Raw genomic sequence first — 57671 nt, 5'->3', positions numbered from 1 at the left:
ATCTATGCAGAGGGCTTGGCAGCTTGCTATGTTGAGCTGCTAGCCCAACTACAAGTGCGGGCAAATCTGGTTGTACCCATTCTCCAGGGCGATTTGCTTTGGGGTTTGCTAGTGGCACAGCAATGCCGCGCTCCACGCTCCTGGCAACATTCAGAGATCGACTTTCTTAAGCAGTTAGCGATTCAGGTGGCGATCGCCATTCATCAATCAGAACTCTATCAGCATGAACAGCGGCTCAATACCATACTTGAGCAACAGGTAGAAGAACGCACGGCTCAATTGCAACAGGCATTGCGATACGAAGCACTGGTTAAGCGGATGACCGATAAAGTCCGGGATAGCCTGGATGAAGCGCAAATTCTGCAAACGGCAGTGGAAGAATTGGTGCACGGTTTGGAGCTTTACGGCTGTGATACTGCCCTATTTAACTTTGAACAGGGCACGATGACGATTGCTCATTCATATACAAATGGGGCGTTTGCATCACAGCCAGAAGTCACGCTCGCGACCCACTTTTCTGATATTTATCCACAGTTACTTAATGGGCAGAGCCTTCAGTTTTGTGAGCTAGCCCCGAAATTTATGGATTCAGCCTGGCAGCCTAGCGCTATCTTTGCCTGCCCAATGATTGACGACCAAGGCGTTTTAGGTAAACTACGGCTGTTTCGCTCCCGCAACGCAGTCTTTAGCGAACCTGAGATTCGGTTAGTCTTACAAATTGCCAATCAGTGCGCGATCGCACTCCGTCAAGCGAGGCTTTACCAGACGGCACAAATACAGGTCAAAGTGCTGGAGGAGCTTAACCAACTAAAAGACGATTTCCTGAGCACCGTCTCACATGAGCTACGCACACCCATCTCTAACATGAAGATGGCAATTCATATGCTTAAAACGCAGCCAACCGAAGAGCGCCGCGATCGCTACATGGAAATTTTGCAAAGGGAGTGTGCGAGAGAAGCCGAACTCATTAACGATTTGCTTGACCTCCAGCGACTGGCATCGGGTACGAGAGTGCTAGAACTTGAAGCGATCGCGCTGCAAGAATGGCTAGAGGAGTTGATCGAACCCTTCCAAGAACGGACTCAAAGCCGACAACAAACGCTTCGGGTCAACATCGCTCCTGGTCTATCGGTTTGGACATCTGATCGCGCTAGCCTCAGCCGTATCCTGGCGGAGCTATTGAATAACGCCTGCAAATATACACCGCCTGGAGAAACGATCGACCTCTTCGTACAGCCAGTTAGTGCAACAACAAGCGATAACACTACAGCTCAAGGAAATTTGCTGGCGTTGCCTGCTACTCGCCTCAGGCTGAGTGTCTGTAATTCAGGCGTTGAAATTCCGGCTCAAGCACTCTCTCATATTTTTGAAAAGTTTTATCGGATTCCAGGCGGCGATCTCTGGAAGCAAGGAGGCACGGGCTTAGGGCTGGCACTGGTGCAGAAGTTAACAGAACATATTGGCGCAACTATTCAAGTAGAGAGCTATTCTAACCGTACTTGTTTTGTCGTCGAGCTTTGAGCGCAAGTAGCTTATTCTTCTTTAGCAGGCAATCGCCCCTGTCCCTGCGGAAATTTAGCACAATAGATTATGCTGAAAAACTAAGCTGGTAGGTTTATCGCTGCCAGTGGTGGTATCACAATTGGTTGGTAGTACAGTCTACGTTAAGTTTTGAGTCGAAATCCCAATGAAAAGCGCCTTTCTAGAACGACTGCATCACCCCGATCGCCCCGTGATTGTTTTTGATGGCGCAATGGGTACCTCGCTGCAAACACAAAACCTGACGGCAGACGACTTTGGGGGCGCAGAGTACGAAGGCTGCAACGAATATTTAGTGTTTACCAAACCTGAAGCAGTGGCTCAGGTGCATCGCGAGTTTTTGGCGGCGGGTGCGGATGTCATCGAAACCGATACCTTTGGAGCAATGTCGATCGTCCTGGCAGAGTACGATCTGGCAGATCAGGCATATGCGTTGAACAAAGCCGCGGCAGAATTGGCAAAACAGGTTGCCGCTGAATTTTCGACTCCCGAAAAACCGCGCTTTGTGGCTGGGTCGATCGGTCCCACTACCAAGCTCCCCACATTGGGACATATCGACTACGACACCATGAAGGCAACCGTTGCAGAGCAAGCCGACGGTCTGTACGACGGTGGTGTCGATCTATTTATTGTTGAGACCTGTCAGGATGTGTTGCAGATCAAAGCGGCACTCAATGGCATCGAGGAAGTCTTTGCCAAAAAGGGCGATCGCAGACCACTCATGGTTTCCGTCACGATGGAGCTTCAGGGCACCATGCTAGTTGGCTCTGATATCACAGCGATGTTGAGCATTCTAGAACCCTTCCCCATTGATATTTTGGGGCTGAACTGCGCGACGGGACCCGATCGCATGGCAGACCACATCCGCTACCTGTCTGCCAACTCGCCCTTCGTCATCTCCTGCATCCCCAACGCAGGCATCCCCGAAAACGTTGGTGGTCATGCTCACTACAAGCTGACTCCAATGGAACTCCGCATGGCGCTCATGCACTTTGTCGAAGATCTTGGCGTACAAGTCATTGGTGGCTGCTGTGGCACCCGTCCCGATCACATCCAGCAGCTGGCAGAACTGTCAACGACGTTAACGCCAAAAGCACGACCAGTCCGAGGTGATAGGACGACCGTCTCACCCTCTCACCCTCCTACCCCCTCAACGTTTCCCTCTCCCCGTCCGCTCCTTAGCTATACTCCCTCTGCCGCCTCCATCTACAGCGCTCAACCCTACGATCAGGACAACTCTTTCCTCATCATTGGTGAACGGCTGAATGCCAGCGGCTCCAAGAAGTGCCGCGATTTGCTGAATGCAGAAGACTGGGATGGGCTGGTTTCGCTGGCAAAAGAGCAGGTGCGAGAAGGGGCGCACATTCTAGACGTGAACGTGGATTACGTTGGGCGCGATGGTGTGCGGGATATGCACGCACTCGTGTCTCGTCTCGTCACAAACGTTACGCTGCCGCTGATGCTGGACTCGACCGAATGGGAAAAAATGGAGGCAGGGCTGAAGGTGGCGGGTGGCAAATGCCTGCTCAACTCTACGAACTACGAAGATGGTGAAGCACGCTTTTTGAAGGTGCTGGAGTTGGCGAAACAATACGGTGCTGGGGTCGTTGTAGGCACGATCGACGAAGATGGCATGGCACGCACCGCCGAGAAGAAATTTGCGATCGCCCAACGCGCCTATCGCCATGCACTGGAATTTGGCATCCCTGCTCACGAAATTTTCTTCGATCCACTGGCACTACCCATCTCTACGGGCATTGAAGAAGACCGGGCAAACGGACGCGCCACGATCGAAGCCATCCGGCAAATGCGTGCCCAACTTCCCGGTTGCCACATTTTGCTAGGCGTTTCTAATATCTCGTTTGGCTTAAGTCCCGCCACACGGATTGTGCTGAACTCGATGTTTCTGCATGAGGCAACCGAGGCAGGGATGGATGGTGCGATCGTCAGCGCCAGCAAGATCCTGCCCCTGGCAAAAATCGATCCCGCTCATCAAGCTGTCTGCCTAGACCTGATCTATGATCGACGACGCTTTGATGGCGATGTCTGCGTTTACGACCCGCTCACAGAATTGACGAAACTGTTTGAAGGCGTATCTGCTAAAGATGCCAGGGCTTCTCGCGCTGCCACTGCCGCCGACCTGCCGCTCGAAGAACGGCTGAAGCAGCACATCATCGACGGCGAACGCATGGGCATGGACGATCTGCTGAAGCAGGCAATGGAAACCTATCCACCCCTCCACATCATCAATACCTTTTTGCTCGATGGCATGAAAGTGGTGGGCGAACTCTTTGGCTCCGGTCAAATGCAGTTGCCCTTCGTGCTGCAATCTGCCGAAACCATGAAAGCGGCGGTCGCCTTTCTAGAGCCGTTCATGGAAAAAGAAGACTCTGGACAGGCAAAAGGCACCTTTATCATCGCCACTGTTAAAGGCGACGTACACGATATTGGCAAAAATCTGGTGGACATTATTTTGTCCAACAACGGCTACCGCGTGATTAACCTGGGCATCAAACAGCCCGTCGATACCATCATTGAGGCATACGAGCAGCACAAGCCTGACTGTATTGCTATGAGTGGTCTGCTGGTCAAATCCACCGCGTTCATGAAGGAGAACCTGCACGTCTTTAACGATCGCGGTATCACCGTCCCCGTTATCCTCGGCGGCGCAGCCCTCACGCCCAAATTTGTTCATGAAGACTGCCAGAATGCCTATAACGGTCAGGTTATTTACGGTAAAGATGCTTTCTCCGATCTCCATTTTATGGATAAGCTCATGCCTGCGAAAGCGGCAGGAGAATGGGATGATGTGAAGGGATTTTTGGGAGAGGAGACAGAAGGCAGAGGGCAGGAGGTAGAGGGAGCAGGGGAAGCAGTGGCGACAGAGGGAGTAGAGGAAGCAATTCAAAACGCTACCCCTACTCCCCACTCCCTACTCCCCACTCCATCCATCGAAGACACTCAGCGTTCCGAGGCGATCGCTGCCGATATTCCCCGACCTACACCACCGTTCTGGGGCACCAAAATCATTCAGCCTACAGATATTCCCTGGGACGAACTTTTCTGGTATCTAGATCTACAGGCGTTGATCGCTGGGCAATGGCAGTTCCGCAAGCCGCGTGAACAGTCACGGGAAGAGTACGACGAGTTTCTTCAGAAAACGGTCTATCCGATTCTGGATCAGTGGAAACATCGCATTGTCGATGAGAACCTGCTCCATCCTCAAGCCATCTACGGCTACTTCCCCGCCCAGGCAGATGGTAATAGCCTTCACCTCTATACTCCCCACTCCCCACTCCCTACTCCCCACTCCTACGACCCAATCGCTACCTTCACCTTCCCTCGCCAAAAATCCTTACGTCGCTACTGCATCGCCGATTACTACGCGCCCAAAGACTCTGGGCTTATCGATGTTTTCCCCATGCAGGCGGTGACAATGGGTGAGGTCGCTACGGAGTATGCTAAGAAGCTGTTTGACGGCAATAGCTACACCGACTATCTCTACTTCCACGGCATCGCGGTACAGATGGCAGAAGCATTAGCAGAGTGGGTACATGCCCGTATTCGTCGCGAGTTGGGCTTTGGTAGCGAAGAGCCTGACAACATTCGTGATGTGTTGGCGCAACGCTATCGAGGGTCGCGCTATAGCTTTGGCTATCCTGCTTGCCCCAATATGCAGGATCAGTACACGCTGCTAGATTTGCTAGATGCCAAACGCATTAACCTGCATATGGATGAAGGCGAACAACTCCATCCAGAACAATCAACGACGGCGATCGTGGCGTATCATCCTGCCGCCAGCTACTTTAGTGCGTAGGGGTTGTGGGGCGGCCGCGATCAACACCAACGATCGCAGTCATCTGTTGTTACAGTAATACGGAAGTGAGACAGTAAGGTCACACTTTACATCTACACCGTTGCGAAGAAAGAACCCATCAATGTCAGTGTCTTGGGGAGTTATCCCCTTTGATCTAACAGTTCCTGATCTGATTCATTGGCTAGAAGAAGAAGGAGCCAATGTACCTACTTCGCCAGGGCGTTTCCCGACAATAGAAGAACTTCTTGAGGCACTAACGGTGTTTGAGGGAGAACACATCTATAAAGAACATATTGTTGATGATTTATGGGAAGTTACGATCGGAAAAATCTTCTCAGATACTTATGCACATATGCTTGGCAGGCTTACAGAAGACGGTTGCTATGACTTTCATTTCTGGTCAAATGTGTGCCGAAATCAAACAATGATTACCATTCTTAAGCAAGTTTCATATACGTGTGGACCACTTATCTGGTGGGATGAATGCTTTGCCTTACCGCTCGTAGTTACTTCTGCTATTGATGTTAATGAGGCAATTAGTGAATGGCTCCAGCGCTGGGAAGTGGCTTATATCAAATCATCTCTTAATAAAAAAGCAAATGCTTCATCCTAAGTGAGAATGTGGAGAGAAGAAGCACAAGGGTCGGAGTTGTGCCGCTTAACCCTAAGTTGGAGCGGACATTTGAAGGCCCTCAATTCTGAGTTAGATAGCCTTTGCCGCTTAACTTCAACGTCAGACATCTTCTTGACGTCTATGGATCGAGCTAGATAGATTGCAACTTGTTACATTCAATCTTTTCGATTATTGAATATTTCAGTTTTTCTCGTTTGTGTCACGGCACATTGAACTCAACACAAGTAAGGAGTAGTTTTCAATGAGTACCCTGTATGACAAGCTCGGTGGTGCAGCGGCGGTTGATATAGCTGTAGAAAAGTTTTATGAAAAGGTTTTGGCAGATGAGCGCGTTCAGCATTTCTTTGCTCATACTGATATGCAACAACAGAAACAGCATCAAAAAACCTTTATGACCTATGCTTTTGGTGGTGCTAAACACTGGAATGGTAGCCCTATGAGAGAGGCACATAAAGAACTAGTAGCCGAGATGGGCTTAACCGATCGCCACTTCGATGCGATCGCTGAGGATTTAGTTGCCACCTTAGTTGAGTTGGAAGTGCCGCAAGCCTTAATTGATGAAGTTGTGCAAATTGTAGGTTCTGTTACTCATCGAAATGATGTTTTGAATCGCTAAATTAGGAAGGTAGAAATAGTAAACCTGCTAAGGTCATCATTCAATACTGGCAGAAAGATAATAAGGTCTAATAATATCGCCGTAGCAGACAGCGCCTTGAGCAGCATGGGTAACGTTTGTACTCCGAGTGCGATCGCCCACCTCATCAGTTAGGTTAAAGTATGAAACCCAGCATCTAAGCCTAGAGCGAATGGACGTTGAGTTTCGCCCTACTGACGGATGATTAGCTACAGGCTCAAGTCGGCTCAACCTAACCTACGGCGAGAGGGGCTAAGTACAATCGCCTGCTAGCTACTTTAGTACGTAGGGAGTGTGGGTCGATCGCGCTCATTCCATCAAAGCGCTAGAATTATTTTCTCAATTCTGAAAGATTCCATACATTTAACCTTTCTGTTTAGGGAGAGAGTTAGACTGACAAGAAAGTTGGGCAGCTTAAATTATGAAGATTTGTCTGTAGCCTGGAAAACCGTATGATCTTGCAAAGCATTAGACAACAGTTATCCAGCCTCAGAGTGGGGCAAAAGATCGGTCTAGGGTACGCTCTTGCTCTAGGCATTGCTGTGTCGGGCACAATTGCTGGCTTTGCCTTTGAGAATCATTGGCAGCAAATGACTGAACAACGAGAGACACACGCCCGCAACGAAGTGGAGCTTCTACAGCGTCTCCAATCGCGTGTGCTTCAAGCCCGAACCCATCAACAGCAGCTTATCCCTTTGGCGCAATACCCAGAAAAATTTCAGGATGAATATGCTCACTTAGTGAAGCATAAAGCTGAAATTCAAGAGATTTGGGCTGAGCTTAAAGCATTTGTGGCAAAGTCTATGTCCTTACACGGTGAGGAACATCAAAGAGCGATGCCAGCTTTCTTGCAAACCTATGACCAGGTACCGCAACTCTATTCGCAGGAAGTAGAACGTCAAGTTGAACGAATTCGTAAGCTGAACCTTGCATCACCCACTGATGTTAAGCAAGCTCAAGCGCTCCTGTTGGCGTTTACAAATAGCAATTTGGCGCTTGAATTCGATGGCATCTCGGACGACCTTGTGGGTTTACTTGACGAGTCATACCAGGAGCTTCAGGAAGCAGCACAGTCACGACGGCAAGCGGGCGAAGTTGCCCAGATCATTATGGTGGCAAGTATTGTCTTGTCCATTGCGATCGCCATCCTTTTGGCAATTTTGACTAGCCGAGCGATCTCTCAACCGATTGAAGCTTTGACTGATATTGCCCGACGCTCTACTGAGGAATCTAATTTCGACTTACAAGCAACGGTTAAGCAAGACGATGAGATTGGAACACTTGCCAAGTCGTTTAACCAGCTGATTCAATCGGTTAAGCAACTCCTACAGGAGCAACAGACAGCTAACGAACAGCTAGAAACCTATAGCCAAACGCTTGAATCTAGAGTTGAGGAAAGAACCCAAGAACTGAACGCTAAAACTACGCAGTTGCAACAACTTTTAGAAGAACTACAGCGCACTCAGGTTCAGATGGTGCAAAGCGAAAAGATGTCTGCTTTGGGTCAAATGGTGGCAGGGGTTGCACATGAAATCAACAATCCGGTCAACTTCATTCACGGCAACCTTACCTATGTACAGGAATACGCCCACAATTTATTAGGTTTTGTGCAACTTTACCAGGAGTGCTACCCTGACCCAGTACCCGCAATCCAAGCAGAGGCAGAGGCGTTTGATCTTGAGTTTGTCCAAGCCGATCTACCTAAGATGCTAGATTCGATGAAAATGGGCACCGATCGCATCCGTCAGATTGTCTTGTCACTCCGTAACTTCTCACGCATGGACGAAGCTGACTTCAAAGCAGTTGATCTGCATGAAGGCATTGATAGTACGTTATTGATTTTGCAGCATCGTTTGAAAGATAGAGCAGAGCGTCCAGCGATTCAGGTAGTGCGTGAGTATGGCAATTTACCGCTAGTGGAATGCTATCCGGGGCAAATTAATCAGGCGCTGATGAATATTCTGGCAAATGCTATTGATGCGCTGGAGGAAGCCAACGTCAAACGAACCTATCAAGAGATCAAGCAAAAGCCTAACCAGATTACCATTCAAACTTCCATCATCAATTCAGAGTGGATAAAGATCTCCATTGCTGATAATGGCATGGGAATGCCTGAAGCTGTGTACAAACGTATTTTTGATCCATTCTTCACCACGAAAGCCGTCGGTAAGGGAACGGGGATGGGAATGCCAATTAGTTATCAAATTGTCACTGAGAAACATGGCGGCAAGTTAGATTGTTTCTCAATACTTGGTGAGGGAACGGAGTTTATCATTCAAATTCCTGTTCGACAGCAAATCCGTGCTGCTGCATAATAAATTCAGGCACTTAAATGTCCTTTCTTGAAGGGCAGCACCCTTTTTCAAACGTTAGTTGTGAAGAACAGAAATAACGCCTACAGCTCGGTGAGATGCAGTTAAGCAGTCTTAGCCAACTTATACCGATTTTCTTCACATGCTATAAAGCAAGCGTCTCCTGTCTGCGGCTTCGCCCTTATAAAGAGGCTTGAGGGGAAGCAAGCACGGGAATCTCTAACCAGCACTTTTGAATTGATATGACTATCAGCCATAGGTACATGGAGCGTTACCAGGAGGCTAGTGCAACGTTACCCGTGACCTTATAGCCTCTTAATACAGTAGCAATTAAGATGTAGGCAATGATACAAACGCTTATGCCCACTTACGGGAAGCACGATCGCCTATGAAAATCTTGCTGATTGAGGATGATCAGCCTACCAGTTCGGCATTAGTTGAACTGCTTACCGCCCAACACTATGCGGTAAACCTGGCAACGGATGGGCAAATGGGGCTGGAGTTGGCCAGAGACTCTGCCTATGACTTAATTTTGCTGGGTGTGGTACTCCCCAAATTGGACGGCATTCGTGTCTGTCAGCAACTTCGGGCAGACGGTTATCAATGTCCCATCTTGCTGCTGTCAGCAAACGCTAGCAGTGGCGATCGCATTATTGGGTTAGAGGCAGGAGCCGATGACTATGTTGTAAAGCCCTTTGATCCGCCAGAGCTAATAGCGCGCATACGTGCCTTGTTGCGGCGAGAACGTGCCTCTGCCGACTCGGTCTTGACCTGGGAAACAGTGCAGTTTGATACGGTCACTAGCGAAGTCACCTGTAACGGTCAACCGTTACGGCTCACCCATAAAGAATATGGTCTGTTAGAGCTTTTTTTGCTCAACCCCAAACGCATCTTTAGCCGCAGTGCCATTCTCGATCGCCTGTGGGATTTTGCTGAACCGCCTGGAGAGGAAACCGTCAGCACGCACATTAAATGCCTGCGCCAAAAACTGAAAGCGGCAGGTGCCTCCGATTTAATTGAGACGGTTTACGGGTTAGGGTATCGGCTCCGAACGCCTGCTCAGGCGGCAGAAGCCCCCGTTTTAACTCCTGGCAAGCAAAAGCGGGAAGCAGCGGTGAATCAGAGGGCAGCAACAACGACTGCCAGAGTTTGGGAAAAGTATCGAGACAATATCCTGGCGCAGGTAACGGTTTTAGAAACGGCAGCACGCGCTTTGACGGCAGGGCAATTGACCCCATCACAGCAACAGCACGCCCAGCAAGAGGCGCATAAGTTAGCCGGATCGCTGGGCATTTTTGGCTTTATGGCAGGGTCGCATCTGGCACGGGAGTTAGAGTCGTTGCTGCAATTGGAGGCAAGGTTAGAAGCAGCACAGGTGCAGCACGTCTCGCAACTGGTGGCATCGTTGCAGCAAGTGCTGGCTCAGGCACAGGCAACGGCTACCATGCCAGAGACTAATGCCTACGCTCCCTCTCTGCTGATTATTGATGATGATCTACTGTTGGCAGAACGGGTCAGGATTGAGGCGATCGCCTGGGGGCTTCGGGTTGAACTGGCGACTGATTTGGCAGTTGCCCGCAAAGCGATCGCCCAGGTGCCTCCAGATGCAATTTTGCTGGATTTGAACTTTCCGGGTGCCGACAATGGGTTTACGTTGCTGCGGGAGTTGATGCAGCGCTCGCCGCCCATTCCAGTGTTGGCGTTTACTGGGCAGGGCGATTTGGCTAGTCGTCTGGCAGTAGTGCGGCTAGGAGGCTGCGTCTTTTTGCAAAAACCGCTACCGACCTATGAAATTCTCAAAGCTGTGACCAACGTGTTACGGCAAACCCAGGTGCAGCACCACAATCGCGTGCTGGTAGTGGATGATGATGGCGCGATCGCTGCTAACCTGGCGCATTTGTTGCAGCCCTTTGGTGTAGAAGTGACTGGACTGAGTGACCCCCACCAGTTTTGGGAAATGTTAACGGCAACCATGCCAAACCTGCTGTTGTTAGACTTAGAAATGCCTGGTTTTAATGGCGTGGATTTGTGTCAGGCAGTGCGGAGTGACCCTAAGTGGCAGCAGTTAACGATTTTATTTCTGTCTACTCATACAGAAGCGGCAATCGTCGATCGTGCCTTTACCGCTGGCGCTGATGACTACCTCTTTAAAGCGATGGCAGCAACAGAACTGGCGACCCGCATTATTCATCGACTTAAACGAAATGGGTTCCAGCCTACTGCCAGTCCTTCAAGTCAACTAGCAGACAAGGGTCAGGCGACGTAGAGGCAAAAAGTGTCAAGCTTAAGCGGTGATCTTCAAGGAGTTTTTGTGAGCAGCACAGTTGATCGTCGAGTGATCACGTATGGAGTGGCAGTAGGCGCGACCGCGATCGCCCTCTTGCTCACCCTCTGGCTAAAACCCTTTTTGAGCCAAACGATTGCTGCCTTTTTTTACCTAGCTGTGCTGGTTTCATGCTGGTTTGGTGGGGTTCGACCAGGCATCGTCACAACGATTTTGGCGGCTCTGTCTCTAAGCTATTTTCTGCTGCCACCGCTAGATCAATTACCAGTAAAGGGTTCTAGCGCTTGCGTTAGCTTAGGCGTTTTTATCACCGTTGCCTCGTTAATTAATCTGCTGACGAACCTTCAACGGACGAACCAACGCAAGCTCGACCAACTGAATCACCAGTTGCAGGAAGCAAACGTGCAAGCACTGCGAACAGCATTAGCGGCTGCCTGCGTCGGAACATGGCATTGGAATTTGGTAACGGGGGACATTACCTGGTCGCCAGAGCATGAACAGTTGTTTGGTCTCGAACCTGGCACCTTTGATGGGCGGTATGAAACCTTTAATGAGCGAGTGCATCCCGACGATCGCGTTAGCGTTACTGATGCTGTGCAACAAGCGCTAGAGCAGCGCACTGCTTACCACCTTGAGTATCGGGTCGTCTGGGCAGATGGTAGCGTGCATTGGGTTGAAGGTAGAGGAGAGGCGGTTTATGACGCAGCCAATCAACCTGTGCAGATGAGTGGCACGATCGTAGACATTACCGCTCGTAAACAAGACCAGGTTGCTCGAGAAAGAAGCGAGCAACATCTACGTGCCATCTTTGAGGCAGAACCAGAGTGCGTCAAGGTGATTACGGCAGACGGCATCTTGCAAGCCATGAATCCGGCAGGACTGGCGATGCTTGAAGTCGATCACCTGGATCAGGTGATCGGGCAAAATGTCTGTCCCTTAATCGAACCGTCGTTTCGACAGGCGTTTCTAGCCTTTACTCAGCAGGTTACGCAGGGGCAGCCAGGAGTCTTAGAGTTTGAAATCATCGGGCTGAAGGGCACTCACCGCTGGTTGGAATCCCATGCTGTGCCGCTGAACTTTCAAGATGAGGCGGGCATTCAGGTGCTTGCTATCACACGGGATGTTACCGATCGCAAACGGATTGCAACCGCGTTGCAACAAGCAAACCAAACGTTAGAGCAGCAGGTACAGGAACGCACTGCTGAACTCAAGCACCGGGCAGACGAAGTTCAAGATCTCTACGATAAGGCTCCCTGTGGCTATCATTCCCTTGATGCCGAGGGGCGCTTTGTCCGCATCAACGATATTGAGTTGCAGTGGCTGGGCTATGAGCGCCACGAAATTTTAGGCAAACTGTTTTCTGATCTACTGACTTCCCCTAGCGTACAGACGTTTCAGGAACATTTTTCTAAGTTTAAGGAAGTGGGTTGGGTTCGCAACCTGGAGTTTGAACTGATCTGTAAAGATGGATCACTCCTATCGGTCAACTTGAACTCCACAGCAATTTACGACGAGTCCGGCAATTACGTGATGAGCCGCTCGACCCTATTTGATACTCGCGATCGCAAGCGCACTGAGGCAGCCTTAACCGCCTCTCAGGCAAGATTTGCTGGCATTGTAGAGATTGCGAATGATGCCATTATCTCAATTGATGCACAGCAACAAATCACCTTATTTAACAAAGGAGCCGAGAAGATTTTTGGCTACGCAGCGGCAGAAGTCTTGGGTCAACCGTTGAGCCTTCTTTTACCAGAACGCTTTGCCCAAAGCCATCCGCGTCATATCAGCGGTTTTACGCAAGCACCTGAAATTGCTCGACAAATGGGAGAGCGCAGCGAGCTTTCCGGTCTCCGTAAAGACGGCAGTGAGTTTCCTGCTGAAGCCTCAATTTCTCGCTTGACGCTGGGCAACGAACGAATTTTTACAGCTATTCTGCGAGACATTAGCGATCGCAAGCAAGCCGAAGCCGCTCAAGCCCGTCTGGCTGCCATTGTTGCCTCCTCGCAGGATGCCATTATCAGCAAAACGCTGGATGGTGTGATCGTAAGCTGGAACGCCAGCGCTGAGAAACTGTTTGGCTACTCAGCCACAGAGGCGATCGGTCAGTACATTGGGCTGATCATTCCCTCAGACCGACTGGGTGAAGAAGTGCGGCTCTTAACTCAGATCCGCCGGGGCGATTTGATTCAGCAATACGAAACTGTTCGACAGCGTAAAGACGGCACGCTGATTGATATTGCGCTCACTCTTTCGCCCGTAAGAGATGCTAAAGGCACCATTGTCGGTGCTTCCAAAATTGCTCGCGACATCACTGAGCAACGTGCCTTAGACCGCATGAAAACCGAATTTATTTCCATTGTCAGTCACGAACTCCGCACGCCTCTCACTGCTATTCGCGGCTCTCTAGGCTTGATTTTGCGGGGAGTTTACGACAAAAAACCTGACAAAAAACACCGCATGATTGAAATTGCTGCTCAACAGAGCGATCGCCTCGTGCGCTTAGTCAACGACATTCTCGATTTGCAACGGCTAGAATCCGGCAAAATGAAGCTCTCTCTGCAAGCTTGCGATGCTGCTGCCTTGATGCAGCAAGCCGCTGACACGATGCGCGCCTATGCCGAAGAACACCACATCCAACTTAACGTCGTGCCCCTGTCTGCATCTGTGTGGGCAGCCCCCGATACCATTATCCAGATCCTCACTAACTTGTTAAGCAACGCCATCAAATTCTCACCGGCAGGCGGGCAAATTTGGTTGAGCGCAGAGCCACAGCTTCAAGTTGAGGGCACAGGAAAGAAAGAAGCACCCGCTTGCCCCTCCGTTCGCTTCGCTGTCAAAGATCTAGGTCGCGGTATTCCTTCAGACAAGCTAGAGACCGTTTTTGAACGCTTTCAGCAAGTCGATGCGTCCGACTCTCGTGACAAAGGCGGCACTGGACTCGGCTTGGCGATCTGTCGCAAAATGATCGAGCAGCACGGTGGACGCATCTGGGTCGAGAGCCGTTTAGGGGAAGGAAGTACGTTTTACTTCACATTGCCGATGGTGGATGAGGACGCAAGAGTAAAGGGAACAGAATGTCAGCCAAACGTATACTCGTAATCGACGATGAAGCAGTTATTCTAGAAGTCATTCAAGGCTGCCTGGAAGAATTGGGAGACATGGAAGTCTTGATGGCAGCATCAGGTATTGAGGGCTTGCAGATCGCTCAGACTGCCTTGCCAGACGGAATTTTGTTAGATGTTTCGATGCCGGGTATGGATGGGTTCACGGTGCTGCGGCAGTTGCAAGAAAATACCGTGACGCAAAAGATTCCTGTGGTGCTGCTGACTGCCAGAGTGCAACCAGAAGACCGCGCAGCGTTTGCTCAAACGGGCGTGGCGGGGGTCATTTTGAAACCGTTTGACCCGATCGCCCTCGTCGATCAGGTGACAGACGTTTTTGGGTGGACGGTATAAATTAAGAAACTTCAAACTTTCCTCAAACTCTTCCTCTAGGGTGAAGACAACTCAGCCCCGGAGAAGACGTGTGTCCACCAAACAAATCCTAGTCATTGACGATGAAGCCGCCATACAGGAAGTGGTTCAAAGCTGCTTTGAGGATCTGGCAGGGTGGACAGTGATCACGGCTAGTTCTGGTCGGGCAGGTTTTGCTGAAGCCCTCACAGCAAAACCAGATGCGATCGTACTAGACGTACTGATGGCAGATGTAGATGGTCTTACACTTCTCCGACAGCTTAAAGCGAATCCTGCAACTGAGGCAATTCCGGTTGTTCTGCTAACGATCGCAACAGACTTTGCAGACCCAAAGAGCTGTGAAGCACTGGGAGCCGTAGGCGCGATCGCCAAACCCTTCGATCCCTTTAGCTTGGTCGAGCAAGTAGCAGGCTTTTTGGGATGGGCAGTAGGACAACGAGAGGAAAGCCCATGAACTGACCGTCTACAAAGCCAAGAATTTTCAACACGACTATCAACTGAGGGCAAGTATGAGCCAACAAACGATCGAAACTGCGTATGAAACCAGCCGCTTAAAGGCCCTCCACCAATATTGCATCCTGGATACAGCACCTGAAGCTGCCTTTGACGATGTGACCCAGTTAGCTGCTCAAATTTGCGGCACTCCGATCGCGCTCGTTTCTCTACTCGACCACGATCGACAATGGTTTAAGTCAAAGATTGGCTTGGCGGTTTCAGAGACGCCCCGCACGCTTGCCTTCTGTCATCACACAATTTTGCAAGCTGAACCTCTGATTGTGCAGGATGCCCTGACAGACGAACGCTTTGCTAACAATTCTTTGGTAACAGGCGACCCCAAAATTCGGTTTTATGCCGGTATCCCTTTAACCACTCCAGACAGCTATCGCATCGGCACGCTCTGCGTTATCGATCGCAGACCGCGGCAACTTAGCCCTGAACAGATTCGGGCATTGCAAGCCCTTAGCCGTCAGGTCGTCAGCCAACTGGAGTTACGCCGCAATCTAGCAGCACGGCAAGAAAGCGAACGCCGTTTAGCTACGCTCATGGACAATCTACCCGGTTATGTTTACCAGGTTGCTGATGAGCCAGATTATAGGGCTGAGTTTATTAGTGAGGGTGTGTTTGCGGTAACTGGCTATCACCAGGCAGAGTATCTAGTTGATCGCACCACTGCCTACGGGCAAAACATCCATCCCCACGATCGCACCCTTGTTTGGGAACAGGTGCAGCAAGCCGTAAAACTGCGGCAACCCTACGAGTGTGAGTATCGCATCATTACTCAAAGGGGCACCGAGCGATGGGTTTGGGAACGAGGACGTGGCATTTATACAGATAACGGTGCCCTGTTACGGTTGGAAGGCTTTGTCACCGATATTAGCGATCGCAAAGCGGCTGAAACCCGCTTAGAGCAGAAAGCCCAGCAAGAAAAGCTCATTCGAGTAGTGACGGAACACATTCGTCAATCCCTTGACCTCAACGAGATCCTAACCACCACCGTTACCGACGTCCGTCAGGTACTGCAAGCAGACCGGGTATTGCTTTTTCAGCTAGAGCCAGATGGTTCAGGATATATGGTGCAAGAGTCAGTCGATCCCAACTGGGAGGCACTTCTGGGACACAATTTGGCTGATCCCTGTTTCCAAGCCAACTATATTCAGAAATATTTTGAGGGACGAGCCAGTGCCGTTGCCGATATTCATGACGGTAGCATCCATCCCTGCTATGCCGAGTTCCTTGAACAGTTAGGTGTGCAAGCAAATCTGGTAGTGCCCATTATTCAAACTGGGCATCTATGGGGCTTGTTAATTGCTCATCAATGCGCCCAGCCGCGCCAGTGGTCTGAGGAAGAAATTCAATTGCTCAAACAACTTGCAGATCAGGTGGCGATCGCGATCCATCAGGCATCCCTCTATCAACAAGTGCAAACGCAACTGACCGAACGGATGCAAGCAGAAGCAAAAAATCAAGATCAGGCAATGCTGCTCGATGTGGCAACGGATGCGATCGTCGTGCGAGATCTTAACCATCAAATCACCTTCTGGAATCAAGGCGCAGCAAGGTTATACGGCTGGTCAGCAGAGGAAGTTTGTGGCAAAGCGGCGGCTGACCTCTTGTACCGAGAGGCTCCCTCCAACCTGACAGAAATCTACCAGACCGTTCTTGTTACCGGACAATGGCAGGGCGAACTTACACAATTAACGAAGACGCAAACAGAAGTGACTGTTGCCAGCCGTTGGACGCTGGTACGACACCCTAACGGACAGCCCAAAGCTTTTTTGATTGTAAACACCGACATCACACAGAAAAAGTTGCTGGAACGACAGTTTCTCCGCACTCAACGTCTAGAAAGCATTGGCACTCTGGCGGGTGGTATTGCCCACGACCTAAACAATGTGTTGGCACCCATTTTGATGGCAGTGCCCCTGTTAGAAATGCAGCCTGAAAGTGCAAAACGCCAGAAATGGCTGAATGTGATTGAAACTAGCGCCAGACGGGGAGCCAGTTTGGTAAAGCAAGTGTTGAGCTTTGCACGCGGCAGCGAAGGCGAACAATCGCTATTAGAAGTGAAACACCTGATTAATGAAATTAAACAAATTGCTGAGGAGACCTTTCCGAAAGCAATCAATGTCATAACCTATATACCAAACGATTTATGGATGGTTTGGAGCGATGTCACCCAACTGCACCAGATTCTTATGAACCTTTGTGTGAACGCTCGTGATGCCATGCCCAATGGTGGCATCCTGCAAATCACGGCTGAAAACACGGAGCTAGACGAAAGCACGGCGAACCTACACCTCGGTGCTCGTGCAGGTTCCTATATTGTGATCACAGTAGCTGATACGGGTACTGGCATCGCTGCTCATATTATCGATCGCATCTTTGACCCTTTCTTCACCACCAAAAAAATTGGTCAAGGTACAGGTTTGGGGTTATCAACTGTGATGACCATTATCAACAGCCATCATGGTTTTATGACTGTCTCTAGCCAAGTGGGAGACGGCACTAAGTTCAAAGTGTATCTGCCAGCGTTACAAAGCAGCGAGGCTCAGACACCCACATCGTCAGAAATTTCTGATGGAGCGGGAACATGGCTTTTGCTAGCGGATGATGAAGCGGCAATTCGGGAGTCAACCAAAACAACGCTGGAAGCCTATGGCTATCGCGTTCTCACTGCAAGCAATGGCATTGAAGCGATCGCTCTTTACACTCGGCATCAAGCGTCTATTCGTCTAGCGCTCATGAACATTATGATGCCGACAATGGATGGTCCCACGGCTATTCGTACCCTACAAGCTATTAATCCTAAGCTGAAGATTGTCGCAACCAGTGGATTAACCACCAATGAAGCATTAGCAGAAATGGATATTCGAGTGGATCACTTCTTAATGAAACCCTTTACTGCCCCAGAGTTGTTGCTTGCCCTGCATCAGACGCTTCAAACTTGAAACCAAAACCGCTGAATGATGGTTTGCAAAGATTAAAAACCATCATTCAATGTATTGTTTCCCCCTGCTTCAAATTTTCTTCAAAATCTTTCTCTACGTTGAACATGATCGAGAAGTGGTTGCACCGAGCGATCGCTGTTTCTCTCTACATCGTATTGATTAGATTCTCTCATCATGACTTCTTGCCCTTGCTGCTCTGGTCCCTTACTTCGCCACATCCGTTGCCAGGAGAAATACTGGTTCTGTCGCCATTGCTGGCAAGAAATGCCTGTGCTAGAAGAATCTATCCTTTTAGCAGCAGTGAATTTAAACAACGTAAGTTTAGACAATGTAAGTTTAAGGCCCCCTTCCAAGCGGGAGCTTGTTACGGCTTGACAAACTTAAAGTTCGCTTCAGTTGCGATGTTTGTAGGTCTCACTGCAAGCCCTGCACTCATTAGCAAACCGCTGAGTTTTGCAAGAAGTACGATCGCTCCTCAGTTCAGTAGTGAAACGTTAGGCAAGCTTCTTTCTCCTGGTGCAACGGTTGGCTTTCAACTTAGGGCTAGCGGCACTGCTCATAGCGCTAGTGTTCGCTAATCTCTTTGATCGCAATAATTTTAGTTGCAGCAAGAGGGCGATCGATGGAAAGCGGCTATTTGGTCAGTAAAGCCTCCTTTCCACCAATTAAGCTTTGTATCAAATGAGACAAAGCTTTCTCTACTGCGGTGCTCTTAGGGAACTTTAAGTGCAGGCTAAGTTTCTGGTTAATCCTGGGGGCAAAAAATGTACGACTATGAACTCCTACTACACTATCTAGAAGGACAAAGAGATTTTAGCGGTGTTGACCTTTCCAACATCAGTCTACTAGGAGCCAATCTGGCAGAAATCACCTTAGCCAGTGCGGACCTCACTGGAGCCTGTTTGTCCTCAGCCTATCTAGCTTCAGCAAACCTCTGTAAAGCTAATTTGGTAAGAAGCAATTTAAGTCAGGCGTTTTTAAACAGAGCTAACCTGAGCTTCGCTAAACTCAGTCATGCAAACTTGGCAGCCGCCGACTTAACTAAAGCGAACCTAAAGGGAGCCTCACTTGTGCGGGCAAACTTAAGCGCTACTAAACTTAGTGGTGCAAACTTAGCTGGCGTAAACCTACGTGAAGCCAATTTGCAAGCAGTCAATTTATGTGGAGCAGACTTGCGGGGCATCAACCTACGTTCAGCTAATTTGCAGGGCGCAAACCTGAGTTGGGCAAACCTAAGTGGTGCCCGGTTAAGCGGTGCGGTGCTGCAAGGTGCCCTCTTAACTGGAGTTAAGTTGAATGAAGCCTACTTAAATGGTGTGGATTTGCAAGGTGCCGATCTGGGTGGTATTGATCTACATGAGGCAAAGCTGAACGGCGCAAATCTACAAGCGGCAGATCTCACAGCCGCAAACTTAAGTGCAGCCCATTTACGGTCAGCGAGTTTGACAGGCACAAGACTGCGGGCAGCCGATTTAAGTAGTGCTGATCTGCGAGGCGTAAACCTGAGAAACGCCATCTTTGAACGAGCACTCTACACTTTAGAAACGCAGTTTCCCAGAGACTTTGATCTGCTTGCACAGGGAGTGTGTCTCGCTAATACATCTGTAGAAGTTTAAGGCAGCAGTAGCACATAGTGTTTTCAATAGGACTGCGTAGAGTTTCAAACATAGAGTTTCAGCTAGCAGCAGAGAGTGTTTCCGCCTGGAAATTGCTAGCAGTTGTTTAGTGCCAAGTTTCTTAAGCCTTACTAGCAGAAGTTGGAGCTGATCGTTACAGTCGATATTATCCAATCAATAAATTCATCGACGATGACAACCCATAGTGCTAAGGATAGGTGTGTCCGTCGCATGGCAATTCGACTGAACCTCTTGATACGCAACCTTTTGCCTCAGGAAGACGGAGGGAGATTAAGCCGGGACTGCAGCTAGCACTCTTTAAAGTGGTATTAGTTTAACTACGCTCAACAACTTTCCCAAAAGGGTAGACAGATGCGAAAGTGGTACCTTTCAACAGCTATCTACGAACACTAAGCAATTACTCTAACTGAAGCAGAAGACTGAGCACCGTAAGGGAGTAAATTTGCTGAGGTGCTACGTCCAACTGCGGTTTATAGTTTCCATGTGCATTGTGCATCGACCATCAACGTTGGTAAAACGAACAAATTCGGCTCAAGCTAACAGGGCATCAACGCCTCTACCATCTTTCCTTTTCTACTAATTATCTGTTGCCTTATTACAACAACCACAACCACTAAGGTAGGCAATGCAGTGCTGAAAGCAAGTGGCTGCTCTTCTTAGTGCTTACAGCTTCACTCAAACAACTGGCTACTTTTCACTACTGACAAACCTTCGCTCAGTTAAGTTCCATTAGTCGCTGAATTTAACCTGTGCTCTCGCAAGGGCAAAGCATTTGTACCAGAACATCCTGGTTTATGTCGAAATCCTTGCTACAGATTGCTTCGCCCGTACAGCGTAAAAAGTTTCTTCAAAGTTTCTACACTGGCATTTTAGTTACGGCAACAAGGTTGCTGCCGTATAAAGCTCAGGCTGGGAATTGATTGAAATTTTAAGTGCCTTAGCAATGGATAAAGCTGCTTAACTCACCTCAACTAACACTTATTTAGTGATTAGTTAGACCTAACCTGGAGGATTTTTCGGATGGCAACCATTACAGTCACCAATACAAGAGATAGTGGCGCAGGCTCCTTAAGAGATGCGATCGCCCGTGCCCAAGCTGGTGACACCATCAAGTTTGCGTCTACCCTGGCAAACACAACCATCACGCTCACAAGTGGACAACTTGCCATTAATAAAGCCCTAACCATTGATGGTACAGGGGTTAGCAACCTGACAATTAGCGGTAATCAAGCCAGCCAGGTATTCAATGTTGCGAGAAATACCACTGCCGCATTCAACAATCTCACGATCGCTAATGGCAAAACAACGGGTAAAGGTGGCGGTATCCAGGCAAGTGATTACAGTACGGTAGTCGTCACCAATTGCCGTTTTAACAACAATGCAGCTGGGGTTGGGGGCGCAATCAGTGTTGGCTATGGCAGTAACGCAACCGTTACTAATAGTCAGTTCAATCTGAACAATGGCACCCTCACCAACTCAGGTTTTAGCGCAGGTGCCATTGCAACTACTGGCTCTGGTGTTCTGACAGTACGAGGCTCCCAGTTCACCAATAACAAAGGGGTCAATGGTGGCGCAATCTATAGCTTGCTGGGGGCACTAACCATAGAAGATTCTGTCTTTTTGAAAAACAGTTCAGCCGCAGGCATTGGTGGGGGAGCTGTCTTTACCGATGGTGCGAACCCAGTGGGACCTAATTCTAACTTTAGCGGTACAAGTGTGAGTGGCACGATCGCGATTCGGCGCAGTCGCTTTGAAGGCAACACAACTCAGGGAGAAGGCGGAGCACTACTTCTCTATGCTTACGGTCCTGACAAACTTATTCTTGAAGACAGTACGATTGTTGGCAACTCAGCTACCACAAACGGTCAGTACGCTAGAGGTGGAGGCATCCGCAGCACCAGCAATTTGACGATGCGAAACGTGACCGTTGCCAACAATACCGCAACTAAGCAAGGGGGCGGGCTTTGGATTGATGGCGCACTGCCCGTTAACATCATCAACAGCACCTTTTCTGGCAATAAAGTGACGGATGATGCTGGTGGAGCCATGTTCTTGAGAACCGAACCAAATACCCCAGTCAACATCACGAATTCTACCATCGCTAACAACTTCGCCGGACGAGCGAGTGGCGCGATGTGGTTAGGCAGTTCAACACAAGCTGTGACGCTAAAAAATTCGATCGTGGCTAATAATACAGCAGGTGATCGCTATCAACAGCAAATCGGGTATGCTCCTCGCGACGGCGGTGGCAATATTGAATTTCCACCACCAGCCTACGGCAATCGTCGAGTTGCCGCCAGTAGCCAGACCATTGACCCCAAACTCGGAGCTTTGCAAACCCTTAATGGAGTGTTACTGCATTCATTGCTGACAGGTAGCCCTGCCATTAACACAGGTGTCAGCGGTGCCCCAACCATTGACCAACGAGGCTTTTTGCGTGACAGCAAACCAGACGTTGGTGCCTTTGAGTTCGGCAGTCTGACTCGCCCTGCCGCAACACGTGCCTTGAGTATTGATAGCAGTACAGGGTTAGAAGGAAACAGCGGCACAACTAACCAGACCTTTACAGTCAGGCTATCTACAGCAAGCAGCCAAACCATTACAGTTGACTATGCTACTGCAAACGGTAATGCCAAAGCAGGAGCGGATTACATTGCAAAAGCTGGACAGTTAGTCTTCAATGCGGGTGAAACGGTCAAGACACTTCAAATTCCCATCATTGGCGACCTAATTCCCGAACTCAGTGAAGTATTTTACGTCAACTTAAGCAATGCTAATGGTGCCAGTATTGTAACTGGTCAGGGCATGGGTATTATCCCAACAGACGATAGTCTGCCACCTTCCCTCTCAATTAATGACATTAGTGTGAATGAAGGAAGCAGCGGCGCAACGAATGCAGTGTTTACAGTCAAGCTTTCTGGAACTAGCCCAGGGCGCATCTCAGTGAACTATGCCACAGCAGACACCACCGCGATCGCGACGCAAGACTACACCCGTGTCAGTGGCTTACTCACGTTTAACCCTGGCGAAACGACAAAAACAGTTACCATTCCTATTCTTAGTGATAGCTTGCTGGAGTCTAACGAAACCTTTTCGGTCAAGCTGACTAACCCTGATAATGCCAGAGTTAGTGATGGCACTGGTATTGGCACGATCGTTAACACCACTTCCAGCACCCAACTACTTAGTGCCAGCAGCGCACCCCTTGCTACCACCAGCCAGGTCAATAGTGCAGGTGGCAACTGGTTCATGAATGATCTTGTTCAAAACCCTGATCAAGTTATAATCAGCGGCACAAGTACGACGACACCTTCTCCGATCGTCTCTTCCAGCCTTCGTCCGGCACCTGTTTAAGACGGTGCAAGCCTAACTAGCACCCATCAATCTGGTTCCATCAGCGATGGGTGTTGAGCAAATCAGGGTGCTTCTCTACGGACTTCTACAACAAATGGATTGATCGAAGAAGAGAATTCATCGTAAATATACTGAGTTTAGCTCACCGTAAAGATACGGTGAGCTAAGTAGCAATAGTCATTATTAATCCCGTATATTTATAGTCAGCGAAGGATATTTCATTCGCAAGGATGACTTATCTTGACCAAAAGGGGCTTCTACCAAGTCTCGGTTGACTTTGGTAGCAAACGCAATTCCTCAAGCTCCTTTGGAGTCGGGAATCACTGTGACACTTGCACCAGAATTGGGACTAACACCCCTTAAATCGCTTTTACCGCGATCGAAGGGGCGGGTTCTCGTTGCATTCACTGTATTCCTTAACTTAGAACAATGACAAAGACAAACAGCTTTCTCAAAGGTGCTGCGCTTACTGGCGCGGCGCTCACGCTAGGGTTGCTTTCAACAGCACCCGTTCACGCTTTCACCTTTGCTCCAGGTAAAACCAGTGTGACAGTAGAAGCAAGTGACATCAATAAGTCTTTTACGGTTGAATTTGATGGCAACGTGGAGAGACAAAATGTTACTAGATTAACAGCCGAAGCAATCTTCACATTCCTAGGCTTTACTACGGTTGGGAGCAATACTGAAGCCAAATTCGATGTTTCTCTAAAGAATACATCGAGTGGTGGTATTACATCCAGAGTTTCTGCTTTAGGGTTTAATGTTTCTCAAGCTCTACTTGGAGTTGGAAACGCTGACGGTGATGGCAACACAAGAGTGTCAGGTTTATTCAGTAATGATAGAACCGGCTCTTTCCCCAACAACTTTGGCGACATTAATGTTTGCTTTACAGAGGGCAATACTTGCCAGGGTGGTAGCAATGGTGGTGTTACAACTGGGAATACAGGTCTCTTCACTCCCATTCTTGCTTTTACGGGTTCAGTAGATAGCTTCACCCTTAGCAACTTTGGTGTTCGTTATCAGTCTATTGGTGGCACTAATTTAGGTGACAGTGGCACAGGTAGAGGACAGGTTCCAACGCCTGCCTTATTGCCTGGTCTGCTTGCACTTGGTGCAGGCGCATGGCGTAAGCGTAAGGGAGAGCAGGCTGCTCAGGCTAAAGCTGAAGTCTAATTTTAGTAGTCTATGCCTGCTACAAATACAAAGTCTGAGTTATTTTGATTACTCATAAAAACGCACCCTAACAGTAATGTTGGGGTGTTTTTTAGATCGCTCTGCTCACTACCGAAAACGTTCTGATCGAGCTAGTGTTGGTGGTTGCAACCGCAGCGATACAAGTTCAACATGCGTCCGTTGGTTAGTAAACCAGAACATTTATGGTCTGTATAGACAGATATTGTTTGTATAGCCAAGACTTTAGTTGCTAGAAGTGTTGTTCGCTGCCAATTCTCGCTTCCTTCCACCTGGGTAAAAAGACTAGGAATGGGAGCAATGCATACCTTCATTCAACAACACTTATTGGTAGCTCGTTTACGAGAATTGAGTTTCGGATATCAATCAAACTGAATCCCCTCCCATTCTTATAAGTTGAGGAAATGGAAGGAGGCGGTAATGTATTCAGGCTAGCGATCGCCGTCTTCGGTTCTGTTTTTTGAGCTGGCTATAGCTAATAAAGCATCGGGCATTTGCTTAATCAAGACCGTACCAGAATTTATTCTGCAATTGGTTTACCCCCACCTCTCTTGAGCACAGCCATGATCACATAGTAGTAAATGGTAAAGATGACACTTACAAAGATTTGGCTACCCCAGGAGTCATGCCAAAAATCAAACCAATATTTTCCCCAATATACAGCCGCGTAGGTTACTAACATGATGCGGGGGATATTAGAGACCAGCGCGAGCATTGCGCCAATAGCCATGAGCACCATAACTTTTGGTCCACTCTGCTTGAGAAATAGCCCCAAAACTAAACTGGCAACTACCATTGTCATCGCCATATCAAAGCCATTGCAACCCCACCCCACCTCAACAGAACCGCCAGGTAAAGAAATGAAAATGCCATCAGCTGTTGCGGGCTGACCAACCGTCCTCAAAGCAGCACTACCCGCCCACGCCATAAAGCGTTCAAGCATTTCTGGTGCTGTAAACGATCGCCAAAGCGCTCTGGAAGTCTCCGCTGGTTTAGGCAATAGCCCCAGACAAATCAGAAAAATGGAAAGAGGATAGGAACTGAAAAAGCTAGCCCCCCATTGGCTACAGGCAATACCAGCCAAAATAATTGAACATACTGCTGCGGAAACTAAGGCAGAAACCATAGGTTCAGCCCAGGTCATCAACAGGCATACTGGAAAGAGCAGCACACCGCTAATTGTCAGCATATGCCCCAGCAACTGGTCTTCTTCAAGCGCAGTTTGCTTTGTAAGCTGCTGGCGTTGCTTCCAAAGCTGCTGTGCTCCCAGAGAAATTGCTGCCATTTGCAACATCCCTGATGACGAACCCTTAAAGATGCGGAAAACTAAAATACCAAACCAAAAAAGAAGGTAACTTAGTACCACGATTAGCCCAAGCAGCACAATACGGTTATGAGTAGTTCTAAGTCCTTCTCGTAATAAACGCTCTGCGACCTGCCTAATCTTCTGCCATTTCATAACCATTTTTAGCTCTTACGTGGACGTAGACCATAGCGCCCCAAACCAATTAGGGCAAAGCCAACCACAACCAGATTGCCAACGATCGCAACACCTGTTTTCAAAATGCCAGTTTTAGCATTCTCCTTAAGTGAGCCAGCTCTGGTATTGACCAGTTGCGAGGCTTTATCTAGCTGCTCAGGGGTAATTGCAGGTGTTGCCTTCGGGTTTGTCTTAGCACTTTCAATTTGCGATTGCACTTGAGATGCTTGGACATTAATATTTTTGATCGCTATATCATTTAGTGAAAAGCTATCTCGTATAACCAGAATGCATGAGAGTTGAAAAACGACACCTAGGATGAGACACAGCATCGCCAACTGTTTGCGCCACGCACGATAGTCAAGACTGCTATAAAGCAGCAAGGCTGTACCAAAAAGCAAGATGATACTGCGATCGCTCATCTGTTGCAGAAACCCTACTCGCCACTCGGCACTGTTTAAAGCGGGTGGCAATGCCAGAATTAAAATATCGACAATAAAACCTATAAGGCAGGCGATACCTACAAGTCGGCAAAGTGGTTTGGCAGAGTAAGGCGCAGCAAAATTTTGTGGAACGGAAGTAGTAGCCATAGGTGACAGATGATTGCGTCAATGATGAAAAGAGCTGTGGCAATGAATCATTAACCAATACTCCGTTGGCATTAAGCAATCCGGGTATCTAGTGCAATGAGTTTGTGAAGCTTTGAAGACGCAGACTGGGTGCATCCAGTTATGAAGTAAGCAAAAGTACTTATAAAAAAAGGATCAAGGATGAAGAGAAGCCCTTACTTAAAGGAAGTTTCAAGGTTTATGTCTGTCCTAGCGTTCTCTTCGACTGCCATAGAAAGCTGATTAGGAAGACTCATTATGCTGAAGATAATCAATTCTTTAGCTGGGGATGTCTGTTTAACAATATGGCTACGTCTAACTAACGCCAAGAGTGCTGAACTGGTTTCACCTGGCGGAAAATCTTAATAAAGTGGGCAGTCCACAGCAACGGTTGGCAACTGTGGAAGCTTTACTCTGGAAGGAAATGTGGACGGAGCGATCGAACCACTTAAGGATTGGAAGTATGAATGAATAGATAATTTCATCGCTTAGCTCAACAAGCATCGTCATCGTATTGTCAACTACAATTACTTTCAAGCAGAAGACATTTTGATTGGCTTAGGCACAATTAAATCGATCGTGCAACACGTTGGGGCACGCATTAAATTGACAGGAGCCCAATGGAAAGCAAAAAACGTTCCTCAAGTTCTGTGACATCGTTGCGCTTATTTTTATAGGCAGTTCTCAGGTTAAAACTTGCACGACTACGATACACTCAAGCAACTTGTCTACTTGGAGACGACAATGACAATTAACCAAAACGGGCTTCTTGTTCAACCGGAGAAAGGTCGTTCTTACTACTTTGGTCAAGACCTCTATACCTTTAAAGCAATTGGTGAAGAGACAGGGGAAGCCTATGCCCTCTGTGAGGTCATCGTTGCACCTCAAGGCGGTACACCACCGCATCGACACAGCCGAGAAAATGAATCGTTCTATGTGCAAGATGGAGAAATTGAATTTCAGCTTGACGATCGCACCCTGGTTGCAACGGCTGGAACCTTCCTCCACTCACCCAAAGGACAGCTTCATCGATTTACCAACACGACCCCTGTCCCTGCCAAAATGTTGGTTTGGGTGACACCTGCTGGCTTTGAGAAATTTATTGCTGAAGTAGGAAAGGCGGTGAGTGGTCAAATTACATCTGCCCCACCCCTGAGCCCTGAAGACTTAGAGAAGATCCTTACCACTTCACCGAAGTACGGCATTGAGATTATTCCGCCGCCCCCTATGTAGTGACATTTATTCCTTCGTGAAGCTAATTGGCGAGAGACGGGAAGTAATTGTCGTAGTAACGCCACAGATATTGAGCAATGACCTACTACCACCCTAGGTATAGATTAACCAAGCTCTAAGGTTAACAAGCTACTTAACCACTAAAGCTATGATCTTTATCTATCGGTTCATAATGTTGCTTGATTTGCTTCATTCTAGTTTTTGTTCTTGTTAAATTTTAATAAGTAGGAGGGCTAAATTAAGCACTACTGAGAGACAGAGTTTCGACTGCGCTCAGCTCGGCTATACACAAGATTAAGAGTATTGAGCGGAGTCGAAATGCAGCTCAATAACCATGCCCAGCTACTTCGTTGTGGCTAAACAGCTATCTCTGTTTTCCCAAATTTCGGTACCATTTCAGCAAGCGTTCTGGAGAAATTCCTAACAGGTAGCCAACAATTATCAGTTGGTTGATCAGCGTTGTGCGACAAACGCCCAATTTTTTCCAGCGGCGGTTTGAAGTTATTACAGCAGCAGGTGCAATCTTAATTCGTCCTCTCTGCTTTAATCGCCGCATCAGCTCAAAATCTTCCATGATCGGCAAATCTGGAAATCCACCTAGCTCTTGAAAGATGGATGCTCTTAGAAAAATAGCTTGATCACCATAGGGCATTTGGAACAGATGCGACCTTAGCTTTACTCCCCATTCCACCCATCGCAGTGCTGGAACTGTACTGTTAATTTTCAGTTCAAACGCTCCTGCAATGATATTTGGTTTTGCCAAAGTTTGCAGAATCCAATGCTCAAAGCGTAATGGAAGATGAGTATCTGCATGCAGAAATAGTAAAATATCACCTTTGGCAAGAGCGGCACCTAAATTCATTTGATCAGAGCGCTTTGCTGTGGAAGAAATAACCCTAACGTTCAAAGACTTGGCTATTCTAACTGTGTCATCCCAACTTCCACCATCGACGACAATTACTTCCATACTATTGTTGTCTTGAACCGTCTTCAGGGTTTGAACTAAGTTTTCAGCTTCATTTAGAGTTGGAATAATGATAGAAATGGTTAGATCTTTAAGTGAGGTTTTAGCCAATTTCAAACTGCTGATACTATGTGTTTCTAAATCCTTTGTTTTATCCTCAAATTTATGAGGAAATAACAAAAAAAGCCTTAAATTTATTGGTAAAGGAGTTCAAAGGTATGGCATAGCCGACGTCGCACAAGAGCGCTTCTAAGCAGAGTGGAGGGGTGCTGAACGACTTAGTGACTGTTAGCGTAACAACCCTCTTTTTGGCTCAACGCAGAACTCATGTTAACTGCTAACTTTCTCTACCTGTGCCTTACGCACGATTCAAGCGATGTAAATTGTAACAGCTACGGTTGCAATGAATCCGATGATACTAAATTGCCCATTGAACCGTGGGATTAGTGGGTTGATTTTTGGTGCCGATTCTAGCGAGAACGCCTGCTAAAGAGCCGATCTAACGTACATGGTTGTACCGAGAATCATGTTGATCGAACCCAGTGCGTAGTCTTTTAACAAAACGCCTGTAACGCCAAAGGCATAATTCAACAAATTGAATGGGGAAATGGGAAAAAGACGAGTGTAGCCATAATGTAAACGGCTAATCAAAGCAATGCTACCCACTGCATTGGGTTAAAGCCGTTCTAAACATGGACTGTATCCCAGATAAGGTCTGGAATGCCTAAATCTCGTCGATTTTAGACACTAAGTGTTTGATGGACATGGGCAGTACAAGATTCGAACTTGTAACATCCTGCTTGTAAGGCAGTAGTACCAAAATACCAAAAACAGCGCTAAATTAGACGGGATAGGGTTTGTAGCACTGTTAGTAGGACGATCGACCATCCTAAAATGTGCTGTAACGCCCCTAATCGTACACTAATTTAGGGCTGGTTTAGGGCTGAAGCATGGAAGGAATAGAGCAGGTAAACGATCGCCTGAAAGCCGCGAATGTCCCAGTGCGTGTCCGGTTGAAGGGAAAGAATTTGGCGTTACGTGCTACCCTGCCTAAGAAGCCTGGGGATGGGATCGGTCGCAAGCAATACGACATCAGCTTGTTGTTATCAGCTACCAAAGATGGGCTAAAGCGGGCTGAACGAGAAGCGCACAAGCTCGCCCAGAACTTAGCCGAGGGTTCTTTTACCTGGAAGCTCTACATTGGCTCACAGCATGACCCACAGGCAAAGCCTATCGCTCAGTGGGTGAACGAGTTTAAGGATGAGTATTTCCGCACTCACCGCATTAAGGAAGCTACCTGGAGTAACACATGGGCTGGAACGTTCCGCAAGCTCCCTGCAAATGAGCCAATCAGTGAAACCTTACTGCTGGCGGTTGTCTTTTCGACAGAGGAGGATAGCCGCAATCGTGAGCTTACCTGTCAACGACTGCAACGATTCGCTGAATTTGTTGGGTTACAAACAGATTTAAGTTTCTACAAGGGAGAGTACGAGCCAGAGCCGCGTGATATCCCAACGGATGAAATGATTATCGAGTGGCGCGATCGCATCCCCAATCAACGCTGGCAGTGGGTTTACGGAATGCTGGCAACTTTTGGCTTGAGACCACATGAGGCATTCGCCTGCGAGTTTATTGACCCGCTGACACTGAAGGTGCATCAGGGCACCAAAACTGGAAGCCGTATCACCCGCGCCATTTTACCGGAATGGGCTAAACAGTGGCATTTGATTGAGATGAAGCGTCCTAACGTCCGTAGTAGTGGTCGAGCATGTGGGCAATTAGTGAGCCGTCAGTTTGGCATTGATCGAGACAACTTACCTTTTGTCCCTTACGACCTTCGTCACGCCTGGGCAGTGCGGGCATCAGTTGCGAAGGGGCTACCCGTCAGCACTGCCGCTGCAATGATGGGACACAGTGTCACTACCCATACCCGTATCTATCATCGCTGGTTGAGCGATGCCCAAAATGAGCGGGTCTATCGATCGCTAATCTTGGGTGAGGGTTAACCTGTGGCTTGGAGCTTGCGAAAATGCCGCTGTAAGGCTTTTCTGCAACTGGGGATATGATATTCCCACGTCGGGCGATCGCCTTTGCTGACGTTGCGAATTTCACCCTTAGCCTCGCTGAACGCCCCATCAAGGCGCAGTCTCTGGAGATGCTTCGGGTTCTTCACGCCTTCATTTTGGAGCGCTGTTGCTGCGACGTTAGGATCAGCCCATCCTTCAATGTGAGCAGGCGTTCCAGCGATGTAGTCGCGAAGCTGTCGCACCTCAGATTTAAGCTGAGTCATTTCGAGCAGCATTCGAGCGAGTAGCTTTTCGGCTTCCTGAGTCATGCGATCGCCCTCCTCAGTACTTCTGGAGGAATTGTTCGTCGCACCACTTCTCGAACCTCTGAACTATCGGCTTGCTGCCACAAACTCTTAACATTTGCTAGAGATTCAGGAGTCCACCAATCAGGAGAAACTTCTGAAGTGTGAGTAGGTATAACAGCTCTTGTATGAGCAGCTACGCCCGATGTTGCCTCAACTAAAGCCTCATCGCCTTTGTCAGTACAACTCTGCAAAAAACGCTCTGTAAGGGCTTTAAGAATCAGATCTCGATCGCAGTTCTCCAAGTTATTGAGGCAGTATTGGTATTCCTGCTCTCCCTTTTTCCCTTTCCGACCGCAAGTGGTGACATCAAATCCTAGTTTCCGCAGCAGCTTATTGACGGTTTTAACAGGGGAATGATCCTTATAAATTGTTAAACGAAGGTATCTTCTGAATTGATGCAGATGAAGCACTGCCCATTCGTGAACCGCGATTGCTTCAAGGGTGTTTTTACCCCACTCGGTTATCTTGCCCTCAATGAAAGGTAGTAGAGGGCATTCGTGCAGTAGTTTTGCCTGTGCTGAGCGGCAAGACAGCTTAGGAAGCCAAATTATCTCTTGCCTTTTTCCTGCATTAGTGAATGCTCCTAACCAATTCCAGCGGTCTAGCTGCTTCGCTGCTTCTGGGTTTTGAGCCAACCACAGCAACTCAGCAGACTTGAGAAACTTACCGTTATTTTCAGTTACGGCTTTTAGAGCAAATTCAACGTCATCTAGTGGGCATCCAGGAAGTTTGTGCTGCAACAATCGTTTGTATGCAGTTCTGCGATCCCCAGTGGTAGCCCCAGGCGTTTGAAGGATTACCCTAGCGTCATCGGTTGAAAGATGGGAAGCATCACTCTCAGCAAAGGCGACTGCCTCCTCACGATCAAGCTCTCCCCTGATTTGCTTGCGATGATCTGCCAGAGCTTTATTTTTGCTATTTTCTAGCAGCTCAACTTTGTGCTCTTGACTCTCCCAAATCGAAACTAGATTATCGCGCAGCTTCAATTTGCTATAAGTTTCTCGTGCCTTGTAACGTGCCCAGTGCTTGAGGTAAAAACTATAGTCGCTGATAGAATCACCCCTTCCGGCTTTTAGCCAAGCCATCATGCCTGTGATATCAAGTTGCTCACCTTCGCTATTTACAGGTGCTTTCTTGATGGCATAGTTGGCAAAGTCGGTTAATTTGTTGACTCCCTCAACATTGCGATAAAGATCACGCAGAATTGCCTCTGGACGACTGCCAGAGCATAAATCATTGTCAGTCGTGCCGCTTCTTTTGACATAACCAAAACGTGCTACATCAGTTCTTAGACGATCTACCAGTTGTTTAGCTTCTCTTGGCTCCAAATGGACTAGGTTTAAAGCCATTGACGAGAAGTACCCTGCTTTGTCGTCGATAGACACACCACTGTTAACCGATGGACTAAAACCAACAATTCGAGGTTTATGCTTGGCGATGAAGGTATCCGGGCTGGCTACAAAATCCTTTGCCCAAGGTAGCTCTGATGAATCTCTGTCAATGATCCAAATTTGTTCTTTGGAGATACCACTAGCGATCGCCATTCGCTCAGTTTCTCTTAACCATTTCTGGGCGTCAGACGCTAAAACAATATTTTCGCCAGCCTGAAGGCGATTCTGGATTTCGCTCCAAGTCATACTGGAAGAGTCAAAAATCCGATAATCCCTGCTTACCCTCTCAGTACGAGTAAATTTGAAAAACTCGACAACTTCTAACCCTGAAGCCTCCTGAGTGAAGTTCAACTCAAGATTGGTTAAGCCATCCTCACTCAGAACAATCCATCCACCTTGCTCTTTGGCGTACCGCAGTAGCTCTCGAAAGCGATTCAGAATAAAGGCATGATGATTTCCGCAGGTATTTCCCTGAAGAATCTGTTTAATCGTTTGACTTGGTTCGTCAAGGATGATTAGAGGAGGCTCATGGGATAAGCGCTCAATCGGAAATTTCCAACCAGACTCCAGACAAAACGTAGCTTCATTGGGTATTGAGAAGCCATTATGCTGTGTGTGATGAGGTAATCCTAGAATTGCTCCTGACTGGAAACCAAGCATATTTCGCGGAACAATCAAGCCTCGAAACGCATTTGGATAACGTTTTCGATGTTGCTCAACCAGTTCCTTTAATTGAGTCGAAGTTTTACCAGTGCCCATTGGGGCATTCACCAGAATAATTCCTGGTTTCTCTGGTAGCGGCATTGATCCAGGTTGGATGTAACGCCCTTCTGTTGTAATGGTTGGTTTAATTCTCAGGCTGTTCAGTTCTGCCTGAATCTGTTCAGTTGCAACGATCGCCTCAAACCTTTCAACACTGACAAGCTGAATCTTCTCAAGATCCTCTAACTCGTCAATGTCTGTATGTTTTAGCTTTGTCGTTTGTCCCCACCATCCAATCTGCACCTTAAAGCCGAACTTCATCAGCATCTCCCAAGTAGAGCGATACTGCCTCAAAACAGCCTCATTGAAAACAGATCCAGCGTCTACATAGAATTCTATGGTTTTCGTTTCTAGTTCTATAGAGAGCCGATCTAGCTCTTTACGCAGTGTTTTAGGGCTACTGGCAAATTGCCCACCTGCTGCACCAATCGTTGCAACACCCAACTGTTGAGAGGTAAGGAAGGGTTTAGCTCCAACGCCCTCAACAAAAGCGATCGCCTTTCGCTCAACTTGACTCGGACGGTGAACCGCTAAGGGTAGCTCACCATTTAATAGGTGAGGACTGGCACCATGAGGATTTGTCTTTGTAACACTGGAAACCCATCGGTAACTACCTCCAGCCTCAGCAGTTCTTAGCCTGGTCTGAAACCCAACAATAAGATCATCAGTATTTTTGATAGGACAGAGATAACCTGCCTGCGAAATATTAAGCGATCGTCCATTGAGGCTTACCCCTGGCAACGTAGAGGGCAACGCTGCTTTTAGTCGCTGCCCTTGCTCAACAGATCTCACACCCCAGGCTTCGATTTGCTCATCAGTCACTCCACGTCGATGTAAGTCAGTTCTATCTTCTGGATGTAGGGTTAACTGAGAAAGCAGATTGCGGTAGTGGCGATCACGCTCTACTGCTGGCAATGCTGCTGCATAACGCTGCTGCTTTACCTGTTGTTGCTGCTTACGTTTGTGACGTTGCTCTGTTTTCCACTGTCTGCGGTCTGCATCACTCCAGTCATCTCGCTTTGGTAGCCACTGACTCCAACGCTTATCCTTTGTTAGACCGACACACTGACGACCAGGAACCTCTGCGGTTTCAGCGAGGTTCATACACATAGTCAAATCGCCAACCTGCCTACATCGACCATCATTAGATTGACAGCAGGGGCAGGCGTTTGTTTTCCCCAAAGATACGATGTTCATAGATCGCCGTCCTGCCACAGCGGCTTAATATAAGCAGGGCATTCAAAGAGATGCTCAAAAAAATCTTTCTGAGGCAGTAAGACTTCTCGTGCTCCCTTCATCCTTGGTGGTTTACTCTCCCAGCCTCGGTTTGAGCGATAATCTTGACAGATTCTGAGTAGATCTTTGATTGAGATCTGAAATTTGATCGCGATCGGCTTTAACAGATCTCGAACCTCTGAAGATTTCAGATCCGGATACTCCTGAATAACTGGTGTCAGCCTTTGTTGTAAAAGTTCAACTTGCTGATCGATGCTGAGTTGTGGTTTTGCTGGCTTCTTTCGCTTACTCATCACTCCCTCCACTCTGTAGAAGGTGTAAACGATTTCCGGCAATAGCCTCGCATTGTATACTGATAGAGAGGCGAAATATTCTAGAAAGGCTTGCCCGAAAGTATCGGAATCTAATACAATTCATTGATATGAGCTATCCCTCTTGAAGGGATGCGTAGCCCAACTAAAAATAAACTTCCAAAAGTTTTGCCGACAGACGGAGTTAATTTTAGTTGGATGAGTAAGATGTTGAAGCCCTAGCAGTTTTTAAGCTGCTAGGGCTTTTAATTTTTCAAGGTGAGACTTTAGAGCTTCACGAGCAAAAACACTAGGCTTAATACCTAAACCACGGCATAAATCTTCAATTTGATTTTTCAGGCAGGGTTCAATTCGAGGGGTTAGACGGACACTCTTAGCAATTTTATTTTTAGCCATATGTACCTCTTAAAATTGGCTTCCAGTTCAAAGATAGACTATCGAACTGATTTTGTGTTAGCTGTTTGCTCTTTTTCGAGCATTGTCATAAAAGCGTGTAAAGCACATCTGGATGGGATTGTATTTATATTGAATACAGATTTCTGCTTCTTTCTTGAGCTTTTATCTAATAGCAAGTTGTATTAGAACCTAATACAAAATAGTCACTGCTAATTTACAAAATCTCTATTAGAGAGCTGGTATTAAAACCTAATACAAAGCATCCTGAAAGGAGATTGATTGCATCAAAACTAAGCGCTACCTTTGCGGATAGCAAACAAATAGCACCTTTCAAAGCTTATGTTTTTATGAACTTAGAATGCTCTTCGCTAAGAAGAGTGCCTCCAAAAGCACCCAAGTCACTGATTTGAAAAACTCGTGATTCAAAACCTGGCATGAGAATTTCGATCGTCCCTTCGCAATAAGCTAGCCTCACACCTAGTGAGTCTTCCGACGCTTGCTGAATGAGCTTAAATTTCTCTTATGTTCCTTGCAGAATGATGCGCTGGTCGGTGGCTTTTAAGAGTACTTGTGTCATAGCTTGCCTTGCCTCTCATTGTGTGGAGGTTATTCCCCTATAACACCATCAGTCTTAGCTTTAGCGATCGCCTCTTTTATCAACACCAACACGAAATTGCTGACTGGGCGATCGTTAGCCTTTGCCAACTTCTCAAGGTCAGTCTTTGTCTCATCGTCCAGATAGATAGTTACCCGTGGCTTTTCGGATGGCATCAAATCACTGTCGGAGCCGTACATAGTCATAATTTTACCCTCATCCCTGCGGAATAGCTAAAGAACAGTTGCGGTACATGTACGGTAATGTTACCATGCGAATCAGAAACATGACAGGAACTAGCCGAAACAATTTAGGAACGAAAGAATCGTGTTCCTAGCCGTTCCAAAGCGTTCCAATCTGTTCCAGAGCAGTCCCCACAAGCATTTGAGGAAATATGAATACTTCGCTCTCCAAGTTTTGCAAAGATCACGACTTGCCTAAGTCCAGCGTTTATCGCCGCTGTCAGGAGTTGAATATTGATACCAGCGATGGGCTATCGCCTGAAGCCTGCGATCGCCTGCTGCATGAGTTTGATGTCGTGACTGAGCTGCCAGCCATTGAGCCAGAGTCAGCAAAACAGCAACCTGTCACCGTTGAAGTTGGCAATCATCAGATTGTTTTGGCGCAACCGGATCTGTCGCAGACTTACAGCCTGGAGTCACTCTGGCAAAGCGAGGTTGCGGCATTCGATGATCCCCTGGCGATCGCCGCTCAGTTTTTGCAAACGGCTGATGTGCTGACCGCAGAGATGCAGCGCGATATCCGCTTGCGAGAACACAAACTGCAACAGACGCAGCAGGCGAAAGCCACGATCGCTGAGAAAGCTACCGAATTCAAGCTCGAAGCGCGACTCTACCGCGAACGGACAGAGATGCTGGCTACCGCTCAAAGTCAGGAGACGCAGACCTTACAGCAGTCTTTAGCAACCTTGCAAAACCTGGGGAAGCAAGAGTGAGCAGGCAGTTACACCCTGCCTGGATACTTGCCTACCTGTTATGCATCCTAGCGATCGTCGCAGTTGGCAGTATAGCGATCGCCCATGTTCAAAAGTCTGTCAAAGTGCCAGCGCCTCACCTTCCACAGATTGACGCTGGCTCCTGACTCCCACTTATCTCAATAGGAGCTATTTCATTGTGACAAACCAACCACACCCTTTTGAGGGTCAACAGTTTCAACTTCATCCAGTACAGCCACCGAAGCCAACAGCTTCTATGAGTTGGGGCTTGCCGATCGGCTTAGGGTTGCTGGCAATCCCCCTGCTCATGTTCGGCTTCGGTTTCTCGCAGCAGCAAACACCCACCTCAGTAGCCAACGCTTCTGCCACACCTGCACCAGAGCAAGCAAAGAGCCAAGAACTAGCAGCTCCAGCACCTGAAACGACACCAGCGCCTAGCCCACAGGCGGAAGCTGCACCAACCTTGAGCGATCCAGCCACACTAGCGATCGCCCGGATTCATAGCCCCAATGCGGCAGCAAACTTTCGCGCTGCACCCAGCCTGCAAAGCCCAGTGCTAGGGGTTCTGATGCACAGCGACTTGGTGGAACTGAGCACTGAACGTCATGTACAGCAAGATGGCATTACCTGGGTGCCTTTGCGCTGGCGTGGTCAGTATGGCTGGATGGCGCAGAACTTTATCGGAGGATCACCCAATGCACAGCTCTAAAGCCTTGCCGATCGCTCCTACAGAATCAAACCTCACTGTCTGGACTGACCAGGCAGGCGTACCCTATCTGGTCAAAAAGCAGGCTGATGGTAGCACCACTTTTACCCCACTCGAAACCGCTCTCGCTCAACCACAAGCGCCCGTTGCGACTGAGCGAGTTACTACCTACCGCGATCCTCTAGCAACGCTACTTATCAGTTTAGGAGCATTGCTTGGCGTGATTCTACTCGGTTACGGCATCGGCTTTCTAGCGGGTGCCGCTGGTCAACGGGTTGTTGTCGTTCCATCTACCCCTGCCTGCGACACCCATCGCAGCAGTTTCTTATTCTGGTCATCTGAAAACAAGGAGTGTCACTAATGTCAGCACCAAGAGCTAAAGGCTACAACAGTCGCTCACAGGGGATTCAAAGCCATGTTTTGCCCCATGCTGGAGCGCTGACCGAACGCGCCACCCGCTACTTCGGCATCGACCTGGCACGTCTGCCGCAAATGAGCGATCGAGAACTCGCGCAGTTTGCCGATCGTGCCACTGCGATGACCCGACTCAAGGAGATTCTGCCGATCCTCGAAAAGCACTTCACGACGCTGATCGAGGGTCAAGTCGAGTATGAGCAGTTTACCCAGCGCGTCTTAAAGCAGGTCGAGAAAGGCTCGAAGCAAATCGACAAAAGCCTGCTGGATGCATGGCTGCTTTCTAAAGGCTACGACAAGCACTTGCAATCGATGAATCAGCGAGCAGGGCACGGCATCCAGAAGCTAGAGACTGAACACCGCTCTGAGCAGGACTTGAACCGTCTTGACTTTCAAGCTGCCATCAAAATGATTCACCTTCGCCATCAAAACCGAGCCAAGGCAATCGGTGAGAAAGTCCCTCAGGCGAAGCGTCAGATGCAAGTGCAGGAAACCCTGAGACGACAGGGAGAAACCCGCAAAGAACTGCTGACCTATGGCACCGCTGGCAAGCCTGGGAAAGGCTTATGGCAAGGCGTAAAATCCTTTTTTGGAGGTTAAGCGATGCCCAGTTTTTATCAGGTTTATAACGTCGATGAGGTTTTGAGTACAGATTTGGAGTACTCCGAACCGACCACGCTAGAGGATGCATTCGGTCAAGCTGCCCAGCAGGAAGCCCAAAATTGGTTTTCTACAAGTCACGATTTCTGGGAGCGCTACGAACCAAACGACCGTGAAATTTATGCTGTACAGCCTTCACCCTGGGGCTTTGAGGAGGACGTAAGCAATGTTTGAACACTACGATTCACCGCTCATGTTGCCCCCTGGCTACGAACCAGAGGACGAACCGCAGACAGACGATCGCATTGATTACGCCTTGCAAGGTATCAGTCGCTTTGCTGGGCTGTTTGCTCTAGGTGTGACCGTCACTCTAGTCGTGCGATGGATACCTGCATTAATGCCTTTCTATTGGATTGGGGCGATCACCTGCCTCCTCTCACTGGCACTGCCTGCTTACCTATCTCGCAGTGCGCGTCTGCTGGCAATAGCGATCGCACTGATGGTTGCCATGTTCAGCGGTTGGTTTGACCAAATTAACCACACCAGCCAGCAGCTCAATCAGCAAGTGCAGGAGGTGTTGAAGTGAAAGACCCCTATTTACCGCAGATTTTAGGGCTGTTAGCCGCTGGCATGACGGCAACAGGTCTATCAATCTCAGGCTACCTGCACCAGCCCGAAACCTTTCGGTTTCTGGGCACCCAGCTTACTTACCAAGCTGCCTATCGCAAAATCCCCCTGTCATTGGCTGGCTCTGGTCTGTGTATTAGTGCGTGGCTGCTCACCCAGTCACGCCGCGATTACCGCAGGCAGTACGAGCAGTGGGAACGGCAAGCGCTTATGCAGCAACAGCACATGGCAGCAATCCAGCATGAGAGTGACTTGCAGGGTTATAGCCAATTGGCACAACTGCAAACGGCTGAAAAGTTTTATCCCCAAATGGCACCCTACCTGGATGTAGAAGATGCTGAGTTTCAGGAGATGCCCTCGCAGCCGCAATCTACACAACAAGCAACCGCAACCGCGCCTGGTCAAGCTGCTGTGCCTGTAACGCCCTCGTCTGATGCGATCGCTCAACCTGGCATCATAGCGGAGCGTGATTTAACGGCTGAAATTGCTCAGTATGACGGACACATCCTGATTGCTAGTCGTACTCGTAGCGGCAAAACTACCAGCGTTCAATCCGCTATTCGTCATACTCACAGCCGTTATAACGGTGTGGTTGATTTCTGGGTGTTTGACCCTAAAGGCGCTGCTTGGTGTGGATTAGAGCGTACTCAAAATTATCTGTTTTGCAATGAGCCACGCTACGTCCCGCAGGTACTCACTCGCTTAGAAAGTCTCATCGGCATGATGCAACTGCGTCAACAACAACGTATGCAACAGGGAGGGCACTACCGAGCTGGCTCTGAACCTAAGACCGTCATTATTGCGATCGATGAGTTCAACAGCCTGCTTTCACTGGCTCAAGAGTTTGACGAGTCCTTCCCCAGCAAAGAGAACCCGCGCACTCAGAAAAAGATTCAGCGCTATGTTGAACGGCTCATTTTTCAGGGTGCTGAAGATAAGGTCTATCTCTGGCTAATGGCGCAGACCACCCGTGTTGAGCAGTTGGGCTTAAATACCAGTGTGCAAGACAACATGGCGTACTTCGCTCAATCTCGCAACGGGGATTATCAGAGCGTTGAGGATGCCATCAGTAACAACTATGTGGTGAGCAATCCTACGCAGCGAAAGGAGCTAAACAGCTTACTCACGACCTATCGCTATGACCAAACTCAAGACCTAAAAATCCCGATCGCATTCACTACACTAGGAGGCAATCAGTTGTGTAAGCTGCCTGATTTGTCGCAGGCTAAACATTACCAGCTTGCCTCAATTCCGCAATATCAGCAGCCATCTACATCACAGCCACAAGCACCGCTAACAGCGCAGAAAGCACAGCCTGATTTCCGCTCTCAAATTACCAGCTGGCTTAAGGATTGCTGGGAGGCAGAATTGCCGCAGGAGGAGTCCAAAATAAAGCCTAGCCAAGTCGATGCGTTGACCGATTGGAAACTACAAAGCCTAGCAATCTATCTACGCAAGAAAGGAGAGGTTGCTGTGAGGGAAGTCAAGCAAAACTGGGGTAAGAATAATGGCTTGAATAGTGAGCAGGTGCAAGATTTACTCATTGAACTAATGGCGATGAATCTAATTGAAACCTTCTCACCCCTCACTTCTCGCGCTGAATGGGTGAGGTGGGCTGAAACCTAGTCGCAGTGGGGTATACCTCAAGTGAGGTGTGAGGTATCTCACTTTACACCTCACCGCAAACCTCAGTTAACCTCACCCTAGACCTCACTTTGCACCTCAGTTACACCCCACTTTTTATCTAACATTATGTTCTCAAATCAGAATCCTAAAATCGTCCAGATACGCCGTGAACTGAGAGGGCATTTGCCGGATAGCTGGCTTGAAGATGTGATCACAATTCTTGAGTATCAATTGACCTATCAAACAATTGATGAACTGCCCACAGAAGACTTACTCAAGCTACGTGTTGGAACGGGCTTCAGTGCAACGCTCAACCGGCTTCTGAACCAGTCACAAAAGCCCGAAATTCAAGTAGTAGATGCAGCGATCGAGAAGCCTCAAATCTTTCGCTTGCCCTGGCAGTAAATCTATCGTGTGCAACGGTAGAACCCAATCACCTACTGAAGAAAGAAATGAGGTATTTAAATTACTACGCTCGGCTTGAGAAAATGAGGACGCATCATAAGCGATGGCTTTGGCTTACGTGCGGACGCTGCTGTATCACCCTTCGTCCGATCGGGCGACACAGTAAAAACTACTACCCTTACGAAATGCATCACGCCAATTACAAGAGCGATCGCCTGTGGTGGAATGTACTGCCAGTTTCTAAAGGATTCCACACAGGCATTATGCATGGCGCGTTGTCTGGTGGGTTATCGGCAGGTGAACAACGACGCAAGACCGGACACTACCCGAATCTGCCCCAAACTTTGCTGCATTGGTGGGGACGTGTGATCTTGCTTGTACTGTTAACCTGGCAACTCAAAATGCATCTATTAGCCGTGATCTTGGCTACCTTGATCGCCTATCAGCTCTTTGCCTAAATCCGTCACGCTGCTGGCTCATCCGATCGTATCCTTCCCTCGAACGCGCAAATCAATCCTTGAACTCAGGACACAAATTTAACTTTGCCGATACTTGTACCGCAGAGAGGTAGTGAATGTAAGGCATAATCATGTTGTCTGACCAAACCTGCTTTGCAATCAGCTGCTTTGCAACCAAGACATCTGCCTCGCTAATCTGCTCTTCACTTAGCCCTTCTCTCAAGGCTTCGCAGTAAACATAGCCTCGATCGAGCGTCTTCTGAAAATCTTTTCTTACCGCCCGTAGTGCAATTTGCTCATCCTGGTTCGACGTAGAAAGCAACTTTAGAGCAGTTTGAAGAAAGGCTGATTCCGCTCCATAGTACTGAGCGATCGCAGGACTAATCAAAACCACTTGAGAGATACAGGCAAGAAACCCGACAGTGGTTAAACGCTTGTTCATGATTGGCTAGTAAGCATACACTAGCCAATCAAACAACTGAATTAAGGCGTTGCAGAAACCAAGCAATCAAGTTCACAAAATCTTCATTGCTTGGTTTCTGTGTACCAAAAATAAATACAGTTAAAACGAAAAGATTCTAGCTCTAGGAAAGAGTTGCTGCGACGGCGTTTTAGAGGTTGTCAGTGTTGCTCTCTCTGGCAGGAGTTGTAGTGCCAAGTGGTTTAGCTTCATCACGAATAGAAGATTCTCTAACTGCTTGAACCAAATCTTCAAAGGTGCATTCGTAAAGATGGATTAGTTCTGCCGTCTTTATTACGCCGATCGATGGCTCTGTTTTACCGCTTTCCCAATTTCGCACCGTTGAATGAGATACGCCCAGACGGAATGCTACCGCTTCCGCTGAGAGTTTAGCTTTCTCTCGCAACTCCTTCATGTTCATTTGAATAACCGTCAGCATAAACAGCCACTTAATAGACTACCGCTTTAGTCTATCTCATTTAACTAGACTAATTGATTAGTCTAGCTGATTGATAACCGCACATAGCAAAAGACATTCTGATGGTCTAATCAATTGCATAGTCCAATCAAATGGACTACTATATTAGACATAAGCGAAGGGCGACCGCCTCCAACAGCTAAACCGCCCCTGCTGAAACCCCTACAAAAGGATTCTGTCTAATGTTCACACACATTGTTACGTTGATCGATCGTCGCACTGAAAGTGAAGAGTCTTTAACGGTCAAAACAGGCTCAGATACCTTCTCTGATGTAATGCGTGAGATTTGGAAGCTCAGAGCCGATCGCGGTCTAACAGGCTACGAGGTACACGAAATCCTTGCCTGTGCCGCTCCTTTCTAATTCTGTTCTCAGGGGTGATCCTTCACCCCTTGCTTTGCTCTACGAATTCTAAGCCCTATCAACAAAGAGAAAAGGCGCTCCACTCCGGCAAAGAAGAAAGCGCCCCATAACAATAAAACAGCTAAGTCCCATTACTGGAACACCTCATTATGTCTCAAAGAAGCGTCCTCATCCCTAGTTCAGCCGGTCGAAAACTTAAAATCGAGAGTCACTATGCGCCAAAGCAAATGAAGAAGACTCGCAGCCATCAAATCACTTTCAGCTTGCACAACGAGTTGCAAGCGACAGCTAAACATACTCTAGGGATAACAGGTGAGTTAGTGGATATCAGCTTCAATGGAAATGAGGTTAATGTTGAGTGCTATTCCCTAGATGCTTGCCTTCGCCTCTACAGTGATTCGCTTCGCCTCGCTGCTAACGCAAAGCGGTTTGGAGCTTCGACCATTGTTCTACGAGTGAACGGAGCAATAGAGAAAAAGATTCCAGTTGACTTCATCCTGCAAATGAACGGAAGAGCTATCCATCTCCCAGCCTTCAACATCAACGAAATACTTGAACAGTTCACGATCGAGGACATAGCCCAACAATCGAACACAGATCTTGCTCTTGTAGAGCAGTGGGTTGAGCAAGTGAAGAAAAAAGCTCAGTAGCGATCGACTTCGGTTGAATAAACAAAACCCCTGTCACATGGCAGGGGTTTTCGTGCCTAAAAAGCCCGATTACATTGGCAGGGGTTTTCGTGCCTAAAAAGCCCGATTACATTACCAGTCCTAATGACAGATTGGCAGGCGTTAACGCCACTAGGTATTGTCCTAGCTTCAGGTCTTAAGAATTATATCTCTATAAAAAGTTTTCCAAACTTAAGTATAGTGTTGCAATTTCAGGTAGCAAAATATACATATCGAGATGGGTTAAAAGAAATGAATTTTGCTATAGGTACTCGCTTTTGCTCTAAAGCAGGAGTTTGCTACAAGGTCATAGAAACAATAGAAAACGTTATTTCGCTAGTAAATGTTAAAAATTCAACTGTTGTTGCTTACAAAGTGGAAGACTTAAAGCTTTTCCTTCCGGCGTTTGAGCATGATGAACTTCTTGACTGAGCTTAATTGATATGCCTGGTCGCTGGTACTGGGCATTTATAGATTGACCACTAAAAAGCTTACTAAGTAGATGTTCATACTGTGAACAGTTTCTACAAAAGGAATCTTCATAATTCCTCTCCACAAATAAAGAAGCTATAAACACGCTTGTTTCACAGCCCAAGATTGAGCTTCAGTAATACAAGTGATAAATATCACCTGCATCTACCTTCGTGCTTTACATAATTAACGAAGGAGATTACCTTGCTGAACTTTAAGCTTTCGTCGGCAGTTTTTAGTGCTTCTGTAGCTGCATTAGCGCTAACTTCTAGTGCAAACGCTGCCTCTATTACAATTGGCAATCACAGCTTTGAATCCCCAATTGCACCATTACAGCCTAGTGGTGAGTACTATTCTGATAACAGTATCGGTTCATGGGTAGTTTCTAGCCCTGTTAGTGGCGGGGCTGGCGTGTTTAACCCAGAATCTAGTCAAGTGAATACAGGAACATCGTACTTTAACAGTTCTCTTCCTGATGGCAGCCAAGTAGCATACAACAATGCTGGAAGCATTTTTCAGGCACTTACATCTAATTTAACTACCAATACGAATTATTTGTTGAGCGTCTTTGTAGGAAGAAGAAATGATGCGCCTTTTCCAGGCTACAACGTGGAGTTATTAGCAGGAAATAATGTTCTAGCTTTTAATAACAGCGTTATACCTGGGCTGGGTGAGTTCGCGGAAGTTCTTGTACAGTATACCAGCGGGTCAAGTAATCCTTTCTTAGGACAACCTTTGGGTATACGACTAAGCTCCTTAGGAGGTCAAACAAATTTTGATAATGTTACTTTGACAGCGACTTCAACCGCAGTTCCCACCCCTGCCCTACTCCCTGGTCTAATCGGTCTGGGTATTGCTGCACTCCGCAAGCGTAAAGCAGAGAAAGTTAAGGTTGAGGTTTAATCGTTAGCGCCCACTGCATCTGGGTACACTAAGCCTGCCAGTATAGCCATAGAAAGAACCCTATAGAAGGTTGATACGCCCTGTCGCTGGCACAGGGCTTTTTAATAGGAGTTTGAGTAACGTTCTAAAGTCCTTCGTTCGCTACTTGCTGACTAGAGATGTCTGCATAAATTTTAGCAGCATCGCTGACTGGATTGGGTGATGACACTGTAAGGCTTCGTGGGGATTGCAAGGCAGTAGCAACCACACTGATAAGGCGATCGATGCCACCGCTAATCTCACCACTACCACCGAAACTCATTGGTGCTGACATACCACTAGTTTTAGTGGTAGAGCTATTACCAACGCTTAATGCTTCACCCGTTTTACTTATTGCATTGTTTACGCCATTAGAAGCCTCTGAGATAGGGTTGCTAGGCGTACCCATACCTGATGGGGGTGAGCCTTTTCCTAATACACTTTTAAGCGATAATTCAATCTGACCAGTCAAAGCCACTTGATCTGTTAAGAGCTTCTCGATGTTCTTCAGTATTTCTGAGGTTGAAACCGAAGAACCGCTTTTACTATTAGCTTTTGCACTGTATTCTCCAACAGAGCCAATGCCTGTCCCATAAACAGGCATACGAACAGCGGTATTTGCTACACCGTTACCTGATATTGCTGGCTTAACAGAAGTATCGATCGCGGCTAGTTTACTCATTGCTGCTGGCTTACCGATCGCTGCTGTATTAGCAGCATTCACAATCTCACCAGGCATTTTCGGAATAAACAACTCCCTGCCCTGCTCTCCAACATAGTAGGGCTTCCCAGCACTCACAGCACCACCTGTCGCTCGACCAGGAATTGAGCCGCGCGTCTCTGATTTAACAAACTGTTCTACCAGTGCAAGTTCATTGTTTTGACGACGAATGAAATTTGCACCCGCCGCCTCTTCGCTTGCTTTGGCTTGATTGATATTTAATAAAGTGCGTCCGTTCTCAGCTAGTTGTTTATCAATTTCTAGGCGCTCATGAGCTGCTGCTAGTTGCTCATCAGCCACTTTACTCATGTTGTCAGCGACTTCAAGCGACATACCAGCCAGTTGCATTCCTTCGGTATCACCAGACTCTTTAGCTGTCTTGAAGTCTTTAAGTGCTTGGATTTTGGCGCGATCGGCATCTAGCTTGTATCGCTTCGACTCCATAACAAATAACTTGTCAGCAATCTCAACTTTCTTCTGGTCAAACTCAAACGACTTCTTAGCCAGCTCAAATTCAACCTCTCGCGCTGCCTTTTGCTTCTCAGCGATTTGATCACCGATCTTTTGCTGGGCTGCTAGGATTTCGTAGGATTTAGAGTTAGCGTTAACTCCTGCAACACCAGAATTATTGAGTTGCTTTGCCATCACCGCTTTGACTCGCGGATCAAGATCCTCTTGTGATTCAAGCCTATCTTTTAAGCCAAAGGCACGATCGGCTAAGTTTAGCTGTGTTTGAGAACGAGAAATGGATAACTCTGATTGTGCTTTAGCGATCGCCCCTTGTGATTCCAAAAGTTGTTTGGCGCGATCGATTTGCTCAGTTTCTAGCTTGGCAGTGTCAGTCAGTAGCTTAATGTGGCTCTCACGTAGCTGACCTTGCATCTGCACTTGACGCTGTACCTGAGCAGCCTGAGCATCTGCTATCTCTTGAGTGATGGCTATCTCTTTATCGGCTGCGTCTTTACGGCTTAAAACGCCATCGACTGCTAGTTGTCTAGTCTGCTCTAACTCCTGTCGTTTTAGAGCAAGTCTAGCGGTAGCAGCGGTCTGATCAATCAGGGTTTGACTTCTACCTGCCTGAGCCTGTGATACTTCACCAGCGTCAGCATTATTCAGTAAGCCACTCTGCAAGGCAGTGCTACTCATTGTTTGTGTTAGGGCGATCGCGGCTTCTGCTTTCTGCCTAATTTGCTCCAACTGCTCTAGCTTCAACCGATTTACTGCCTCAATTTTCTTAGCATAGGCTTCCTCTAATGCTGCTGCTGCCTCAGTGCCCTTTGCGCGCGCTTCTGTGAGTTTGTCAGTCAAAGCACGCTGGTCATCCTGAAACTTCTTGGCATTAATGGCACCTGCTTTATAAAGCTGCTCATTGCGCTGTAATTCACGATTAGCATTAGCAACGGCTTGCGCTGAAAAGTCTTTTTGATTGCCAGCTTGCTTAATTCCTAGATTGGCTTCTGCTACGCCTGCATCCGCTTCACTAGCAAATTGATTTTTTGCTTTCATCATGGCTAAACTGGCACGCTGCATACTCATATCAGCATCAGCGAGTGATTGCCGTCTTCTTAAAGCACTTTCCTCTACCTGGGTAAGGGTTTCAGTTTGTTCAATCCGTTTTTGGTTAACGGCTTCAATCCGTCTGCCTTTTGCTTCCTCTAAGGATGCATCGGCTTCTGCTGCACGCGATCGCGCTTCTGCTACTTGATCGATCGCATCCCTCTCCGCTTTCTCAAATTCTTCACTATTGGTAAACTCACCACGCTTGCTACGAATCTGCTCAAGATTCGCATTGGCACTAGCTTCCCGTTGATTAGCAAATTCCTGCTGCGATCGTGATTGACTGATACCCACGTTAGCTTCAGCTACACCTGCATCGGCATCACTGAAGAATAGATTCTTCGATCGCTTAAGATTGATTGCTGCCTGCCTACCTCGGATCTCAGCGCCACTCATCAATTCCTGTCGCTTGGTTGTACTTTCAGCCTTGGCAGCTTCACGCCCAATTTGATTGGTTGCCAGTTGTTGCCTTGCAGAAGCAACTTGTAATTTAGAATCAGCCAGTTGTGATTCATTACCCTCCTGAGTAATTTCAGCGGTTTTAACTTCTCCCAGTTTTTGTAAAATTGCTTTCTCTTTGGGTGCATTAACCCTCTCTGTAAGGGTTTTAAGCTCTGCTTGCCCAATTTTATTAGGGTCAATACCGAGGGTGTCAAAGACCTTCTGACCTCCACGCGCATCAATTTCAGACTTCATGCCTGAGATTGCTACTTTACCTGACTCTACTTTTTGATTAAGCGCATCTCTTTGATTGTTGGCATTGGCTAACCCTGCTTCATCGGCTGTAATCTTGCCTGATGCCTGAGAATTAGCGATCGCAGTACGACCACGAGTGGAGGCGCGATCGATACTCGTACTGGCATCCTCCATAGAATCGGCAATCTTCTGGAAGGCGCGTTCAAAGGCAGTCAAATCATTGACTGAATCCTTGACTGCTAGACCTAATTTGTTCTGCGCTTTTTCGGCTGCTTCTAAAGCTGCTTTCAGTTCAGTGGTTTTAGTGGCATAGGTTCCCTGGTCTACAGCGCCACTCTTCGCTAGTTCATCGTATTCCTTGAGCGCTGCTTTTAGCGTTTCAACATCAGAAGCAATCTTGCCTTGTAGTGCTGCTACAGGCTTACTAGCGGTTTCTCGTTGTGCTAGTAGTAACTCCTCTTGCTGTTGTAACTGTTTTTTAGCGTCTTGATTGGCTGGATCATTCAGTGCCAGCGCTCGACGTTTTGCCCCTGCATCTGCAAGTTGAACATCGATATCTTTCAACTTCGCTAATTCAGCCGCACCCTTCCCACTACCAATCTGTGTATAAGCCTGACTTAGTGACTCATTCGAGCTTGCCATTAGTTCATCTGTGGCAATCTTTAGATCGTTAATCCGTTTTTCACTGCCAGTAGTGGCAAAAGGAATCACAGATTGGACGGTATCAACTACACCTTGCAGCCCTTCACCTCGCACATCTTTAGCATTTTTGGGTAAGCCTGAGCCAAGCTTTTTCTCTTCGCCTCTGGCTTCAGCTAAAACCTTTTTGTAATCATTTAAGGAGCTAATAGACGAATTGGCAAAGTCTCTTACTTTGCCTCCACCATCCTCAAATTGCTTGAAGACAAGTGAGATTGCTTCGCCTGCTGCGTAAAAGAGCAGGAATTTAGCGGCAACAGCCATTATTGCAGGTGCAAGCTTAACTACTACTGCTAGAAGTCCCGACATCCCTCCTGACAGTGTTCCCGCTGATGCAGCTAGACCTATGAAGCCCTTGATGATATAAGAAAGTGCTGCCCCTCCTAGTAGTTTGAAGAGTGGATCGATCGCTACCAGTACGAGGTTGATAGAAGCCGCGATCGCATCGGCTTTGAGCTTTTCGAGCGGTAGTAGTCCCTGCCCTACTCTGGTCTGCACTTCGTAAATAGAATTATCCATACGCCCGATCGACGCTTGAGTAGAATCAGCCATCGAAGCCATTGCTACTGTGCTTTCTGCTGACATCTGCTGCGCTGCCTTCACCAGGAAATCGCTGCCAACAGTACCAGACTCCACCATCTTGGAAAACTCACCCGTACTAACACCAGCAGCACGAGCAAACACACCCATAGCCTGTGGTAGCGATTCCCCAAGCTGCTGCCGCAATTCTTCAAGGGAAATTACGCCCTTACCCGCCATCTGCGAAATAGCTTGGAAAACCAATTCTTGACGTTCTTTACCTAAACCTTGGCTGGCTACACCTTTTGAGAAACCACTAAAAATAGTATCTGTCTGAGCACCTTCTAAAGATGTATCGTTTGTTGCTGCACTTAGTTGAGCGTAAGCCTGTGCGGATACCCTTGCATTCACACCTAATTTATTAGCATTAGCATCAAGCTCTGCTAGTTTAGAAGCGCCATTACCGGATGTACTATCTAATACTCGTTCTAGGCGCTCAAATTCTAAAGCTGCTTTGATAGAACTGTCAGCAAAAGCGGTAAGGATAGGAATAATTACCATGAGGGCAGTAAAGCCACCAAAGACACTCAACGCCATACGAGCGCTGCCAGTGGCTTGCTTGATGGGATTGGGTAGCTTGTTAAAAGCATCTCCGATCGACTCAATCCCCTCCGCCTTAAAGACACGCTTTAACCGAGCGCCAAAGCTCTCTACTCCTTCATCTAAGCCAGCAAGCGTATTGTTAATCTCTTGTTCGCTAGACTCTAAGCGCTTGTTGATTTGTGATTCTGCTTTGTCAAATTTTAGGAATTTTTGTTCAGCGCTTGCTAATGCTTGGCTGCTCATCACTTCAGGATCAGTCCCTTGAACTGCCTGTACTTTCGCACCTAACTGGGCTTTCAGTACCGCAATCTGTTCTTGTAAGCCTTCAAAAGCGTAGAGTCCTTCTGATTGAGGTTGAGTGCTATCGCCTAACTCACCACCAAACATGGCATCAACTTTCTTTTTAGCCTGTGATTGGTTTTTGGCGATCGACCCCTTATAACCACTTAACGATTTCCTGGCAGCGGTATCATCCAGTGATGCATACATTTCATTGATTTCATTGCGTGCCATTGCTGCATCAGCTTCAATCTGATCAAGAATGGAAAACGCTTTATTCAAATCACCTGAGTTAACAACATCACTTAACTGCTTGTAGGCTTCGCTGACTTTCTGAGATAGTTGCTTTGCTTTAGCGATCGCCTCTGTAGCGCTAATAGTAGTCGTTTGAATATCAAGATCGGGAATGTTTGCTAAATCAGGCAGAGCAGTTGCCGGATCAGCTTGTAATGAGGGAGGTGGAACAGTTGTAGCTTGCTTGGCGATCGCGGCATACTCTGCCTCAGTGACAATATTCTCAATCCCTGCAACCGTTTCTCTGAACTTGACTTCTAAATCTTTACCAAGCTGATCGATCGCACCAGGATCAAGTAGCTCAACAGACTCTAAGCGCTGTAGTTCCGTTTGCAAACCAGCCTTAAGTGATTCAATACCTGCGATCGCCTGTGAGATTTCCTGACTGAAATCAACACCTACACTTTTATTGACTTGGATCAGTTGCATCAGCGCTTGCTTTTCAGCCTGTGCTAGCTTCTGATCGATCTTGCCACCTCCTAAACCAACTTTATTTTGCAGCTTGGCTAAAGACTGCTGAGAGGCTAAATTCTGGTGAATCTGTGGCGCATTTCTTTCGGCAAATACATAAGCATCTGCTTCAATGTTTCTTACATGGTCACGCGAAAAGCCAGCACCCCCACCTTCAGCAGATGCTTCAATCTGACTGCCAAGTTTACGAGCTTCCTGAAATGTGGGTTTAATCAACTGAACAGCGGTTTGACCATCTTCGATCACTGTGCCAAAACCACTTTGGAAGGCGTGACGCAGCTCATGTACCAAGGTTTTTAACTGCTTAATTGTGAGCTTGCCAGAATTGATTGCTGCAAGCGTCTCCTGATTCACCTCTAGAGTGTTCAGTTCTGGGTTATAACGTCCTGTAGCGCCCTGTGGTAAGTCAGCAGCTTTCAACTGAGGGATAGCGCTCATATCAGCTTTAACACCGCTTGCTTGTGCTACCTGCTCATAGGTTTGACGGTATAAATCAGAGATATTTTGTTGTGCAGCGGCATCACCTCTCTGAAGCTGTTTGATTGTGCGAGAGCCTTTGCCGATCGCCTTCATTTCTGGATTTGGCGCTTGAATCAGACTCTCATTCTCATAAGGTGATAGTAGAGTGCTTAAAGTGCGTTCCTCTTTGTAGGCTTTCGCTTTTGCATCTTCTAGGTTGTCAATAAATGAGCGGAATCGATTTTTAACAGTATTGGTAATTTGATCGATCGCCTTATCAAGGTTCTTCTCAGTTTCACGCAGGCGATCGATACTCTTCTTGTATTGCTTAATTTCTGCTGGATTTTCTGATGCTGCCATTCGACTTGAGAGATCTTCGATTTTGTCTCTCGTCTCTGTTTTTTGCTGCCTGAGATTAGCTACCCCACTCGCGTCAGCTTCACTGGCAATGCGATCGTTCAGCTTTTGCTCTTTTTCAGTTAGCTCTACTCTTACATTTTTGGCAGCACTCAACCGTTCTCTGACGGCATCTTTATTAGCTTCAATAAAAGCAATTTCTTTTTGTGTTTGCTGGCTACCTTGCAACTGAATTTCAGCATTTTGCTGTGAGGCTTGAAACTTTTTAGCAGCAGCAGCAGCAGCAATATCTGCTTTACCTAAGACACCCTCTAAAACTTTTTGAACAGGCTCAATATCAGTGCTTAGGCTATCAACTAATTCACCTGTTAAACCACCTGCAAGCTTACTACCCATAAGCTCAAAGCTACCCACCAGTGGCGCTATTTGCTTCTCAATGCCAGCACTAATGCCTTTACCGAGATTACTAGAGACTTCCTGAGAGACACCAAAAATCAGCCCTTGTGCAATATCTTTACCAATACCACCCACAATTCTTAATGGTGCTGTCACCGCACTAGCGATCGCCCCTCCTGCACCTGAGGCTACCTGTCCAATGGAGCTAGGATCTAAAGCCTTTTTGATACCGTCAGAAACACCATGCTCGACATCCTTACCGATGTTATCGAGTGCGCTGGTATCAACCGCTTGGCTTTGGGCTTTAACCGCATTGTTGCCATTTTGCAGGCGATCGAGCTTATCAAATTCGCTGGTGTCAACCCTGATCTTGACTGGGTTTGCTTGGAAGTAGCTCAGAGTTTGCTGATAGTTAGCCTTGAAGTTCCGCAGCCCTGAATCGTCGATCGTTGGCTTCAGCTTCAGTTTTTGCTCAATGTCACTACCCACGCTTAACGCTTGGGTTTTAGCATTTTGCAGCTTACGATCGTAGACGGATGTGTCTAACCCAAGCGTTAATAGTAAACTGCCTAAACTGGTAGCCATTTAGCAAGTAGATAACAAAGGTGTTTTTTGATTGAAACCAGTTCAAAAGCATCAGCTTTGCTATTAATCCTAACTGCTGGAGGAGGCTTAACAAGTGTTTGATTATGACAAGTGTTCTAGGTTAGACAAGAATAAAATCGATCGAGTTTGGTTGAATAAACAAAACCCCTGCCGGAATAACAGGGTTTTTATGCCCAAAAAAGTCCGCTTACGGGTGGTCAGTATTTTGATCAGGTCATCCAGGAATGCGAAGCCAAGCTTCTCCATTGATTTTTGCCACCGATCTCGGCTAGGGTCTGGCTCATGCTTTGCCTCAAATTTCTCCTCGATTATGCAGTTGTTGCTGAGGCGAGTGAGCGTGAATTTTTAACTAAGCCTTAACTTTTTGTATTACATCCCTTGTTTGCTAGGGCACTCTAAGACTGTACCCCCAGCAAACGAGAACTTGTATGGACTTCATCGATCAAGTAAAAGCGCTAGCTGCTAGAATTCCCGGACAACTAGAGCATATCAAGACCGAAGCCGCTACAAGGAATGCGTTGGTTGAGCCGTTTATCAGGGCGTTGGGATACGATACCAGCGACCTGGCTGAGGTTGTGCCTGAATTTGGAGCGGATCTAGATGTTCCAGGTGTGCCTAAGAACAAAAAAATTGACTACGGCATTCTTAAAGACGGTAAGCCTCTCATTCTCATTGAATGCAAATGCTATAACGACAAGCTCAACGATGGCTACAAGCAGCTTTTTTATTATGCAGTTGCAACTGATTGCCGCATTGGGGTTCTGACCAACGGATTAATTTATCGATTTTATGCCGACTTGGATAAGCCTAACAAGCTAGATGAATCACCTTTTCTAGAGCTTGATATGCTTAATCTGAAAGAGCCCTTGCTTGACGAGCTTAAATGTCTGACAAAATCGGCTCTGAACATCCCTGAAATGCTGACAGCGGCGAACGAGCTAAAGTATGTCGGTGGAATGCTACAAATCCTGACATCACAACTCAATGAGCCTAGCGATGAGTTTGTCAAATTCTTTTTTCAGCAGCTTTGCTCAGGTCGAGTTTTTGCAGGAAGTGTCAAGCCACAGTTTGCTGGATTTACCAAACGCGCTATGAAGCAGTTTATCCGAGAGCAAATTAACAGCATTTTGGATGCTTCTGGCATTGGTAGTACCTCAGCTATTGCTAGTAAACCTTTATCCGAAGCCACAGAGATAACTTCTAAAGAAGTCAATGCTAGCGACGATAGCCCTGGAAAGCCAATTACTTCAATAGTGACTACTGAGGAAGAACTTGAAGCTTTTTACATTGTCAAAGCTATTCTTCGTGACGTTGCAGAACCGAACCGGATATTTTCGCGTGATGTTACTACCTACTTTGGAGTGCTGTTGGATAACAATAATCGCAAACCCATTTGCCGTTTTTATTTCAATAGCCCTCAGAATAAACGTCTAGCGTTATTCGATAAAGCTGGCGATGACAAACAAGAAGAGAAAGTCGTAATTGAACAGCTAGATGATATTTATAAGTATGCCGATCGCTTAAAGAAGACTGTGGCTCGTTACGGTTAAAAGAACATCTGGGTTTTACTAAGGGGCAAGCTAATAAATAACGGAGTAAACCAAGTTGCCGCTACCAATGATTTATCTACGCACCTCTTGTTTTTTGCCAATCCTCCAAAGCTGCAATAACAAAACTTGCAGCGGGATGGTTAAGCAATTGCTCCAAAGCAGACACACCGCCTACTTGTAAAGCGCTAAGCACACGTTGCATCAAGTTTGAATCACCTTCGATACGGGTAACTGCCTCTGTTGCTAACTGCATCCGACCTGACACAGTTTCCGTTGAGTAGGTTTTAGACAATTGTTCAAGCAGCTTTTGAATCTGCGTTGCAGTGTCAGCAAAATTCAAAAGCTGCTCCGCAGGGGAGTTGTATTGGTTAGCCTGTTGCCGTGCATTACCTATAACCTGATTGGCAAAGTTAGCAACATTTGCACCTCTCAAATCGTTATTAAAACCTTCCAAGTTGGATTGGCTTTCTGAGGATGAGTTCTGCATCTGAGATAATCTGATGTTGATAATTTGCTGAAAACTACTGTAGTCATATTGGGCAGCAATCTGTTTTTCTTCTTGGGAAAAAGTCATTCCCTCACTAAGGATTCCGTCCTCGTCCAACTTTAAAGACCAATTCAAAACTATGTCTCGTACCGCTTCTAAAACTCCACGTGCTTGTGATGGATCGATGTGTATTGCCATCTCATAGTCAATGCGGTCATAACTCCTCAACAAGTCGTCTAAACCTGCGGGCATTGTAACCAAACTTGAGTTTGCATTTTTTGTGTTCTCAAATAGCGACTCTATTTGGCTAATTGGCTGATGTGCAGGTCTTTTAGATATAAATTTCTGAATTTCAGGAGCAATAATAACTGGTACCCAGCCATGAACAGGATTGTAAGCTTTTAGCTCTCCGTACATGAAGCGGTATTGAGGTAATTCTAATCCTTCAGGATAGCCATCTAGCTCATTCTGTATCCAGTGCTGAAACTCCTGTATCTTAAGTTTTCTGGCAACTACTAAAGCCTTTCGGAGCAAAGACAACACAGTTACAGATGTATCAAGCGCATCTTCCTGCAACTCCAGAACCAATGAACTCATAGAATCTGCTATCTCACTCTAAATTAAGCATCAATTCAACTTAAAACTAAATTTTAATAGATAAGCTCTTGCCACTTTCCCTGCCAAGAGCTTAAGCAGGCTTGATGATTAATCAGGAATTAAATATTCTCCTGAATCTAACGCTGTCTTCAATCTAAGAAAAGTTCCCTCAGACCATTTGTCTGTCTTACTTACTCTACCAGTACGAAAAACACAGTGATACCTTGAATTATCTTTCAAATCAAACTTTTTAACCATTTTACTGACATGATGTACAGCAATCTTTAATTTATCAGCGAGAAGAGTAGCAGTGTAGGGATAGAAATCTTCCCTCGGTAAATTTATTTCAGCTAAAGCAAGATCTGTGGCACTGTCATCAGTTGTTACTCTCAAAGCTGCATCTTCAGCCTCTCCACTCCGAACTGCTTCAAACTGCGAAATCACCTGATGGATGCTGTTTTCTAACCGAGTAATTCTCTGATCAACCACATCAAATAAAATTCCTCTAAGCTTATCTTCGGACATTGTATCCTTGCGCTTGTCGAGAGCTTCAGCTAAAGTTTCTCGGAGTACAGATCGGAGCTTATCTTCCGTTATTTCTATCTCAGCATCAGCTCTCGAAGCAGACCGGGAGTGTCTGAGGGGCACAAGTTTATTATCTTCTGACTTTGATTCTTGAGACATTAACCCTCCTAAGCAGACTTAGCAGATTGAATATTCCCGATGACACGATCTCGTGTACAGCTTTGTGCCGCATTTGCAATTATTTCAATATCTTCTTGAGACAGAAGCCCTTGAAAAACAAGGCTTTCAAGCTCTTCTTGTAGAACTGACATTAGCTTTGCCTGATTAATAAAGCTTTTAGCGCTCGTAATGTAATCTCCTAAATTTGCACCCCAATCAAAACCAGCTTGAACATCACAGTTGGACTCTTGCTCCACGCGGCTAACTTCTCGCAGCCACTCTTCGTCAAACTCAAAATTCTCCACATCAAAATGCATGGCTCGATCTCCCTTTCTGTACCTGACCAACCGGAAACTGTGCTAACAGTTCTTATCTTTTGATGCGTCCCCACTCAAAGTAAATCAAATTTTCCTTATCAGGATCAGAACCGAAATTCATCATGTTCTGCTTGTCATAGAACGTTGCAGCACTAGGTAATGCATGTAGAGCTACTCTCCCGCCATATCCCAGCGCAACACTACGTGAACGTGCAAACTGCATCAAAATCGTCCCTACACCGCTAAATTGAGGCGGCTCTTGGCTTGAACAACGATTCCAAGGAGCGGCAGCTAAATAGTCCACATAAACGAGGCTTTTGCCCGACTCAATCTGTGACCGATGCCAGTCAATTTCAACAATCATGAGCCCCTGCGTAATCTGTTCACACTCAATGGCGTATTTTTCGTAGTTAATACTAGAAGCTGTAACTCGATTTTTCTTCTCCCAGTTCCAGTAACGATCCCCTTCATTTGATGCTTGAAGTCGTGCCTTCCAAAAAGTCTCAAAATCATCTAGATGTTTCTGGTTTAAGGTTGTCAAAACCGCATCTACAGCTCGATCATCAGCTACCCGCAGCAGCTTAATTACCTTTTGCAAAGTTTAGTCTCCATCACACTGAGGCTTACAGAAGTAGAAGTTCAGACTTTTCCTTGTCCAGGGATTCAAAGTAGAGCTTCTCACCCTGAGCAACGCGCTGTTCGAGTACTCCCAACATTCTCAGAGCCTGCCGGAGAACAGCAGACTTACTCATTTCTTTCTTCTCACTGAGCTCATTCAGTATTTCTAGTTCGCTTTCTGCAAGATTCAGTGAGATTAGCGTCTTCTTACTCAAATTCCATATCTCCTCCTACAACAATCAAAAGTATATATCTTTTATATATAAATAGTATAGTACATTTGTTCTGCAAGCAAGCGCACACTAAGCATTTAAGCAACTATCAACTAGATGCAGACATCTGGTAGAGCTTGATTTCCTCCTGAACCGTTCGGAAAGGCGTGTTGTTCAAACTGATCGCCTTCCTCGCTCACAGACAGTTAACTGCTGACTGCAACCGAGCCTCGCTCACACTCAGATAGTGGCTCAGACCATCCAGGGAAAAGGTATCTTCGCTATCTTTCCCCCTAAGGAGCATTTTCTTTGGATGCTCCTTTTTTATGTGGGGAAATGCCCCAGATGCACTTGAAATCTGAACCCATCTAAACGCAGTCTTTTGAGGCTCATTGTGGTGCTCAACGGGGGAAGGTTGGGGAAAACCGAAAAGGGCGATCGCCAAAATGCCGGATGAAACGGCATTTTGGCAAAAGTGAAACAGACAGCATCTCTGTTTCATTGATAGACTATGGTTTATGACTGAAGCCGCTGTAGTCATACTGGAAAGACTGCTACAACAAGTGCCAGCAGCAAGAGTCGCGGTTGTACATATTCTTCGTACAACAACGCCGCTTGAACCGCCGCTGCTAAACCAGCCGGAGACCCAGGTGGTGTGGGCTGCTTTTCAGCGTCAGTATCGAGCGGTAGTTCAAGATCTGACCGCTGCTTGGGGTGTGCCGAG

The 57671-nt window shown here is 47.2% G+C and carries 47 protein-coding genes, 1 tRNA gene and 1 pseudogene (1 of these 49 running past the window's edge); 32 read left to right on the top strand and 17 right to left on the bottom strand.

Features of this window, described 5'->3' with window-relative positions:
- From H6F86_RS02200 to H6F86_RS02135, 14 genes are all read left to right on the top strand, one after another.
- Window positions 1-1521: the final stretch of a GAF domain-containing protein gene (locus H6F86_RS02200; protein ID WP_190446478.1), read on the top strand. The gene continues 2334 nt to the left of window position 1, outside the view; only the last 1521 of its 3855 coding nucleotides appear in the window; its start codon lies off the left edge, out of view; it ends in the stop codon at window positions 1519-1521.
- 166 nt (window positions 1522-1687) lie between these two features.
- On the top strand, window positions 1688-5356 hold the full coding sequence (metH, locus tag H6F86_RS02195; protein ID WP_190446477.1) for a methionine synthase: 3669 nt from the start codon (window positions 1688-1690) through the stop codon (window positions 5354-5356).
- Between the two features lie 121 nt (window positions 5357-5477).
- Window positions 5478-5969 carry a hypothetical protein gene (locus tag H6F86_RS02190; RefSeq protein WP_190446476.1) on the top strand — a complete coding sequence of 164 codons (492 nt, stop codon included), beginning with the start codon at window positions 5478-5480 and terminating at the stop codon, window positions 5967-5969.
- Between the two features lie 262 nt (window positions 5970-6231).
- The gene (locus tag H6F86_RS02185; RefSeq protein WP_190446475.1) at window positions 6232-6606 is read left to right on the top strand and encodes a group 1 truncated hemoglobin; all 375 of its coding nucleotides are present in this window, start codon (window positions 6232-6234) and stop codon (window positions 6604-6606) included.
- A 470-nt stretch (window positions 6607-7076) separates the two neighbouring features.
- Window positions 7077-8939, top strand: coding sequence for an ATP-binding protein (locus tag H6F86_RS02180; RefSeq protein WP_190446474.1), 1863 nt, complete (start codon window positions 7077-7079; stop codon window positions 8937-8939).
- Between the two features lie 385 nt (window positions 8940-9324).
- Window positions 9325-11202, top strand: a complete 1878-nt coding sequence (locus tag H6F86_RS02175) for a response regulator (RefSeq protein WP_190446473.1) — start codon at window positions 9325-9327, stop codon at window positions 11200-11202.
- Between the two features lie 45 nt (window positions 11203-11247).
- The gene (locus H6F86_RS02170) at window positions 11248-14319 is read left to right on the top strand and encodes a PAS domain S-box protein (protein WP_190446472.1); all 3072 of its coding nucleotides are present in this window, start codon (window positions 11248-11250) and stop codon (window positions 14317-14319) included.
- Entirely contained in the window at window positions 14295-14675 is a 381-nt protein-coding gene (locus tag H6F86_RS02165) for a response regulator (protein WP_190446471.1), read from the top strand. Before H6F86_RS02170 ends, H6F86_RS02165 begins: the two co-directional genes overlap by 25 nt.
- 70 nt (window positions 14676-14745) lie before the next feature.
- Complete coding sequence (locus H6F86_RS02160) at window positions 14746-15147, top strand: response regulator (RefSeq protein ID WP_190446470.1); 402 nt, start codon at window positions 14746-14748, stop codon at window positions 15145-15147.
- Window positions 15148-15202: 55 nt separating this feature from the next.
- Window positions 15203-18142: a GAF domain-containing protein gene (locus H6F86_RS02155; RefSeq protein WP_190446469.1), complete on the top strand. Its 2940-nt coding sequence runs from the start codon at window positions 15203-15205 to the stop codon at window positions 18140-18142.
- Window positions 18143-18543: 401 nt separating this feature from the next.
- Window positions 18544-18720, top strand: a complete 177-nt coding sequence (locus H6F86_RS02150; protein WP_190446468.1) for a hypothetical protein — start codon at window positions 18544-18546, stop codon at window positions 18718-18720.
- A 186-nt stretch (window positions 18721-18906) separates the two neighbouring features.
- On the top strand, window positions 18907-19758 hold the full coding sequence (locus H6F86_RS02145; protein ID WP_190446467.1) for a pentapeptide repeat-containing protein: 852 nt from the start codon (window positions 18907-18909) through the stop codon (window positions 19756-19758).
- A gap of 1041 nt (window positions 19759-20799) precedes the next feature.
- Window positions 20800-23133: a Calx-beta domain-containing protein gene (locus H6F86_RS02140; RefSeq protein WP_190446466.1), complete on the top strand. Its 2334-nt coding sequence runs from the start codon at window positions 20800-20802 to the stop codon at window positions 23131-23133.
- Between the two features lie 429 nt (window positions 23134-23562).
- On the top strand, window positions 23563-24306 hold the full coding sequence (locus tag H6F86_RS02135; protein WP_190446465.1) for a cistern family PEP-CTERM protein: 744 nt from the start codon (window positions 23563-23565) through the stop codon (window positions 24304-24306).
- A 538-nt stretch (window positions 24307-24844) separates the two neighbouring features.
- Here H6F86_RS02135 and crtC read toward each other — a convergent pair.
- Complete coding sequence (gene crtC, locus H6F86_RS02130; protein WP_242033327.1) at window positions 24845-25783, bottom strand: cyanoexosortase C; 939 nt, start codon at window positions 25781-25783, stop codon at window positions 24845-24847.
- 8 nt (window positions 25784-25791) lie between these two features.
- On the bottom strand, window positions 25792-26394 hold the full coding sequence (locus H6F86_RS02125) for an HpsJ family protein (RefSeq protein WP_190446463.1): 603 nt from the start codon (window positions 26392-26394) through the stop codon (window positions 25792-25794).
- Window positions 26395-26705: 311 nt separating this feature from the next.
- On the opposite strand from H6F86_RS02125, the pseudogene H6F86_RS32015 reads away from it, so the two are divergent.
- Both H6F86_RS32015 and H6F86_RS02120 read left to right on the top strand, forming a co-directional pair.
- Window positions 26706-27066 (top strand): annotated as a pseudogene (locus H6F86_RS32015) (ISKra4 family transposase); the annotation flags it as partial.
- 90 nt (window positions 27067-27156) lie between these two features.
- Complete coding sequence (locus H6F86_RS02120) at window positions 27157-27645, top strand: cupin domain-containing protein (protein ID WP_190446462.1); 489 nt, start codon at window positions 27157-27159, stop codon at window positions 27643-27645.
- A gap of 364 nt (window positions 27646-28009) precedes the next feature.
- On the opposite strand, the gene H6F86_RS02115 is transcribed toward H6F86_RS02120, so the two are convergent.
- Together H6F86_RS02115 and H6F86_RS02110 are read right to left on the bottom strand one after the other, a co-directional pair.
- Window positions 28010-28726 carry a TIGR04283 family arsenosugar biosynthesis glycosyltransferase gene (locus H6F86_RS02115; RefSeq protein WP_199304966.1) on the bottom strand — a complete coding sequence of 239 codons (717 nt, stop codon included), beginning with the start codon at window positions 28724-28726 and terminating at the stop codon, window positions 28010-28012.
- A 648-nt stretch (window positions 28727-29374) separates the two neighbouring features.
- Window positions 29375-29437 (bottom strand) — tRNA-OTHER (locus H6F86_RS02110).
- Window positions 29438-29559: 122 nt separating this feature from the next.
- On the opposite strand from H6F86_RS02110, the gene H6F86_RS02105 reads away from it, so the two are divergent.
- Window positions 29560-30615 (top strand): site-specific integrase, encoded by a 1056-nt coding sequence (locus H6F86_RS02105; RefSeq protein ID WP_190446461.1) that lies wholly within the window; start codon window positions 29560-29562, stop codon window positions 30613-30615.
- Here the strand turns inward: H6F86_RS02105 and H6F86_RS02100 are convergent.
- From H6F86_RS02100 to H6F86_RS02080, 5 genes are all read right to left on the bottom strand, one after another.
- Window positions 30612-30944, bottom strand: a complete 333-nt coding sequence (locus H6F86_RS02100) for a hypothetical protein (RefSeq protein ID WP_190446460.1) — start codon at window positions 30942-30944, stop codon at window positions 30612-30614. The genes H6F86_RS02105 and H6F86_RS02100 overlap by 4 nt on opposite strands.
- Window positions 30941-34240 (bottom strand): hypothetical protein, encoded by a 3300-nt coding sequence (locus H6F86_RS02095; RefSeq protein ID WP_190446459.1) that lies wholly within the window; start codon window positions 34238-34240, stop codon window positions 30941-30943. Before H6F86_RS02095 ends, H6F86_RS02100 begins: the two co-directional genes overlap by 4 nt.
- A gap of 89 nt (window positions 34241-34329) precedes the next feature.
- A complete protein-coding gene (locus H6F86_RS02090) occupies window positions 34330-34665 on the bottom strand; it encodes a hypothetical protein (RefSeq protein ID WP_190446458.1) in 336 nt (111 codons plus the stop codon).
- A 246-nt stretch (window positions 34666-34911) separates the two neighbouring features.
- Window positions 34912-35079 (bottom strand): hypothetical protein, encoded by a 168-nt coding sequence (locus H6F86_RS02085; RefSeq protein WP_190446457.1) that lies wholly within the window; start codon window positions 35077-35079, stop codon window positions 34912-34914.
- Window positions 35080-35685: 606 nt separating this feature from the next.
- Window positions 35686-35880 carry a ribbon-helix-helix protein, CopG family gene (locus H6F86_RS02080; protein ID WP_190446456.1) on the bottom strand — a complete coding sequence of 65 codons (195 nt, stop codon included), beginning with the start codon at window positions 35878-35880 and terminating at the stop codon, window positions 35686-35688.
- Between the two features lie 188 nt (window positions 35881-36068).
- On the opposite strand from H6F86_RS02080, the gene H6F86_RS02075 reads away from it, so the two are divergent.
- The 10 genes from H6F86_RS02075 (at window position 36069) to H6F86_RS02030 (ending at window position 41465) form a co-directional block, all read left to right on the top strand.
- On the top strand, window positions 36069-36629 hold the full coding sequence (locus H6F86_RS02075) for a hypothetical protein (protein ID WP_190446455.1): 561 nt from the start codon (window positions 36069-36071) through the stop codon (window positions 36627-36629).
- Window positions 36626-36775: a hypothetical protein gene (locus H6F86_RS02070; protein WP_190446454.1), complete on the top strand. Its 150-nt coding sequence runs from the start codon at window positions 36626-36628 to the stop codon at window positions 36773-36775. Before H6F86_RS02075 ends, H6F86_RS02070 begins: the two co-directional genes overlap by 4 nt.
- A 32-nt stretch (window positions 36776-36807) precedes the next feature.
- Complete coding sequence (locus H6F86_RS32690; RefSeq protein WP_190446453.1) at window positions 36808-37338, top strand: SH3 domain-containing protein; 531 nt, start codon at window positions 36808-36810, stop codon at window positions 37336-37338.
- On the top strand, window positions 37325-37696 hold the full coding sequence (locus H6F86_RS02060) for a hypothetical protein (protein WP_190446452.1): 372 nt from the start codon (window positions 37325-37327) through the stop codon (window positions 37694-37696). The genes H6F86_RS32690 and H6F86_RS02060 overlap by 14 nt, the downstream gene beginning before the upstream one ends.
- On the top strand, window positions 37696-38349 hold the full coding sequence (locus H6F86_RS02055; protein WP_190446451.1) for a hypothetical protein: 654 nt from the start codon (window positions 37696-37698) through the stop codon (window positions 38347-38349). Before H6F86_RS02060 ends, H6F86_RS02055 begins: the two co-directional genes overlap by 1 nt.
- 3 nt (window positions 38350-38352) lie before the next feature.
- A complete protein-coding gene (locus tag H6F86_RS02050) occupies window positions 38353-38583 on the top strand; it encodes a hypothetical protein (RefSeq protein ID WP_190446450.1) in 231 nt (76 codons plus the stop codon).
- Entirely contained in the window at window positions 38576-38935 is a 360-nt protein-coding gene (locus H6F86_RS02045; protein ID WP_190446449.1) for a hypothetical protein, read from the top strand. The genes H6F86_RS02050 and H6F86_RS02045 overlap by 8 nt, the downstream gene beginning before the upstream one ends.
- Entirely contained in the window at window positions 38932-40602 is a 1671-nt protein-coding gene (locus tag H6F86_RS02040; RefSeq protein WP_190446448.1) for a hypothetical protein, read from the top strand. Before H6F86_RS02045 ends, H6F86_RS02040 begins: the two co-directional genes overlap by 4 nt.
- A gap of 126 nt (window positions 40603-40728) precedes the next feature.
- Entirely contained in the window at window positions 40729-41007 is a 279-nt protein-coding gene (locus H6F86_RS02035) for a hypothetical protein (RefSeq protein WP_190446447.1), read from the top strand.
- A gap of 83 nt (window positions 41008-41090) precedes the next feature.
- Window positions 41091-41465 (top strand): hypothetical protein, encoded by a 375-nt coding sequence (locus H6F86_RS02030; RefSeq protein WP_190446446.1) that lies wholly within the window; start codon window positions 41091-41093, stop codon window positions 41463-41465.
- 52 nt (window positions 41466-41517) lie between these two features.
- Here H6F86_RS02030 and H6F86_RS02025 read toward each other — a convergent pair whose 3' ends face one another.
- Window positions 41518-41907, bottom strand: coding sequence for a hypothetical protein (locus tag H6F86_RS02025; protein WP_190446445.1), 390 nt, complete (start codon window positions 41905-41907; stop codon window positions 41518-41520).
- A gap of 169 nt (window positions 41908-42076) precedes the next feature.
- A complete protein-coding gene (locus tag H6F86_RS02020) occupies window positions 42077-42364 on the bottom strand; it encodes a helix-turn-helix transcriptional regulator (protein WP_190446444.1) in 288 nt (95 codons plus the stop codon).
- Between the two features lie 221 nt (window positions 42365-42585).
- Here H6F86_RS02020 and H6F86_RS02015 point away from each other — a divergent pair, with 221 nt between their 5' ends.
- The 4 genes from H6F86_RS02015 to H6F86_RS02000 all read left to right on the top strand — a co-directional run bounded on the left by H6F86_RS02015 (window position 42586) and on the right by H6F86_RS02000 (window position 44807).
- Window positions 42586-42765, top strand: a complete 180-nt coding sequence (locus tag H6F86_RS02015; RefSeq protein WP_190446443.1) for a hypothetical protein — start codon at window positions 42586-42588, stop codon at window positions 42763-42765.
- A 149-nt stretch (window positions 42766-42914) separates the two neighbouring features.
- Window positions 42915-43415: a hypothetical protein gene (locus H6F86_RS02010; RefSeq protein ID WP_190446442.1), complete on the top strand. Its 501-nt coding sequence runs from the start codon at window positions 42915-42917 to the stop codon at window positions 43413-43415.
- A gap of 123 nt (window positions 43416-43538) precedes the next feature.
- On the top strand, window positions 43539-43865 hold the full coding sequence (locus tag H6F86_RS02005) for a hypothetical protein (RefSeq protein WP_190446441.1): 327 nt from the start codon (window positions 43539-43541) through the stop codon (window positions 43863-43865).
- A 243-nt stretch (window positions 43866-44108) separates the two neighbouring features.
- The gene (locus H6F86_RS02000) at window positions 44109-44807 is read left to right on the top strand and encodes a PTPA-CTERM sorting domain-containing protein (RefSeq protein WP_190446440.1); all 699 of its coding nucleotides are present in this window, start codon (window positions 44109-44111) and stop codon (window positions 44805-44807) included.
- A 124-nt stretch (window positions 44808-44931) separates the two neighbouring features.
- Here the strand turns inward: H6F86_RS02000 and H6F86_RS01995 are convergent, their stop codons facing one another.
- A complete protein-coding gene (locus H6F86_RS01995; protein ID WP_190446439.1) occupies window positions 44932-52461 on the bottom strand; it encodes a tape measure protein in 7530 nt (2509 codons plus the stop codon).
- Window positions 52462-52910: 449 nt separating this feature from the next.
- Here H6F86_RS01995 and H6F86_RS01990 point away from each other — a divergent pair, with 449 nt between their 5' ends.
- Window positions 52911-54032 carry a type I restriction endonuclease gene (locus H6F86_RS01990; protein WP_190446438.1) on the top strand — a complete coding sequence of 374 codons (1122 nt, stop codon included), beginning with the start codon at window positions 52911-52913 and terminating at the stop codon, window positions 54030-54032.
- 76 nt (window positions 54033-54108) lie between these two features.
- On the opposite strand, the gene H6F86_RS01985 is transcribed toward H6F86_RS01990, so the two are convergent.
- From H6F86_RS01985 to H6F86_RS01960, 5 genes are all read right to left on the bottom strand, one after another.
- Window positions 54109-55116: a hypothetical protein gene (locus H6F86_RS01985; protein WP_190446437.1), complete on the bottom strand. Its 1008-nt coding sequence runs from the start codon at window positions 55114-55116 to the stop codon at window positions 54109-54111.
- A gap of 108 nt (window positions 55117-55224) precedes the next feature.
- Entirely contained in the window at window positions 55225-55800 is a 576-nt protein-coding gene (locus H6F86_RS01980; RefSeq protein ID WP_190446436.1) for a hypothetical protein, read from the bottom strand.
- Window positions 55801-55808: 8 nt separating this feature from the next.
- A complete protein-coding gene (locus H6F86_RS01975; protein WP_190446435.1) occupies window positions 55809-56117 on the bottom strand; it encodes a hypothetical protein in 309 nt (102 codons plus the stop codon).
- Window positions 56118-56169: 52 nt separating this feature from the next.
- Complete coding sequence (locus H6F86_RS01970) at window positions 56170-56715, bottom strand: hypothetical protein (protein WP_190446434.1); 546 nt, start codon at window positions 56713-56715, stop codon at window positions 56170-56172.
- Window positions 56716-57484: 769 nt separating this feature from the next.
- On the bottom strand, window positions 57485-57671 hold a 187-nt coding region (locus tag H6F86_RS01960; RefSeq protein ID WP_190446432.1), incomplete at its 5' end, for a hypothetical protein.

The organism is Phormidium sp. FACHB-592, from assembly GCF_014695795.1.
Taxonomy (GTDB): domain Bacteria; phylum Cyanobacteriota; class Cyanobacteriia; order Leptolyngbyales; family Leptolyngbyaceae; genus Stenomitos.
This window is presented reverse-complemented; position numbering and strand designations above follow the sequence as displayed.

Bases quoted from the DNA above. Each gene is read 5' to 3' on its own strand.
- H6F86_RS02135 (WP_190446465.1), top strand. From the start codon at position 23,563: ATGACAAAGACAAACAGCTTTCTCAAAGGTGCTGCGCTTACTGGCGCG.
- H6F86_RS02145 (WP_190446467.1), top strand. From the start codon at position 18,907: ATGTACGACTATGAACTCCTACTACACTATCTAGAAGGACAAAGAGAT.
- H6F86_RS02025 (WP_190446445.1), bottom strand. From the start codon at position 41,907: ATGAACAAGCGTTTAACCACTGTCGGGTTTCTTGCCTGTATCTCTCAA.
- H6F86_RS02090 (WP_190446458.1), bottom strand. From the start codon at position 34,665: ATGAGTAAGCGAAAGAAGCCAGCAAAACCACAACTCAGCATCGATCAG.
- H6F86_RS02165 (WP_190446471.1), top strand. From the start codon at position 14,295: ATGTCAGCCAAACGTATACTCGTAATCGACGATGAAGCAGTTATTCTA.
- H6F86_RS01990 (WP_190446438.1), top strand. From the start codon at position 52,911: ATGGACTTCATCGATCAAGTAAAAGCGCTAGCTGCTAGAATTCCCGGA.
- crtC (WP_242033327.1), bottom strand. From the start codon at position 25,783: ATGAAATGGCAGAAGATTAGGCAGGTCGCAGAGCGTTTATTACGAGAA.
- H6F86_RS02015 (WP_190446443.1), top strand. From the start codon at position 42,586: ATGTTCACACACATTGTTACGTTGATCGATCGTCGCACTGAAAGTGAA.
- H6F86_RS02190 (WP_190446476.1), top strand. From the start codon at position 5,478: ATGTCAGTGTCTTGGGGAGTTATCCCCTTTGATCTAACAGTTCCTGAT.
- H6F86_RS01985 (WP_190446437.1), bottom strand. From the start codon at position 55,116: ATGAGTTCATTGGTTCTGGAGTTGCAGGAAGATGCGCTTGATACATCT.
- metH (WP_190446477.1), top strand. From the start codon at position 1,688: ATGAAAAGCGCCTTTCTAGAACGACTGCATCACCCCGATCGCCCCGTG.
- H6F86_RS02185 (WP_190446475.1), top strand. From the start codon at position 6,232: ATGAGTACCCTGTATGACAAGCTCGGTGGTGCAGCGGCGGTTGATATA.
- H6F86_RS02150 (WP_190446468.1), top strand. From the start codon at position 18,544: ATGTTTGTAGGTCTCACTGCAAGCCCTGCACTCATTAGCAAACCGCTG.
- H6F86_RS02020 (WP_190446444.1), bottom strand. From the start codon at position 42,364: ATGCTGACGGTTATTCAAATGAACATGAAGGAGTTGCGAGAGAAAGCT.
- H6F86_RS02180 (WP_190446474.1), top strand. From the start codon at position 7,077: ATGATCTTGCAAAGCATTAGACAACAGTTATCCAGCCTCAGAGTGGGG.
- H6F86_RS02055 (WP_190446451.1), top strand. From the start codon at position 37,696: ATGTCAGCACCAAGAGCTAAAGGCTACAACAGTCGCTCACAGGGGATT.
- H6F86_RS02155 (WP_190446469.1), top strand. From the start codon at position 15,203: ATGAGCCAACAAACGATCGAAACTGCGTATGAAACCAGCCGCTTAAAG.
- H6F86_RS02045 (WP_190446449.1), top strand. From the start codon at position 38,576: ATGTTTGAACACTACGATTCACCGCTCATGTTGCCCCCTGGCTACGAA.
- H6F86_RS02100 (WP_190446460.1), bottom strand. From the start codon at position 30,944: ATGACTCAGGAAGCCGAAAAGCTACTCGCTCGAATGCTGCTCGAAATG.
- H6F86_RS02085 (WP_190446457.1), bottom strand. From the start codon at position 35,079: ATGGCTAAAAATAAAATTGCTAAGAGTGTCCGTCTAACCCCTCGAATT.
- H6F86_RS02035 (WP_190446447.1), top strand. From the start codon at position 40,729: ATGTTCTCAAATCAGAATCCTAAAATCGTCCAGATACGCCGTGAACTG.
- H6F86_RS02050 (WP_190446450.1), top strand. From the start codon at position 38,353: ATGCCCAGTTTTTATCAGGTTTATAACGTCGATGAGGTTTTGAGTACA.
- H6F86_RS02030 (WP_190446446.1), top strand. From the start codon at position 41,091: ATGAGGACGCATCATAAGCGATGGCTTTGGCTTACGTGCGGACGCTGC.
- H6F86_RS02125 (WP_190446463.1), bottom strand. From the start codon at position 26,394: ATGGCTACTACTTCCGTTCCACAAAATTTTGCTGCGCCTTACTCTGCC.
- H6F86_RS02080 (WP_190446456.1), bottom strand. From the start codon at position 35,880: ATGACTATGTACGGCTCCGACAGTGATTTGATGCCATCCGAAAAGCCA.
- H6F86_RS02075 (WP_190446455.1), top strand. From the start codon at position 36,069: ATGAATACTTCGCTCTCCAAGTTTTGCAAAGATCACGACTTGCCTAAG.
- H6F86_RS02005 (WP_190446441.1), top strand. From the start codon at position 43,539: ATGACAGATTGGCAGGCGTTAACGCCACTAGGTATTGTCCTAGCTTCA.
- H6F86_RS01980 (WP_190446436.1), bottom strand. From the start codon at position 55,800: ATGTCTCAAGAATCAAAGTCAGAAGATAATAAACTTGTGCCCCTCAGA.
- H6F86_RS02175 (WP_190446473.1), top strand. From the start codon at position 9,325: ATGAAAATCTTGCTGATTGAGGATGATCAGCCTACCAGTTCGGCATTA.
- H6F86_RS02140 (WP_190446466.1), top strand. From the start codon at position 20,800: ATGGCAACCATTACAGTCACCAATACAAGAGATAGTGGCGCAGGCTCC.
- H6F86_RS01995 (WP_190446439.1), bottom strand. From the start codon at position 52,461: ATGGCTACCAGTTTAGGCAGTTTACTATTAACGCTTGGGTTAGACACA.
- H6F86_RS02010 (WP_190446442.1), top strand. From the start codon at position 42,915: ATGTCTCAAAGAAGCGTCCTCATCCCTAGTTCAGCCGGTCGAAAACTT.
- H6F86_RS02060 (WP_190446452.1), top strand. From the start codon at position 37,325: ATGCACAGCTCTAAAGCCTTGCCGATCGCTCCTACAGAATCAAACCTC.
- H6F86_RS02095 (WP_190446459.1), bottom strand. From the start codon at position 34,240: ATGAACCTCGCTGAAACCGCAGAGGTTCCTGGTCGTCAGTGTGTCGGT.
- H6F86_RS01975 (WP_190446435.1), bottom strand. From the start codon at position 56,117: ATGCATTTTGATGTGGAGAATTTTGAGTTTGACGAAGAGTGGCTGCGA.
- H6F86_RS02105 (WP_190446461.1), top strand. From the start codon at position 29,560: ATGGAAGGAATAGAGCAGGTAAACGATCGCCTGAAAGCCGCGAATGTC.
- H6F86_RS02120 (WP_190446462.1), top strand. From the start codon at position 27,157: ATGACAATTAACCAAAACGGGCTTCTTGTTCAACCGGAGAAAGGTCGT.